This window comes from Vibrio sp. Makdt, assembly GCF_027587015.1.
GTDB lineage: Bacteria > Pseudomonadota > Gammaproteobacteria > Enterobacterales > Vibrionaceae > Vibrio > Vibrio chagasii_B.
In genome coordinates, this window is record NZ_JAPPTH010000033.1 from 1 (window position 1) to 44279 (window position 44279).

The 44279-nt window shown below is 43.9% G+C and carries 43 protein-coding genes, 1 other RNA gene and 1 pseudogene; 18 read left to right on the top strand and 27 right to left on the bottom strand.

The window, feature by feature from the left end; genetic code table 11:
* Positions 1-112: 112 nt before the first annotated feature.
* A complete protein-coding gene (gene ltrA / locus OH460_RS24800) occupies positions 113-1585 on the bottom strand; it encodes a group II intron reverse transcriptase/maturase (RefSeq protein WP_193257381.1) in 1473 nt (490 codons plus the stop codon).
* Positions 1586-2380: 795 nt separating this feature from the next.
* Between ltrA and OH460_RS24805 the strand changes: the two genes are divergently transcribed.
* From OH460_RS24805 to OH460_RS24815, 3 genes are all read left to right on the top strand, one after another.
* Positions 2381-4174, top strand: coding sequence for an ATP-binding protein (locus OH460_RS24805; protein WP_123284588.1), 1794 nt, complete (start codon positions 2381-2383; stop codon positions 4172-4174).
* Positions 4175-4183: 9 nt separating this feature from the next.
* Positions 4184-6460, top strand: coding sequence for an ATP-binding protein (locus OH460_RS24810; protein ID WP_102562733.1), 2277 nt, complete (start codon positions 4184-4186; stop codon positions 6458-6460).
* Positions 6461-6969: 509 nt separating this feature from the next.
* Complete coding sequence (locus OH460_RS24815) at positions 6970-7863, top strand: hypothetical protein (protein WP_146458005.1); 894 nt, start codon at positions 6970-6972, stop codon at positions 7861-7863.
* A gap of 82 nt (positions 7864-7945) precedes the next feature.
* On the opposite strand, the gene OH460_RS24820 is transcribed toward OH460_RS24815, so the two are convergent.
* The 3 genes and pseudogenes from OH460_RS24820 to mutY all read right to left on the bottom strand — a co-directional run bounded on the left by OH460_RS24820 (position 7946) and on the right by mutY (position 9865).
* On the bottom strand, positions 7946-8245 hold the full coding sequence (locus tag OH460_RS24820; RefSeq protein WP_133151211.1) for a hypothetical protein: 300 nt from the start codon (positions 8243-8245) through the stop codon (positions 7946-7948).
* Positions 8246-8345: 100 nt separating this feature from the next.
* A pseudogene (locus tag OH460_RS24825) lies at positions 8346-8599 on the bottom strand (regulator).
* A 243-nt stretch (positions 8600-8842) separates the two neighbouring features.
* A complete protein-coding gene (gene mutY, locus OH460_RS24830) occupies positions 8843-9865 on the bottom strand; it encodes an A/G-specific adenine glycosylase (RefSeq protein WP_102307926.1) in 1023 nt (340 codons plus the stop codon).
* A 403-nt stretch (positions 9866-10268) separates the two neighbouring features.
* Between mutY and trmB the strand changes: the two genes are divergently transcribed.
* Positions 10269-10988 (top strand): tRNA (guanosine(46)-N7)-methyltransferase TrmB, encoded by a 720-nt coding sequence (trmB, locus tag OH460_RS24840; protein WP_004738956.1) that lies wholly within the window; start codon positions 10269-10271, stop codon positions 10986-10988.
* A gap of 350 nt (positions 10989-11338) precedes the next feature.
* The gene (glsB, locus tag OH460_RS24845) at positions 11339-12259 is read left to right on the top strand and encodes a glutaminase B (RefSeq protein WP_004738957.1); all 921 of its coding nucleotides are present in this window, start codon (positions 11339-11341) and stop codon (positions 12257-12259) included.
* A gap of 67 nt (positions 12260-12326) precedes the next feature.
* Here glsB and hemW read toward each other — a convergent pair whose 3' ends face one another.
* The 7 genes from hemW to OH460_RS24880 form a co-directional block, all read right to left on the bottom strand.
* Positions 12327-13514 (bottom strand): radical SAM family heme chaperone HemW, encoded by a 1188-nt coding sequence (gene hemW / locus OH460_RS24850; protein WP_269999876.1) that lies wholly within the window; start codon positions 13512-13514, stop codon positions 12327-12329.
* Complete coding sequence (locus tag OH460_RS24855) at positions 13514-14113, bottom strand: XTP/dITP diphosphatase (RefSeq protein ID WP_269999878.1); 600 nt, start codon at positions 14111-14113, stop codon at positions 13514-13516. Before OH460_RS24855 ends, hemW begins: the two co-directional genes overlap by 1 nt.
* 48 nt (positions 14114-14161) lie before the next feature.
* Positions 14162-14593: a DUF4426 domain-containing protein gene (locus tag OH460_RS24860; RefSeq protein WP_171762404.1), complete on the bottom strand. Its 432-nt coding sequence runs from the start codon at positions 14591-14593 to the stop codon at positions 14162-14164.
* A 28-nt stretch (positions 14594-14621) separates the two neighbouring features.
* Entirely contained in the window at positions 14622-14912 is a 291-nt protein-coding gene (gene yggU / locus OH460_RS24865; RefSeq protein ID WP_269999879.1) for a DUF167 family protein YggU, read from the bottom strand.
* 29 nt (positions 14913-14941) lie between these two features.
* Complete coding sequence (locus OH460_RS24870) at positions 14942-15499, bottom strand: YggT family protein (RefSeq protein WP_017069592.1); 558 nt, start codon at positions 15497-15499, stop codon at positions 14942-14944.
* Positions 15500-15575: 76 nt separating this feature from the next.
* The gene (proC, locus tag OH460_RS24875) at positions 15576-16394 is read right to left on the bottom strand and encodes a pyrroline-5-carboxylate reductase (RefSeq protein ID WP_269999881.1); all 819 of its coding nucleotides are present in this window, start codon (positions 16392-16394) and stop codon (positions 15576-15578) included.
* An 84-nt stretch (positions 16395-16478) separates the two neighbouring features.
* A complete protein-coding gene (locus OH460_RS24880; protein WP_269999883.1) occupies positions 16479-17183 on the bottom strand; it encodes a YggS family pyridoxal phosphate-dependent enzyme in 705 nt (234 codons plus the stop codon).
* A 26-nt stretch (positions 17184-17209) separates the two neighbouring features.
* Here OH460_RS24880 and OH460_RS24885 point away from each other — a divergent pair, with 26 nt between their 5' ends.
* Complete coding sequence (locus OH460_RS24885) at positions 17210-18247, top strand: type IV pilus twitching motility protein PilT (RefSeq protein WP_017629549.1); 1038 nt, start codon at positions 17210-17212, stop codon at positions 18245-18247.
* Positions 18248-18261: 14 nt separating this feature from the next.
* Positions 18262-19371, top strand: coding sequence for a PilT/PilU family type 4a pilus ATPase (locus OH460_RS24890; RefSeq protein WP_269999886.1), 1110 nt, complete (start codon positions 18262-18264; stop codon positions 19369-19371).
* 59 nt (positions 19372-19430) lie between these two features.
* Here OH460_RS24890 and OH460_RS24895 read toward each other — a convergent pair whose 3' ends face one another.
* From OH460_RS24895 to metK, 9 genes are all read right to left on the bottom strand, one after another.
* A complete protein-coding gene (locus OH460_RS24895) occupies positions 19431-19601 on the bottom strand; it encodes a hypothetical protein (protein WP_155647308.1) in 171 nt (56 codons plus the stop codon).
* Positions 19602-19700: 99 nt separating this feature from the next.
* The gene (gene ruvX, locus OH460_RS24900; RefSeq protein ID WP_269999887.1) at positions 19701-20123 is read right to left on the bottom strand and encodes a Holliday junction resolvase RuvX; all 423 of its coding nucleotides are present in this window, start codon (positions 20121-20123) and stop codon (positions 19701-19703) included.
* A gap of 60 nt (positions 20124-20183) precedes the next feature.
* Entirely contained in the window at positions 20184-20747 is a 564-nt protein-coding gene (locus OH460_RS24905) for a YqgE/AlgH family protein (RefSeq protein WP_269999888.1), read from the bottom strand.
* Positions 20748-20855: 108 nt separating this feature from the next.
* Positions 20856-21806 (bottom strand): glutathione synthase, encoded by a 951-nt coding sequence (gene gshB, locus OH460_RS24910; protein ID WP_102424750.1) that lies wholly within the window; start codon positions 21804-21806, stop codon positions 20856-20858.
* Between the two features lie 9 nt (positions 21807-21815).
* Positions 21816-22547: a 16S rRNA (uracil(1498)-N(3))-methyltransferase gene (gene rsmE / locus OH460_RS24915; protein WP_061032418.1), complete on the bottom strand. Its 732-nt coding sequence runs from the start codon at positions 22545-22547 to the stop codon at positions 21816-21818.
* A 153-nt stretch (positions 22548-22700) separates the two neighbouring features.
* The gene (locus OH460_RS24920) at positions 22701-23432 is read right to left on the bottom strand and encodes an endonuclease (protein WP_269999891.1); all 732 of its coding nucleotides are present in this window, start codon (positions 23430-23432) and stop codon (positions 22701-22703) included.
* A gap of 149 nt (positions 23433-23581) precedes the next feature.
* Positions 23582-24082, bottom strand: a complete 501-nt coding sequence (locus tag OH460_RS24925) for a SprT family zinc-dependent metalloprotease (RefSeq protein ID WP_102424753.1) — start codon at positions 24080-24082, stop codon at positions 23582-23584.
* 79 nt (positions 24083-24161) lie between these two features.
* Positions 24162-24959 (bottom strand): DUF2189 domain-containing protein, encoded by a 798-nt coding sequence (locus OH460_RS24930; protein ID WP_008223581.1) that lies wholly within the window; start codon positions 24957-24959, stop codon positions 24162-24164.
* A gap of 368 nt (positions 24960-25327) precedes the next feature.
* Positions 25328-26482 carry a methionine adenosyltransferase gene (gene metK / locus OH460_RS24935; protein WP_004738986.1) on the bottom strand — a complete coding sequence of 385 codons (1155 nt, stop codon included), beginning with the start codon at positions 26480-26482 and terminating at the stop codon, positions 25328-25330.
* A gap of 356 nt (positions 26483-26838) precedes the next feature.
* Here metK and tkt point away from each other — a divergent pair, with 356 nt between their 5' ends.
* The 5 genes from tkt (at position 26839) to mscS (ending at position 33905) form a co-directional block, all read left to right on the top strand.
* Positions 26839-28833, top strand: coding sequence for a transketolase (gene tkt, locus OH460_RS24940; RefSeq protein WP_269999895.1), 1995 nt, complete (start codon positions 26839-26841; stop codon positions 28831-28833).
* A gap of 215 nt (positions 28834-29048) precedes the next feature.
* On the top strand, positions 29049-30098 hold the full coding sequence (gene epd, locus OH460_RS24945; RefSeq protein WP_008223573.1) for an erythrose-4-phosphate dehydrogenase: 1050 nt from the start codon (positions 29049-29051) through the stop codon (positions 30096-30098).
* Between the two features lie 165 nt (positions 30099-30263).
* Entirely contained in the window at positions 30264-31427 is a 1164-nt protein-coding gene (locus OH460_RS24950) for a phosphoglycerate kinase (RefSeq protein ID WP_061032422.1), read from the top strand.
* 155 nt (positions 31428-31582) lie between these two features.
* The gene (gene fbaA, locus OH460_RS24955) at positions 31583-32659 is read left to right on the top strand and encodes a class II fructose-bisphosphate aldolase (protein ID WP_061032423.1); all 1077 of its coding nucleotides are present in this window, start codon (positions 31583-31585) and stop codon (positions 32657-32659) included.
* Between the two features lie 379 nt (positions 32660-33038).
* Positions 33039-33905 carry a small-conductance mechanosensitive channel MscS gene (gene mscS / locus OH460_RS24960; protein ID WP_269999898.1) on the top strand — a complete coding sequence of 289 codons (867 nt, stop codon included), beginning with the start codon at positions 33039-33041 and terminating at the stop codon, positions 33903-33905.
* Between the two features lie 111 nt (positions 33906-34016).
* Here mscS and OH460_RS24965 read toward each other — a convergent pair whose 3' ends face one another.
* Entirely contained in the window at positions 34017-34259 is a 243-nt protein-coding gene (locus tag OH460_RS24965) for a hypothetical protein (RefSeq protein ID WP_269999899.1), read from the bottom strand.
* A 115-nt stretch (positions 34260-34374) separates the two neighbouring features.
* On the opposite strand from OH460_RS24965, the gene OH460_RS24970 reads away from it, so the two are divergent.
* Positions 34375-34896 (top strand): TetR/AcrR family transcriptional regulator, encoded by a 522-nt coding sequence (locus OH460_RS24970; RefSeq protein WP_269999900.1) that lies wholly within the window; start codon positions 34375-34377, stop codon positions 34894-34896.
* A gap of 66 nt (positions 34897-34962) precedes the next feature.
* On the opposite strand, the gene OH460_RS24975 is transcribed toward OH460_RS24970, so the two are convergent.
* Positions 34963-35592 carry a LysE/ArgO family amino acid transporter gene (locus OH460_RS24975; RefSeq protein WP_017629563.1) on the bottom strand — a complete coding sequence of 210 codons (630 nt, stop codon included), beginning with the start codon at positions 35590-35592 and terminating at the stop codon, positions 34963-34965.
* A gap of 142 nt (positions 35593-35734) precedes the next feature.
* Here OH460_RS24975 and OH460_RS24980 point away from each other — a divergent pair, with 142 nt between their 5' ends.
* Positions 35735-36631: a LysR family transcriptional regulator ArgP gene (locus tag OH460_RS24980; protein ID WP_269999903.1), complete on the top strand. Its 897-nt coding sequence runs from the start codon at positions 35735-35737 to the stop codon at positions 36629-36631.
* A gap of 111 nt (positions 36632-36742) precedes the next feature.
* Positions 36743-37456: an oxidative stress defense protein gene (locus OH460_RS24985; protein ID WP_269999905.1), complete on the top strand. Its 714-nt coding sequence runs from the start codon at positions 36743-36745 to the stop codon at positions 37454-37456.
* Positions 37457-37552: 96 nt separating this feature from the next.
* On the opposite strand, the gene serA is transcribed toward OH460_RS24985, so the two are convergent.
* From serA to zapA, 5 genes are all read right to left on the bottom strand, one after another.
* Positions 37553-38782 carry a phosphoglycerate dehydrogenase gene (gene serA / locus OH460_RS24990; RefSeq protein ID WP_061032428.1) on the bottom strand — a complete coding sequence of 410 codons (1230 nt, stop codon included), beginning with the start codon at positions 38780-38782 and terminating at the stop codon, positions 37553-37555.
* Between the two features lie 261 nt (positions 38783-39043).
* Positions 39044-39700, bottom strand: coding sequence for a ribose-5-phosphate isomerase RpiA (rpiA, locus tag OH460_RS24995; protein WP_004739007.1), 657 nt, complete (start codon positions 39698-39700; stop codon positions 39044-39046).
* Between the two features lie 102 nt (positions 39701-39802).
* Complete coding sequence (locus tag OH460_RS25000) at positions 39803-40402, bottom strand: 5-formyltetrahydrofolate cyclo-ligase (RefSeq protein WP_269999907.1); 600 nt, start codon at positions 40400-40402, stop codon at positions 39803-39805.
* 6 nt (positions 40403-40408) lie between these two features.
* Positions 40409-40592, bottom strand: a non-coding RNA gene (ssrS, locus tag OH460_RS25005) — 6S RNA.
* Between the two features lie 11 nt (positions 40593-40603).
* Entirely contained in the window at positions 40604-40912 is a 309-nt protein-coding gene (gene zapA, locus OH460_RS25010; protein ID WP_004735366.1) for a cell division protein ZapA, read from the bottom strand.
* Between the two features lie 307 nt (positions 40913-41219).
* On the opposite strand from zapA, the gene OH460_RS25015 reads away from it, so the two are divergent.
* The 3 genes from OH460_RS25015 to OH460_RS25025 are packed head-to-tail and all read left to right on the top strand — an operon-like array spanning position 41220 to position 44233.
* Complete coding sequence (locus OH460_RS25015; protein WP_061032430.1) at positions 41220-41795, top strand: YecA/YgfB family protein; 576 nt, start codon at positions 41220-41222, stop codon at positions 41793-41795.
* Between the two features lie 23 nt (positions 41796-41818).
* On the top strand, positions 41819-42997 hold the full coding sequence (gene ubiH, locus OH460_RS25020; protein WP_269999909.1) for a 2-octaprenyl-6-methoxyphenyl hydroxylase: 1179 nt from the start codon (positions 41819-41821) through the stop codon (positions 42995-42997).
* 12 nt (positions 42998-43009) lie between these two features.
* Positions 43010-44233, top strand: a complete 1224-nt coding sequence (locus OH460_RS25025) for an FAD-dependent 2-octaprenylphenol hydroxylase (RefSeq protein ID WP_269999908.1) — start codon at positions 43010-43012, stop codon at positions 44231-44233.
* Positions 44234-44279 lie beyond the last annotated feature (46 nt).

Below are 44279 nucleotides of genomic sequence, written 5' to 3' on the forward strand. Positions count from 1 at the left end.
TGTCGAGTAGACGACACCTGTTACCAAGTGTCGTCCCTCTAAGAACCCAGCGTGCAACTTTCACCGCACTAGGCTCAAGCCTTCGCGAAGGCACCGATTGGCACCCAGCAACTTATAAAGCAGCGAGAGCAGGCTCATGCCAAGAGTTTCGGCATTGCTTCTTTGATTTTCTCTTAGCCAAGTATTCTTGGTATTGAGGATCAAAAGGCGTAGCGGCACTCCTGATTTTCACATGTCTCTCTATTGGTACCTTAGCTATTTGAAACAGATTGAACTGACAATCCATATTCATGATCTTCTGCCAACCGTGAAATTGCCATTGACCTTGACGGTTGATGAAGTATTTAAGGGCGATCCAAGTTCTAGATTTTGTTGGATGACGCCTTTTAGCCCAGTGCCATAGCGTATGGAATAGCTTGTGACCTACATATCCGAATACCTGTTTCGCAACACAGTGTCGATAGTAATTCGACCAGCCCCTGAGTTTCGGATTTATCAGCTTGATAAGATCGTTAACAGGGATGGTTGCGTGCTTTTTGATGAGTTCGCGCAAATTACTCAAGAACAGTAGTGTGTTGGATTTGCTCGGTTTAATGAGCAACTTCCCTTTGTACTTCCTATGATTAAAACCTAGGAAATCAAAACCTCTGCTGATGTGAGTAATGTGCGTTTTCTCTTCGGAGAGTGTTAAGCCTCTTTCTGTTAAGAAATCAGCAATCAACGGTTTGATATCGTTCTCCAGTACTTCCTTTGAAGCACAAGTGACGACGAAATCATCGGCGTATCCAATAAAGTTGGCTCTTGCACCCTTTTTGAGTGCGGTAGACTTTATGCGTTGCTCAAGCCCTGCAAGAGTTATTAGCATCAAGGTTGGGGATATGACCCCACCTTGTGGCGTTCCTTCGTCAGTGCGATAGAACAACCCCTTGTCCATAAAACCAGACTTTAACCATTGTTCCAACATACGTTTATCGATGGCAATGTTATCCATCAGCCATTGATGTCCGATCTTATCGAAACAAGCTTTGATGTCACCCTCAAGAACCCATTGAGCCGATCGTTTCATAGCCAAGCACTTGAAGCACTGCGCTATAGCATCGGCAGTACTGCGGTTTGGCCTAAAACCATAGCTGTTGGGGTCAGCAAGACTTTCTGATACTGGTTCTAGTGCAAGAAGATGAAGCGCTTGTTGCGCTCTATCGACCATGCAGGGGATACCAAGTGGTCTGAGTTTGCCGTTTTTCTTGGGGATGTAGATACGCTTGAGCGGTTTGGCTTGATACGCTTTTCTGCTCAGCTGATTGACTGCTTTCATACGGCGCGTATCTGTGTTCCAGATAACGCCGTCTATTCCAGGCGTTTTACTACCTTTGTTTTGTGATACTCGCTTAACAGCAAGAAGCTTTGCTGAGCGAGAGTGAGTCAGTATCCATTGTAAGGACTTAGCCTTGCCGTATTTACCTTCTCTAGTTGCCTTTGCAATACGCATCTGAAGCTTTAAAACATGTGATTCAACGGCTTTCCAGTTTATGGATTGCCATTGAGCACTGTCAGGAGAGGCACTAATTTCTTTTGAAATCATCATTTGCTTTTCTCCTTGAATAAAGTTCTTCAAATTCTCTTGCAATGGGAGACCAGTCGGAAGTCAGCTCACTTTCGTGATCAGATAAGGATCTGTATCTGCACCGTTACAATGCAGCCTTCGCTTTTTCCAACATCCTATACCTGCATCACTATCGGCCACAGAGGCTTTCCCAGAGGGAGTGATACAGGCTTACCGTGTTCCGTATGTCGCGCAATGTCAGTTTAGATGCCCGCTATAGTGCGGAGAGTTCAACGATCACGAAAGAGCATGGGGCAATCTCTTTCCGACTCTCGTGCCTTTTGGCTACAGCGTATTAACCACTTCCGCTGTTCATCGATTAACGCACCTTACGCGGATTTACTTATGTTCATCATGCTGACTACCTAGCACTCACCCGATTTTGTGGTTATCAGGAGGATCGTCCTCTCACGATTTCAATCCCGATTGGCAGATACCAACCTTCGTTACATTGTCAGAGCCGCTACTTTATTCAGGCTCCTAGGTTCATCTGGTGATACAGATGGTTCACTCGTTAAGCGGTGAACAGCGCTTCATACGACCTCACGTCGCACGCCCCATTCTCATTTAGAGTTCTGACTCATTCACAAAATACTCAACGCTTTTTCCTTACTTTTTGTAATCACCATGGACCCTTCTCGATTCAGAGAGAATAAGTAACCACAATTCACTATGCACAAACTTAAATTAACTAACACAATAGATGAGAGATACGTTGCGTATTGATGTGCACCTTAAGTGATATAGTGAAGAAAATTGTTTTTATGTGGCGCTGAAATGAAACTAGAAAAAATAATCATAAAAAATTATCGTGGCTACCAAGGTGCCTTTGAAGTCAACTTTAACCAATTTACAGCTTTGATTGGTAAGAATGATGTAGGTAAAACTACTATTCTTGATGCCTTAGGCCTATTTTTTGGTGAAAAGCTGTGTAAGTTTGACCCTATGGATAAGTGTGTTTTCGTAGGTGAGAATGACGATGTTAGCGTAGGTTGTGTCTTCTCTGATGTGCCAAATAATTTGATTATAGATGCTGCATCACAAACAACGCTGTCTGGTGAATATTTACTTAATTGTGATGGGAATATCGAACTTCATAAAGTATTTAAGAAGGGCAAAGGCAACGGCTCAATGCATATAAATTGCCTTCATCCATCAGCAAAAGATGCTAAAGGGATAATTCATAAAAAAAACGATGAGTTAAAAGCAATCGCTGAAAGACGTGGTATTGAAGTTGACGATAAGAGATCTAATGTTTCTTTAAGACAGTCAATATATAGCTCTTTTGATGATCTCAAGGTGAAAGAGCAGCTGATTTCATTATCTAAAGAGGATGGAAAAGCTATTTGGGAACAAATTCAGTCGCACCTCCCTCATTTTGCTTTATTCAGAGCTGATAGGCCCAATACAGATGAAGAGGCTGAAGTTCAAGACCCAATGAAAGCAGCTGTTGCAAATTCATTAGCCACCATCCAGCCCGAACTTGATGCTATAAAAGATAAAGTAAAAGATAGTGCTCTTTTAGTCGCAAATAACACTATTAGTCATTTGCATGATATTGCTCCGAACCTTGCTAGTAAACTGAGCCCTACGTTCAAGGCAGAACCAAAATGGGACAGTCTCTTTAAGTTAAATCTTATTGGTGATGATGGTATTGCTATCAATAAGCGTGGTAGTGGTGTAAAGCGTTTAGTACTGATCAGTTTTTTCAAAGCAGAAGCTGAAAGGATCAAAAATGAGAACTTAGGTCGTGGCGTAATTTACGCAATTGAAGAGCCCGAAACATCTCAACATCCTGATAATCAAGCAGCTTTAATGGAGGCCTTTAGTGAGTTGGCTAGTGCAGAAAACTGCCAAGTAATTATAACCACGCACGTTCCCGCTTTAGCTGGTTTACTGCCAGTATCATCAATTAGACATATTGCTCGAAATGAAAATGGTGAGCTTAAAATTTCTAGTGATGAACCAAGAGTACTGGAATTGATTGCTAAAGACTTAGGTGTTTTACCTGATAGCCGAGCTCAAGTAATCTTGTGTCTGGAAGGACCGAATGATGTGAATTTCTTTAAAGGTATGGCCAAAATACTTAATCGTGATGAAGTTGGTGTGCCTAAGTTGGGTGAGGACCCTAGAATTGTGCTGCTTCCATTAGGAGGTTCGACGCTTAAAGATTGGGTTAACTCTCATTACTTAAAGAATATAGGTAAGCCTGAAGTTCACGTTTATGACCGAGATGAGAATGAACCGCCAAAATACCAAAAAGCTCATGATATGGTAAACGCGAGGGATGATAATTCTGTAGCATTTTTAACAACAAAGCGTGAAGCAGAAAATTATATTCATCTCGAAGCAATTAAGAGGACATTTAGGCTTGAAGAGGACTTAGATATTGATGATATGACTGATATTCCTAAGTTACTTGTTGAAAAGACCCCTTTCAATGAAAGCAACGTGAAAAAGAAACTCAATACTAGAGCTGTAGCACAAATGTCATTGAGCTATCTAAATGAAGTGGATCCAAATGGTGAAGTGTTGGAGTGGTTTAAGGCTATAGAGTCTAGAATGAAATAATATAACATTATGAATAGATTGATTAATTTGTCTCATGCAGACTTTGAAGACTTGTGTCGTGATATCGCACAAACCGATACCGGAATGCGATTTGAAGCGTTTGGTCCTGGCGCTGATGGGGGGATTGATGGGCGTCACTCAAAAGGTAGTGAAGCTACAATACTTCAGTGTAAACATTATGTAGGTTCAAGCTTTTCTCAACTGAAAAGTTCAGCAAAAAAAGAGCTAGAGAAAGTTAATAAACTCAATCCTAGTCGTTACTTGTTTTTTACCTCGCAATCTTTGACCCCGAGTAAAAGTAACCAGCTAGCTGAAATATTTGGCTCTTATATAAAGCAAAGCCAGGATGTTTGGGGAGAAGGTGATATTGAGGGAGCGTTGAGAAAACATCCTGAGATAGAAAAATCACATATGAAACTCTGGCTTTCAAGTACAGCTGTTCTTGAGAGGATTCTACAATCAGGGCTAGAGTCATTCACTAACGCGACAAAGTCCGAGATACTTGAAGAAGTCAAAGTGTATGTTAGTAACCCAAGCTTTGATGGTGCTATAGAAAAACTAGAAAGGGAAAAAATACTTATTGTCTCAGGGCCTCCTGGAGTTGGTAAAACTACTTTAGCTAAAATGGTTGCATACAATTATTTGAATGATGGGTGGCGTTTTTATGCAATTAACTCCTTGGAAGACGGTTTTGCAAAGATTGATGATGAACACCCGACGGTTTATTTCTTTGATGATTTCTTGGGCCGTATTGAGTTAGATCGACAGTCACTTATTCAGCGAGATACAGCACTTTCAACCTTTGTTAAAAGAGTTAGAAAATCTAAAAATGCTAGGTTTATTTTAACTACACGAGCACACATTTTTGAGGAAGCAAGAAGGTTATCAGATCATGTTGATGACCAACGATTGCAATTAGCAAAGTATTTATTGGATGTGGGTGAGTACACTAGAAAAATTAAGTCACACATTTTGTTCAACCACTTATCTATATCCGCTCTAAGTCCGCAACATTTTTCCTCTCTACTAGAGGGAGATTGGCTTAGTAAGATTGTGGATCATAAAAGCTATAACCCTCGGGTAATTGCCTCGGTTTCTAGTGATTGTCTCGATACTATAGAGCCTAGTGAGTATCCGAAATATATCTATCATGCCTTGAATAATCCTGAGTTGATATGGAGTAAGCCATTTAAGTCATTGAGCATGAAATCTCAAAATCTGCTAATTGCACTTTTTTTTGGTAGTCAGTTTGGAGGAGAAAGTATCGAATTGCTCAGGACAAACTATTCAGAGCTCCATCGTTCTGTCAGTTCGTATTATTCTCAGTCAACTATGCCAAGCGATTTTGAAGATGCACTTCAGTCACTAGAGTCGGGGTTTATTTCTATATCTGGTAAATCAGTAAGTTTTGTAAACCCCTCTGTTCGAGATTTCCTCAAGTCATATCTTATTGATAGGGAATTTCTCAGCCTGTTGCCTGAGACTTCTAAAAATGTGGGTTGGGCAAGAAATCTTTGGCGACACCTTAAGGCGGTGTTTGAAAGTCGCGAAATGGATCTGAAGTTTCTTGCCTCTAAATTTAAAAAATTTTCTGAAGTTATAGATAGTACGCCGACATTGGAAAGAGTGGAAAAAAACGGTTATGTATCTTTTAAGTATCATGATCTATCAATTTCAGATCGGGTAGAGCTTCTTCTTGAGTGGTGGGAGCGTACTGGTGATCAATATTTTATTGAAAGAGCGCTGGACATCTTCCGGTCTGGCTCACTCGAAACAGTGTCGTGGGTCGATGGTCCGTCTCTACCTGATTTGCATTGGTGGGTTCATAATTTCATAAATGATGATAATAATCTTAAATTGGATATGTTGGAGACCATTGAAGATAGTCTTTTAAAGATTCTCAGTAATGGAGTTCCTATAGATGAGTTAGTATCGATTGTAGAAAAATTGAAAGAGTCCATGCTTGATACAGCTCCTCAGCAAGTAAGCGATATTATTAATCAGCTTGTTAGCTACGAATTCAACGACACACGTAATGCCATTAGCCACCTTGATACTGAGGATGAATTGTCTGAACACTTAGAGTTTCTTAGCGAACTCGCTAAAATTACTAAACATGATCTGGAAAAATCAAAAATGATTGTACTTGATCGAATAAATGAGCTAGAAGAGGAAGATTCTGCCAACCAGAACACCAGTTATACGCCTCGTAGTAATCGCGATAAAGAGGAATTTAGTGATGATGCTCTAAAAAGCCTCTTTTCAAACCTAGTAAAGAGTGAATAGTTTAATGGTTGGTTCCTCTTCTGCTGAAAGTTTGCGCTAGTTCGATTTAAATTACTTTTTCTAATATTCAGACACCTGTTTTAGTGATGACTCTAACAAAGTTTTGTCCAAAACCTTCACAGGTTGAATTTTTACCCGTGGCATTTTATAGCTCGAAAATGCCCCATTATAAGGTAGACCTTTTACTCATTCACATCCTGTTCTTGGGCTTTTTCCCTACTAAAAGTTATCCATTCTTCGAATGCTGTTCGTCGTGAATCCCCGTGTTGTATCACGGGGGTAAATTCGACTGAACTATCAGCACTCACACATCCCTACTCTAATTGGAACCAAGCGCATTGGGTAATGCATTGAGTTACATGAAATAATTCTATGTTTCGATTCAACCACCTGATTTGTAATGATAAGCTGCTAACAAAGGGGAATTCTTAGTTTATTATCTTGCTAAAGACTCAAGCATAGAGTTTCCACATTTATTGATAAAACCAGTTAAACGTCAATGGGGTCTTATGAAAGGTGATTTAGGCGAATACAATGTGGAGAGTGAATCAGAAAATACGTTAACGTATTGGACTCAACTAGAACACGTTAAACGATTAATCCAGCAACAATCGAAACTATTTTTTGCAAATCTAACCGTATCAATAGCCGGTGTATTCGGCATCCTCGAAATAGCGAAATTCTATAGCCCTAAATTCGCTCTTAACGATATTAGGATGCTACTCGCTTTAGTTGGGTTAGGTTTTGTTTTCTCTTTATATCGTTGTATAAAATCCTATTGCCATAGGATCCCTATTGGATTAGAAAAAGAATCAAAAGAAGTCCAGCGGATTGTTAGGCAAAGAAAAAAATATTGGGAATATGCTCTATTCCATCAAATTGTTAAGGACCACACTTCATCAATTGACCAACAGCTTACTGACATTCTGAGCAATAGAGTTCATGTGAAGGTGTCAAATAACTTGGATGAAAGTGAATATATAAAATGGCTTCAATTACGACCACAGAATATGACCAAATTGGTTGAAGTTGCAAAGCAGCTTCTTATACGTGAGCTAGGTCAAAATTTGTCTTCTAGTGAAGATGATGAAGATTATTACATGAACATCGTCCGATTTTCTTATTTGGTCAGTGGGTTTTATCGTGACCTCTACGATTATGAAATTGAAAGTAGGAAGATTGCTGCACCAACAGACTTTAAAGTGTTGCATGAGATTCAATCAGGGTGGGTTCTTAGTATCAGAGATGGTTTTCATCAAATGATGGAAATAGTCTTCAGCATCGTGACTAGGGACGACAGAGATTCTTCCCCAGTTGAAGGAACAATTGTTTTTCAAGAGCCTCCACGAATTGATGAGTTTGACTTTGAATTAGAAAGACTTAAGTTATTGAAGAACATATAAAGTTCTAACAAGTGCTCAATCGAAAAAAGCCGAACTCAATGAGTCCGGCTTATCAAAATCAAGGGACATTCGAAGCACTTTGCTAATTATCGTCAGCTTTTACTGCTGTTGATATAAATGTTGTCCATACATCGTCATGCTTTAGAGTTACAAACATTCCATCGTCATCGCTATGCTTTTTTACTATCTCAGAACTTTCTAGATCTTGATTAGTAGGTTCAGCATGAACATGACAATGTCTTGACCCTGTTGGAACTCCCCAAGCTGAACAGTTTGTTCGGCAATAATGGCAACCGTCTGAAGCTGTTCGACCAGGATGACTCAATGTCGGCATGGAAACCGTAGAAATAGTTAAACCAACGAGTAATAACAACTTTTTCATAATAGTACTCATCTTTTTATAAGGTGAGTTAATCTATCATTGTCATATCGCATTAACTGCGACTTAGATCATTTGCCGAACGCTTGAGAATAAACGTTCTCTATGACCTTATCTTCGCAATGCTTCTAGCCAATTTGAGTAAGTGAGTCGAGGTCTTAATCTCTAGTTCTGACTGAGTTCCCAACCTTTTGCCATGCGCACAAGCCTTTTGCATTCGGGAGGTATTGGGGTTTCCTCACCCCAACCTGCGACGGTTCTCACTGATTTAAAACACAGTTCAGCGACCTCTTCCTTTGTCATTTGGCACTCTAACTCTCGAAAAATGTAATTCTTACTTATTTTGCAATACTTCAATGATAAAACCCATAAATACAAGAGGTTGCACTGCATTTATAAGATGCACGCCATTAAATATAATCAGGAAAAGTACGCACTGTACGAAGACGTATTAATTGGCGAATTTGCCTTATAAAAACTTATTCATGAATTGCTAATTTAGCAAAATCATTGACACAGAAATGTCCATTAATGAGTCAGCAGCATTGCTGACTCTACGAATACCAAGATAAATTATTGTATTTGAAATATTACTTATTGTTAGGTTAAGTTAATGTTTTTTAGTATGAATTTTTTTATTGGGGTCGGTAGCCCCAGATCTTGCAACTCAGTTGGTAATACCCAAGCTTGTTCTTGATTTAAGCCGCTCATACGCTCAATGGACCAAACTTTTGCTTCAAGCTTGTAGTGTGTAAACGTGTGCTTAAAGCTTCCCTTTAAGTGAACATGTTCGCCAAGGTGTTCTGGTTCAATATGAATTTGAGGTAGACACCACAATGCCCCCCAAATACCGTCATTTGCTCGTTTCTCTAATAATATTTTCCCCTTTGATTCGATCCAGAGAAACTGTCCTGCGCGAGTCGGCACGTTTTTTTTAGGTTTGGGAGTTGGTAACTCGTCCACTCGATCACTTTTGAATGCGAGGCAATACTCCTGAAAATCACATTCTAAGCAGTTGGGGCTTCTCGGCTTACAAACAGTTGCCCCCATATCCAGTAGTCCTTGTGCAAAAGATCTATTGTTTCGTGTGGGCGTAAACGTCTCTGCAAGCCCCCACAATTGCTTATCGACTTTTGATGTGCCTGGCACCCCATCTACCCCAAAAAAACGGCAAAACAAGCGTTTGACGTTGCCATCGACGATAGGACCATAGGTATTGTAAGCGAATGAAGCGATTGCTCCCGCGGTATAGCGGCCAACGCCAGGAATTTTGAGTAGTGTCTCAACATGGTCTGGGAATAGACCATTACACTCATCCACGATGTATTGCGCGGCTTTTCTCAAATTCCGAGCTCGAGAGTAGTAACCTAATCCTTGCCAATGGCTCATGACTTCATCTTCCGTGGCTGCAGCTAAAACTTCGATTGTTGGAAAGCTAACCATCCAACGCTCAAAATACGGAATGACAGTGGTGACTTGTGTTTGTTGAAGCATTACTTCAGAGACAAGTACGCGATAAGGCGTTGGGTTTTCTTGCCAAGGTAAATCATGGCGACCGTGTGTCTGTTGCCATGTGATGAGCTGTTCTTGGAATTTTTCGGGCGTCAAAGGAAATTGAGTCATAAATTTTTCTTATTTGAATTGCTGACTTGGTTGCTTCAATTGATGGAAATGAACCACCATTTATGTTTTAGTGCTGTTTTTATTTTAAATACAATGAATTATTGATAGTGACCCACTAGCTCATCGTGATTCTTTCAGATAGCCAAACGGTGTAGGCGGTTTTGTTTTGTTGCCAAGGTAATTCTTTACGCCCGTAGGCGTCATACCACTTTAATATGGCGGTTGCGAAAGGAGTCACGACATGCTCTATGCTTTGCTATTATTAGAAGCGAAATTGCACCACACTTAACGTTGGATGTAAAACAGACAAATTGTGTGGGAATTTATCCACGGAAAGACTTGCACCGAAGGCAATTCTTTGGATAATCCCCGCTTTGATTAATCAATGTGCAGGCAAAAATCAATGAGTGAAGTGACCACTAACGAATATACTGAAGACGGCAAACTGGTTCGTAAGATCCGTAGTTTTGTTCGCCGCGAAGGCCGCTTAACAAAAGGCCAAGAGAACGCGATGAATGAATGTTGGCCAACAATGGGTATCGACTACAACCCAGAGCTTCTTAACTGGAAAGAAGTATTTGGCAACGATAACCCAGTTGTACTAGAGATTGGCTTCGGTATGGGTGCATCACTGGTTGAAATGGCAAAGAACGCACCTGAGAAGAACTTCTTAGGTATTGAAGTTCACAGCCCAGGTGTTGGTGCTTGTTTGGGTACTGCGCGCGATGCTGGCGTAACTAACCTACGTGTAATGTGTCACGATGCTGTAGAAGTATTTGAACACATGATTCCAGATAGCAGCCTGCATACACTGCAACTGTTTTTCCCTGACCCATGGCACAAAGCTCGTCACCACAAGCGTCGTATCGTTAAAGCTGAATTCGCTGAAATGGTGCGCGCTAAGCTACACCTTGAAACTGGTATTTTCCACATGGCAACTGACTGGGAAAACTACGCAGAGCACATGATTGAAGTAATGAATGCTGCACCAGGTTTCGAGAATATCGCTGAAGATGGTGATTACATTCCTCGCCCGGATGAGCGTCCACTGACTAAATTTGAAGCACGTGGCCACCGTTTAGGTCATGGCGTTTGGGATATTAAGTACAAGCGTACTAAGTAATTCTGAACATCAACAAATATAAGGTGAGATTTGATTAGGATCTTAACCTTACACTTTGTGGGATTGATAAAAGCCAACATTATTGTAGTGTTGGCTTTTTTGTCCTTAGGCTTTTATTTCAGTAAAGGCTTAACGACAGAAAGTAATACCAATCACAGTAAGTAAGTGATCAGAAATAGCGTAGGAAAAAGGCTTGAGAACAAGGCAGCATTTTTCGATAAGTAGTTACTCTACAATCAAAAATTCTAACGCAGTTATCGAGCATTTTAACAAGCTAGAGTGAGCTGTTATTTACTACGATTGGTATATGTTACATCCCTACAAAAATAACAATATAGAAGTAAGCACACATGAAACCAACTCAAGCTATTTTGGCCGAGATCTTAGAAGAAGTTCGCCCTTTAATTGGTCAGGGAAAGGTCGCTGATTATATTCCTGCATTGGCGCGTGTATCGAACCAGAAACTGGCGATTGCGGTGTACACCAATGAAGGAGAAGTGATTCAAGCTGGTGATGCAGAGGAAGCCTTCTCTGTACAATCTATCTCTAAGGCTTTGAGTTTGACGTTAGCAATGGTGCTCTATAAGCCGGAAGAGATTTGGCAGCGTGTAGGTAAAGAGCCTTCAGGGCAAGCCTTTAACTCGATGATTCAGCTTGAGATGGAACAGGGTATCCCTCGAAACCCATTTATTAATGCTGGTGCGATTGTTGTTGCAGACCTACTGCAAAGCCGCTTGTCAGCACCAAGACAGCGTTTATTGGAGTTTGTGCGTCAGTTATCGGGCGATACTCATATCGTGTACGACAAAGTCGTAGCGGCTTCAGAAATGATGCACAGCGACCGTAATGCCGCTATCGCGTACTTGATGCGTTCATTTGGTAATTTTGAGAACGATGTTATCCCTGTACTCAATAATTACTTCCATGCTTGTGCACTTAAGATGACTTGTGTGGATTTGGCGAAAACCTTTAGCTACTTAGCGAACAAAGGTGTGTCAGTACAGACTAAGAAAGAGATCATCACGCCGGTACAGACCAAGCAGCTGAATGCTTTACTTGCAACTTGTGGTTTGTATGATGGCGCAGGTGAGTTTGCTTATCGCGTTGGTATGCCGGGCAAATCGGGAGTCGGTGGCGGGATTATCGCAATCGTTCCTGGTGAAATGACGATTGCTGTGTGGTCTCCAGAGCTGGATCCTTCTGGTAACTCACTGGCTGGCACTAAGGCTCTCGAGCTGCTTTCAGAACGTATTGGTCGTTCTATTTTTTAGTACTTTCGGTATGCTGATTTCTATAAAAAGCCTCCCGTTGATGAGAGGCTTTTTTGTAGGTTCTAGGTTATTCGTCTTCTTCAGCCATGAAGGCTTCTAGCAAATCGTTGAGGAACAGCTTTCCTTTTTCTGTGATCTGCCAATGAGTGTCGGTTTCGCTCAAGTAACCTAGCTCTTTTGCCCACTCAATTGTTGGCTGAACAGCGTCAAACCCAAGTCCTGTCGTATCAATGAAATCTTGCTTAGGGCATGCTTCCATCAGCCTGAAACGGTTCATGAAAAATTCGAAAGGGCGATCTTCGTTTGCTACTTCAAATTCATCCGAAATATAAGGCTTCACCATATTCTGGTAAGCCGCCAAATAGCCTCTAGGGTGTTTAACCTTAGTCGTTCGAATGATTCGTCCATCAGCAAAACTCAGCTTGCCATGAGAGCCGCAGCCAATACCCAAGTAGTCACCGAAGCGCCAGTAGTTGAGGTTGTGTTGACACTGGTAGCCCGGCTTGCTGTAGCCTGAGATTTCGTATTGCACATACCCTGCATCAGCGAGCTTTTTGTGGCCTAATTCGAAGATATCCCAGAGATCATCGTCATCAGGTAGAGTTGGCGTTTTGTAATAGAACATGGTGTTAGGTTCTATTGTTAGCTGGTACCAAGATAAATGCGGGGGATCTAACTCGATCGCTTTATCTAGATCCGCCAACGCTTGCTCGATGCTTTGATCCGGCAAACCATGCATAAGATCGAGGTTAAAGCTGTTTAGGCCGATTTTATGCGCAAGGTGAGCTGCGTTGACCGCTTCATCTTGACCATGGATACGCCCAAGTCTTTCTAGCTTCTCTTGCTCAAAGCTTTGTACACCAACCGAGATACGAGTAATCCCTGCTTTTTGGTAACCAGCAAAACGCTCCGCTTCAATGGTGCCGGGGTTGGCTTCCATGGTAATTTCAATTTCAGACTTGAATGGGATGCGTTGCTCAATACCTTGAAGCAGTCGACCGATACCTTCTGGAGAGAATAGGCTTGGAGTACCACCACCAATAAAGATCGAATGCAGCGGACGAGGTATGCCATTTAGCTGATATTTTTCGATATCAGTATCAAGATCTTCTAGCAGTGCATCGATGTACTCTTTTTCTGGGATCTCGGTTTTCAACGCGTGTGAGTTAAAATCACAATACGGACACTTTTGTACACACCACGGGATGTGTACATAAAGGCTAAGGGCTGGTGGAACGAGTGCTGCATTGTGCATTACAGAGCTTGCTCTTTGAGTGCTTTGAATAGTGATGCAAGGGCTTTACCACGGTGTGATAGTTGCTTTTTGCGTGAAGGCTCAAGCTCAGCAGATGCGCAGTTATCTTCTGGAACAAAGAATACTGGGTCGTAGCCAAAGCCGTTCTCACCGTGCTCTTCAGTCAGAATTTGTCCTTCCCATTTACCATGACACACCAATGGTGTTGGATCATTTTCGTGACGCATTAACACCAATACACAGTGGAAACGAGCAGTACGCTTTGCTACCTCAACACCTTGCATGGCATCAAGCAGCTTTTCGATGTTCTGCTTATCGGTAGCACCTTCACCTGAGTAACGTGCAGAGCAGATACCTGGCGCGCCCTTAAGGAAATCAACCTCTAAACCGGAGTCGTCAGCAATGGCTGGCAGCCCTGTCTCTTTGGCAGCATGGCGAGCTTTGATGATGGCATTTTCAATGAAAGTTGTTCCTGTCTCAGCGACTTCTGAAACGTTAAACTCACTTTGTGCGACAACGTCAAAACCAAACTCAGACAGAATACCTGCCATCTCGCGAACTTTACCTTGGTTGCCTGTGGCTAAAACAATCTTACTCATGGGGATGTTGCTCTAATAAGTTGGTGAACAGAAAAGTGAAGGCTGAACCTACTCTTCTATATAGAATTTTTGTGTGAATCGCAGTGGGCCTGTGCCTTTCAAACCTGCGTTAACATCGATATCAAAAGTGATGTTTTCTTCGTGTGTTACAGGGAACTCAGCTAGGTAATAAATCGCATCACCTTCCTTTATCTCGCGGAAGTTAAGTGTGCGAGTATTGCCCACAAGGTTCTTGGCTGTTCCCGTGATTTTAGCGGTTGTTGCTGGTTTGCCAAGGGAAGCTTTGTCTAGCACGCTGATGTTCAGAATCGCTGAGTAGCCATTTCGCTTAAGTTTATATTGCTTAGCGACTTGAGCCGTTAAAAATGTTGAGTTGAAAGCTGAGTAGTGAACCTCGACATCCTTAATGTTTTTAAATTGTCCTGCTGAGCTTGGTAGGGCAACAAGAGCGGTAAGTAGTGCTGTAATCCATAGACGCATAATGACTCCAATAAATAGCAAAAAGCCATCATAGGATGGCTTTGACTTCAGTGGGGATTTGGCTTGGCGAGCATATTCGAACTTGTTTGTGCCGGCCGAGCTCTCCCTTTTCAATTTTAATTTGCCCTTTAGCGACCTTAAATTGTTTCGAAAGGTATTTCGCTAAGTGGGCATTGGCTTTGCCATCTACCGGGGGAGCGGTGATGGCAATTTTGAGTTCCTCACCATGCAAGCCAATAATTTTGTCTCGGCTTGCTTTGGGTTGGATATAGAGTCTAAGAAGAATATCGTCTCCCTCGACCCAAACCGCTTTTGGCATCGTCAAAGTACCTGATGTTCGTACTTGAATTATAGCTGATACCAAATAGGACCAATCATGTCACCCATTAGGAAGTTCGCAAACTGAAGAACAATGAACAGAACCAGAACGCTTAAGTCGAAGCCACCCATATCCGGTAGGATACGGCGGATAGGCATTAGCATTGGCTCAGTCAGTTGATGGAACACATACTCGATTGGGCTGCGACCTTGACTAACCCAGCTTAGGATTGCACGGATTAGTAGTACCCAGAAAATCAAACCACCCGCCGCTTTAATCAGAGATAGTCCGCCAAAGATTAGGAAGCTGATGTCGAACACAGCCGCGCCGCCAGAGATAATTAAGTTGAGAGCGACGAACTTGAGTACACATAGCACATAAGCGAAAACAACCGTTGCCAGATCTAGGCTGCCGATTGATGGAATAACTCGGCGTAGTGGAGCAACCACTGGTTGTGTCGCTTTTACGATGAATTGTGAGAACGGATTGTAGAAATCTGCACGTGATGCTTGTAGCCAGATACGCAAGATCACAACCATGATGTAAAGATCAAAAACGGTCGAGATCAGAAAGCTCATCGAGTTCATATTGTTTCCTTTTTCGGATTTACTTGCCGCTTAGATATCACATGAGCGACGCAAGGCTTTTGTACCTTGATTGGTACTAAAACAGTTTTTCCATCTCTTCAGCTCGAGCAACTGCCGCTTGCATGGCTTTGGCTACGATGTCTGATAGTTGATGTTCATTAAACGTGCGCAGTGCTTCGGCGGTAGTACCACCTTTTGAAGTCACTTGCTCACGCAGTGTAGATAATTCTGTATCTGGATTCGCGACCACCATCTCTGCCGCGCCTAATGCCGATTGCTGCACTAGCTTGCGGGCCGTCTCTTGGTCGAAACCTTGATTGACTGCTTCCGCTTGCATTGCTTCCATAAACAGGAAGAAGTAAGCCGGAGCGCTGCCTGCCGCTGCAATAATGTTGTTGATACCAGATTCTTGTTCTACCCAGCTCACTTCACCTACAGCTTGCATTAGCTGTGATGCGAAATCTTTATCTGCTTGGCTAACGGTTGAATCAGCATAAAGCCCACTCATGCCTTTACCAAGCAATGATGGCGTGTTTGGCATTACACGAACCAGGTTCAGTTGGCAGTCTAACATCTCATTGAGTCGATTCGCATTAATACCTGCGGCAATTGAGATTACCAGTTTGTTGCTAAAGTCGATGCTTTGTAAGGGTTTACATACATCAGCCATCATTTGTGGCTTCACTGATAACACAACAACGTCTGCTTGCTCGGCTGCGGCAATATTATCGCTGGTGGTATTGATGCCATATTCTTGCTCTAACGGCAGCCTTCTGGTGTCTGAAGGCGCTGTTGCAGTAATCTTTTGCGCTGGGTAACCGCTTGCTACTAAGCCCGCTACTATTGAGCGAACCATGTTTCCCGCCCCAATAAAGGCGATGTTCTTATGTTCCATATATAAAATCCTGAGCGTGTCGCTGCGCGATTCAAGCGAAGCGGTATCAATACTTATCATCGATTTCTGGTTGCTAACTAATTGCTATTTTGCGTAATCACGAGCACCAAAGATGGCCGTTCCAATACGAACCATGGTACTTCCAGCCTCAACTGCTGCGTCCATATCACCACTCATGCCCATAGACAGGGTATCGATGTCTGGATACTTCGCGGCGAGCTTATCTTTAAGCTCTGCCAGTTGAGAGAATGCATTAAGCTGAGATTGATAGTCAGAGACGTTTGCAGGAATCGACATCAATCCTCTTAAAGTGAGGTTAGGAAGCGACGAAATCAACTCCGCCAGTGCAAAAACTGTCTCTTCAGATGTACCAGACTTAGACTCTTCACCACTGGTGTTTACCTGAATCAGTACCTGTAGAGGTGAAAGTTCGCTTGGGCGTTGATCGTTAAGCCTTTGTGCGATCTTATCGCGATCGACTGAATGTACCCATTGGAAGCTTTCTGCGATAGGGCGCGTTTTATTGGACTGGATTGGACCAATAAAGTGCCACTCTAAATTTAGGTTAGAATGTTGTTCTGAAAAGTGTTTTACTTTATCGACACCTTCTTGAACATAGTTTTCACCAAAGGCAACTTGGCCTCCGAGTGCGGCTTCTAGAATCGCATCAATAGGTTTAGTTTTGCTGACGGCTAAAAGTTGCACGGACTCTGGAGCTCGTCCGCACTTTTGCTCAGCACTACGAATCTGTGAGGTGATTTGTTCGATATTTTGTTGAATACTACTCATAGCTGACTTTACTTAAGGGAAAATAAATGGATATCACTGAGTTACTAGATTTTAGTGTAAAGCATAACGCGTCAGATCTACATCTTTCTGCGGGTGTATCTCCAATGGTACGTATAGATGGTGAAGTAAGGAAGCTTGGAATACCAGCTTTGAGTCATGCTGATGTGCATCGTTTGGTTTTTGAGATCATGAGCGATTCACAGCGTGGTGAGTTTGAAGAAAAATTGGAAGTCGACTTCTCTTTTGAATTACCCAATGTTGGTCGTTTCCGTGTGAATGCTTTTAACCAAGCTCGTGGTTGCTCAGCTGTCTTTCGAACTATCCCTGTAGAGATCCCGACTTTAGATCAGTTAGGTGCGCCTGAAATCTTTGAAAAGATTGCCAACTACGAAAAAGGTTTAGTGCTCGTTACTGGCCCAACTGGCTCTGGTAAATCGACGACGCTCGCGGCGATGGTGGATTACGTAAACCGTAACCACAATAAGCACATCCTGACGATCGAAGACCCGATTGAATTCGTTCATACCAACAATAAATGCCTAGTTAACCAGCGTGAGGTTCATCGTGATACTCACAGCTTTAAAGCGGCGCTGCGCAGCGCGTTACGTGAAGACCCAGACGTTATTCTTGTTGGTGAGCTTCGTGACCAAGAGACGATCAGCTTGGCGTTAACCGCAGCGGAAACCGGCCACTTGGTTTTTGGTACTTTGCATACCAGTTCTGCTGCTAAAACTATCGACCGTATTATAGATGTATTCCCTGGTAGCGACAAAGACATGGTGCGTTCTATGCTGTCTGAATCGTTGCGTTCGGTTATTGCTCAGAAGCTGTTGAAGCGTGTTGGTGGCGGTCGTGTGGCTTGTCATGAAATCATGATGGCGACACCAGCGATCAGAAACTTGATTCGTGAAGACAAGGTTGCGCAGATGTATTCGATCATTCAAACGGGCGCAGCACATGGTATGCAGACCATGGAGCAAAATGCGAAGCAGCTAATGGCTCAAGGCTTGGTTGACTCGGAAGAGGTCGAGAGAAAGATCGAAATTGAAACCTCAATGTTTTAATCAAGGTGAGCAAAATGGAATTGAATCAAATTCTTGAAGGGATGCTGTCTCAAAAAGCATCGGATCTTTATATCACCGTTGATGCACCTATCCTGTTTCGTGTTGATGGTGAATTACGACCTCAAGGCGAGAAGCTGAATGCGGCTCAGGTTGCTCAATTACTTGATGCGATGATGGATCAAGAACGACGCGATGAATATCAGCAAACGCGTGAGGCTAACTTTGCGATTGTGCGTGATTTTGGTCGCTTTCGTGTTAGTGCGTTCTTTCAGCGAGAGCTACCTGGAGCAGTGATTCGACGTATCGAGACGAACATCCCAACCTTTGAGCAATTAAAGCTTCCTGATGTATTACAAGACCTCTCAATTGCCAAGCGTGGGCTTGTGCTGGTGGTTGGGGCTACGGGTTCTGGTAAATCGACCTCGATGGCTGCGATGACAGGCTACCGCAATACCAATCGCTCGGGGCATATCTTGACGGTTGAAGACCCGATTGAATTCGTCCACGAACATAAGAAATGCATAGTCACTCAGCGTGAAGTAGGGCTCGACACCGAGAGCTATGAAGTCGCCCTTAAAAACTCGTTGCGCCAAGCGCCAGATATGATTTTGATTGGCGAAATCCGTAGCCGCGAAACCATGGAATATGCGATGACCTTTGCAGAAACGGGTCACTTGTGTATGGCAACTTTGCACGCGAATAATGCCAACCAAGCGTTAGAGCGTATTCTTCATTTTGTGCCTAAAGAACAGAAAGAACAGTTCCTGTTTGATCTGTCGATGAATCTGCGTGGTGTGATTGCTCAGCAGTTAATTCGAGATAAGAATGGCAGCGGGCGTCATGGTGTATTTGAAATTCTACTCAACAGCCCACGAGTGTCTGACTTGATTCGTCGCGGTGAATTGCACGAGCTAAAAGCAACAATGGCAAAATCAAAAGAAGTCGGCATGCAGACCTTTGACCAAGCTTTGTTTGATTTAGTTGTAGCGGGAAAGATTAGCGAAGAAGATGCGTTTCATAGTGCCGATTCGGCTAATGACTTACGTTTGATGCTAAAAACCAGACGAGGTGATGATGACTATGGAACTGGAGCATTATCTGGCGTAAAAATTGATATGGGTTAGATTGAAAAATAAAAAGCCAGAGCTCTTTTGACGGAGAGATCTGGCTTACCATTGTTGTTCTAGTTGCTGTTCAACGAGCCATGACTTCTTCGACTGTCGTCGTAGTACATATTGCCACTATTGAATCCTGAATTGGTTTTGCCATCATTCATGTAACTAGCGCTACTAGACCCTGTTGAGCTGCACGCAGAAATGGTTAGAGCGGCGAAGATTGCTAGAAAAATTTTCATGTGAACTCCCACTTACCTATTGATGAATTGCATCGTCTTTACGGCGAGAAATTCGTGCGGGATCACAAATCGGGTTGCTTTTTGCTCACTTAATTTTCGTTAAGAATATTGTGCTTCAAACCAGCTTTCGAGAATGACAACTGCGGACTGGTTATCAACATTTCCTTTACTTAATGCTTTGTAGCCACCCATGTCAAAGAGGTCGGCTCTTGCTTCTGCGGTCGATAATCTTTCGTCATGTAGCTCAACATCAACACCAAAACGACCTTTTAAGCGGTTAGCAAATTTCTTTGCTCTAGGTGTGATGGACTCTAGATCACGACCGTGAAGATCGGTGGGTAGCCCGACGACGATAAGATTTGGTTGCCACTCTTTAATCTGTTTTTCGATATCGTCCCAGTTCGGGATACCGTCTTTAGCTTTAAACGCTTTTAAAGGGCTCGCTGTACCAGTGATTTCTTGTCCAATCGCGCTGCCGATACTTTTTGTACCGTAATCAAATGCCATAATTGTTCGTGACATGGGGTTTCCAAATTTATCTGTGTTTGAGAGTGTCTGTTTATTTTATTTAGCTGATTTGAGCTAGGCGTGACCAGCGTCTGCTGAAAGCTGAGCGGCATTAATACCTAACATTTGTACCGCAACTTTCCAGCGATCTGAAATTGGCGTATCGAAGATGACTTTAGGGTCGGCCTCAACGGTTAACCATGAGTTCTCGGTCAGTTCGGTTTCCAGTTGTCCCGGTTCCCATCCTGCATACCCAAGTGCGACTAAATAATTCATTGGCTCATCTTCTGTGCCCAACACCATCAAGATATCTTTTGAGGTTGTTACTGAGATTTGGTCAGTCATGTTGATGCTGGATTGATAGCTGCCTTTAGGTTTGTGCAAAATAAACCCGCGGTCTTCTGCTACAGGTCCACCATTTAATACCGGCTTATCAAGGCTGGCTTGATTCGCTTTTGGTTGTTCAGACTCAACCTCAACTTGTTTGAGCATACTGCCGACAGTGACATCGATGGGAGCGTTAATCATTAACCCCATCGCACCTCCCTCGTTGTGTTCACAGAGGTAGATTACCGAGTTTTGAAAATACGGATCTTTCATCCCGGGCATAGCGACCAAAAAGTGGTTCGTTAGGTTCATAGAGCCTCCTGCCAGTGTGTTCCCAATAAAGGAAAAGAGCGGCGTAAAGCCGCTCATTCTATCCCTAAGACGTATGTGTGAAGCGCTAGGGCTTTCTTTTAGCTTAGGTTATTTTGCGTTAACGCGACGCTCAATTGCATCCATTAATTTGCCCGTTACCGAGATATCGAAAGCGGCTTCGATTTCGCGGATACATGTAGGGCTCGTTACGTTGATTTCAGTTAGCTTATCACCGATGACGTCTAGGCCAACGAAGATTAGACCTTTTTCTTTTAGTGCAGGAGCAACCGCTCTTGCGATCGCCCAATCTGTGTCACTTAGAGGACGAGCTTCACCAGTACCGCCAGCTGCAAGGTTACCTCGAGTTTCGCCTTTAGCAGGGATTCGAGCTAGGCAGTAAGGCATTGGCTCACCGTCAACTACAAGAATACGCTTATCACCGTTGCTGATGTCAGGAACGAAAGTCTGTGCCATCGCGTAGTTTTGACCGTGGTTAGTCAGTGTTTCTATGATCACTGATACGTTTGGATCGCCTTCTTTCACACGGAAGATCGATGCACCACCCATACCATCAAGTGGTTTAAGGATTACGTCGCCATGCTTCTCGCGGAATTCTTTAATTTTCTCAGCTTTGCGAGTCACGATGGTGGTTGGTGTTAGTTCAGGGAACCATGCTGTGAACAGCTTCTCGTTACAGTCACGTAGGCTTTGTGGTTTGTTTACGATCAGTGCGCCATTCTCTTCAGCACGCTCAAGAATGTAGGTTGCGTAGATGTACTCAGTATCAAACGGAGGATCTTTACGCATCAGTACAGCATCTAAATCAGATAGCGCGATAGTCTGTTCTGACTTGAATTCATACCAACCATTTGGATCTTCTTTGAGCTCAACGACCTTAGTGTCTGCAATCGCTACGCCTTGATCTAAGTGTAGATCATTCATTTCCATGTAATGGATTTCGTAACCACGACGCTGAGCTTCAAGCATCATGGCAAAGCTAGAGTCTTTTTTGATGTTAATGGATGAAATTGGATCCATTACGATGCCAAGTTTGATCATTTTTTTCTCCTAGCCTAGATCGCCAAAACGGACTTGTAAGGCAGTAATTGCGGTTAGAGCTGCTGTTTCGGTACGAAGTACACGTGGGCCGAGTAGCGTCTCTTCAAATTTGTATTGTTCTGTCATGCCGATTTCTTCAGCCGACAAGCCACCTTCAGGGCCGATCAATAGGCGTACCTTACTGATAGGTTCTGGAAGGGTATTAATTGAGTATTTTGCACGAGGATGTAAGTTCAGCTTTAATGCTTCACTCGGTTCACTACACCACTCTTCAAGTTGCATGATAGGGCGAATCACTGGAACTGTATTTCGACCGCACTGTTCACACGCTGCGATCGCAATTTTCTGCCACTGAGCGAGTTTTTTCTCGAAGCGTTTAGCATCTAGTTTAACGCCGCAGCGTTCTGAAATCAGAGGAGTAATGGTATTCACACCAAGCTCTACTGATTTTTGGATTGTGAACTCCATTTTGTCGCCACGTGAAATCACTTGCCCCAGATGTAAGTCTAATGGAGATTCACTGCTGCGCTCGATTCGCTCAGTAACATTAACCGTCACATTCTTCTTTGATACTTCAGCAATTGTCGCTGGAAATTCAGCACCACTGCCATCAAAAAGAAGCACTTCTTGACCTTCTTTCATACGAAGGACACGACCAACATGACCCGCGGCATCTTCGCCTAAAGCGAGTGAACCTAACTGATGAATGCGTTCTGGGTGATGGATACGAGGGATTCTCATGCTGGTAAACCTATAAATATGATCATTTGGGTATTTTGTCTCTGCCTAACATGGATGCTTTTAGTTGAAAAAACAAGGGTAGAGCAAGAGTTTCAGGGGCAATTCTGAAACTCTTGTTTGAGACGGCTAGGAATGTGGGTTACGTGAGTGGCGTTATTTACAAGCTGGATAAACAAATGGGTTGTGATTCCCTTGGATGGCATAGATACGCTCATCACGAGTACATTCCCACTCATCGACAGGGAACTGCTTGTTCCACGCCATCATCAGATTGGTTTGCTGTTTAGATAGCTTGAAACCATACTCTTGGCTCATGTAAAGATAAGTTCGAGCGATAGAGCCTTTCGCTCTGTCTGGCGGCATCACCTTACGTTGCTTGAAGCTGACCTGCATTTCACACTGACCATAGCTTACTCCATCCATACCATTCCACTGACTGAAATTGTAGTTGGAGCGATCCCCGTTAACCTCACCAATTGCCGGCGTCAAGTTGTGAAGGTCGGCTTCCATGGATTTGAATATTTTGTCATTGCGGGTGCAGTTCTTGCGTCCACCGTCTTGCCAGCATTGTCGCTGGTGGCCAAATTGCCAAGCGGGAACCACGTGTTCCCACTCAATTCGACTGGCCCGTTTTTGTTGCTTTCGCACTTGATAACCACAGCCTGCAAGATCTGGAATGCCTTTCTTTTTGTCTTTCCAAGTAATGTCACAGCCACAATAGAATGAAGTCGGGTGATCAAGGTAAATCTTCACGGCTTCTTTTTTTGCTTTGGAGAATGAGCTTGGTGGAGCGGCGAAAACGCTTTGGGTTACCAGTAGGCCAAATACTATCGATAAGTAAAAAGACACCGATAGGCCAAGTGCTTTTGGAGTGGTTTTATACATAGAAAAAGACTGATAAAAGTATGATAAACATCAGTCTAGCACTCAAAGGATGGATTTCTCCATTACATTTCTATCATGAATTCCATTGAGTGCAGTTTTCTAAATTGGCGAGGGGCGCGATAAAATAAAGCTGGCGCCGAGTCGGGGAGTTAGCTGAGTTGCGTGCCTGTAAAGGCTAAGGTTTGATTACACTGCTGGCAGCGGTAGCTTGACTGGTTACGTAACACCTTGTTGTGACGTCTGATAGAAAGTGGATAAACCGTGCAGGCACAGCGATACTCAAAGGTCTTCCCTTGCACTGAGGATATCTCAAAGCTATGGGTCGTTTTAGCTGGCACGTTGAATACCTTTTCCATCACGTATTTCCATTCATTCCCGTGAGGTCTCACTCGTCCAAAGACTTGATGTGTAATCAGATGTGCCAGTTCATGAGGCACCACCTCGTTAATGAAGGCATCCTCATTCTCGGCGAAGAGTACATGGTTGAGCTTAATTTCATTGAGCTGAAGGTAGGCCTTTCCTGCCGCTTTACCTCTTAACTTGTAAGTAATGGTCGGGCATGGGAATTCACGAGAGAAATGTTGATTAGCGATAGCTAGGCACTCGGCCAATTTCTTATTTGCTCGATGTTGTTGCGGGGTGTAAGACAAACGTTGTTAACTCCAAAAAAAGGCCTCAGCGTTTAAGCTAAGGCCTCATCATAACATTGCTCGTTATTCTGGCGATAATTTATAGGTGGTGATTCTTCTTGATGATTTCGTGGTAGGCATGCCATGTACCATACCCAAGTAGCGGCATGGTGACGATCATACCAATGCCGTAGGTTGCAAAGCCCACCAGAATACCGGCACAAATAATACTTGCCCACACCACCATTGCAGGGATGTTGGATTTCACGGCATTGAAGCTGGTGAAGATTGCGCTCATCACATCCACGCGTCTCTCCATCATCAATGGAATAGAAAATGCTGAGATGCTGAAGATTAGGCTGGCGATAACAAATCCAATCACAGAACCCGTGATCAAGAAGGGCGCAAACTCTGCTAATGGTGCGCCTTGTACAGATGGATACAAAGCATGTAATAGAGCGGCGATACGCATCCAGAATATCATCGCGACCATTAATACAATCGCAAAGGCCCACTGGTGAGTCGAGTTGCGAGTAATGGCTTTCATTGAATGGAATAGGCTGGCGTTGTGCCCTTTTTCTCTTTCCCAGGCTGCGTCATACAAACCCAGAGCAAGAAAAGGTCCTATCAGCATGTACACAATCAAGCTTGGCATCACCACCAAGTGTGTTCCTTGCCATTGGACAAGTTGAACAATGGCGATTGCCGCTCCCATAAAGCACAAACCGTAAAATGCGCTGATTAATGGCATTCTTACTAAGTCATGCAGAGCAAGCGACAACCAATGAAAGGGTGCCGAGATACTGATTTGGTTGCAAGGAATGGTGCGAGCGTAATCCTTATCGCTGACCTTGTGTTTTTTATCGTTCAGTTCGGATGGGTGCGCGGTACGAGGCATAGATCCCCCTAGTTAAATAACGTCCTAGTTATAATTCCATAAGGCTCATCGATGTGGCTTGTGTGAGAGTTATGGTGTTGAGCTAAATTGCTCTTTGTCATCCCAGTTTTTGTTCTAGCGTGCATTTAACGAGCGTTATCAGACTGAATTAATTTAAGTTAAATGTGAGCTTGATCGCCTAGGAGTTACCTTAACTATTGTCAGTAGTGTTAGAAAACACAAATTATCAGCGGCTTTTTATACTTAGTGGTTAACGGTAAAGAAGGGCGTTAGAGAAAGAAGTAGCTAGTGAAGGTTCGGTAAGTACATAAAAATAAAGCCCTTACTAAGCAGTAAGGGCTTTAAAGAAACAAATCGCAGTGGCTAGATTATTTTAGGCCAGCGAAGTCAGCAAGGATTGCTGCTTTGTCAGTCGCTTCCCAAGGGAACTCTTCACGACCGAAGTGACCATATGCTGCAGTCTGCTTGTAGATAGGCTGTAGAAGGTTCAGCATCTCTTGAAGACCGTATGGACGTAGGTCGAAGTTTTGACGAACTGCTTCAATGATGATTTCGTGCGCTACTTTCTCAGTACCGAACGTTTCAACCATGATTGATGTTGGATCAGCAACACCGATAGCGTAAGACAGTTGAATCTCACAACGGTCAGCCATACCAGCTGCAACGATGTTTTTCGCAACGTAACGTGCTGCGTAAGCTGCAGAACGGTCAACCTTTGATGGATCTTTACCAGAGAATGCACCGCCACCGTGACGAGCTGCGCCGCCGTAGGTATCAACGATGATCTTACGACCAGTTAGACCACAGTCACCCATTGGGCCACCGATTACGAAACGGCCTGTTGGGTTGATGAAGAAGTTAGTGTCTTTGTTGATCCACTCTGAAGGAAGTACTGGCTTGATGATCTCTTCCATTACTGCTTCACGTAGGTCAGGTGTTGTTACTGAATCACAGTGTTGAGTAGAAAGAACAACAGCATCGATACCAACGATCTTACCTTGGTCGTACTGGAAAGTAACTTGAGATTTCGCATCTGGGCGAAGGAAGTCTAGCTTGCCACTCTTACGTACTTCAGCTTGCTTTTTAACAAGAAGGTGAGAGTAAGTGATTGGAGCTGGCATTAGGATTTCAGTTTCGTTAGTCGCGTAACCAAACATGATGCCTTGGTCGCCTGCGCCTTGCTCTTTCGGGTCTGCTTTATCAACACCTTGGTTGATGTCTGGAGACTGCTTACCAATTGTGTTTAGAACGGCACAAGAGTCTGCGTCAAAGCCCATATCAGAGTGAACGTAACCAATTTCACGAACTGTTTCACGAGTGATCTCTTCGATATCAACCCATGCAGAAGTTGTTACTTCACCGCCAACCATAACCATGCCGGTTTTTACGTAAGTCTCACAAGCAACACGTGCTTTTGGATCTTGTTCTAAGATGGCATCAAGAACAGCATCAGAGATTTGGTCTGCAATTTTATCTGGATGACCTTCTGAAACAGATTCAGAAGTGAATAGGTGCTTAGCCATGAGAGCTCCACTTTTAGTTTTTGGTGTAAATAGTTCATGGCGTCGCAAGCTAGGAAGCGCCGCCATTAAATACAGTATATTTTGTAGGTGTTTCTACATCTAGACGTCTATTCTAAATTCCAGCGGTCGAATTACAAGCTCTTTTTTATGATATGCCATAACTAAACGTTTGCGTGTTGGTTGAGATAAGCGGCTGACAAGTGATGTAAATGTTCGAAAATTGCGAAAAATGACCGTTAAAATGCCAGTAAAACGTTTGCAGTCGCAATAGTCGTTTGAGAGAATACCCGCGCTAATTAAAATGAAAACATTAGCACTATCTCTTTTTTAAATCGCTTATGTATCCAGGAGCAGACATGCCTTCTCGTAAAGATCTAGCCAATGCAATCCGCGCACTTAGCATGGACGGTGTTCAACAAGCAAATTCAGGCCACCCAGGCGCACCTATGGGTATGGCTGACATCGCTGAAGTTCTTTGGCGTGGCCACTTGAACCACAACCCAGCAAACCCAGAGTGGGCTGACCGCGACCGTTTTATCCTGTCTAACGGCCATGGTTCAATGTTGATTTACTCTCTGCTTCACCTTGCAGGCTACGAGCTTTCAATTGAAGATCTGAAAAACTTCCGTCAACTGCACTCTAAGACTCCTGGTCACCCAGAGTACGGTTACGCTCCTGGTATCGAGACAACGACGGGTCCTCTAGGTCAAGGCATCACTAACGCTGTTGGTATGGCAATGGCAGAGAAAGCACTGGCTGCACAGTTCAACAAAGAAGGCCACGACATCGTAGACCACTACACTTATGCATTCATGGGTGATGGCTGTCTGATGGAAGGTATCTCTCACGAAGCATGTTCACTAGCTGGTACGCTAGGTCTTGGTAAGCTGGTTGCTTTCTGGGATGACAACGGTATCTCTATCGATGGTGAAGTGGAAGGTTGGTTCTCTGACGATACTCCTAAGCGTTTTGAAGCATACGGCTGGCACGTAATTCCAGCAGTAGACGGTCACGATCCTGAAGCAATCAATGCAGCTATCGAAGCAGCTAAAACAGACCCTCGTCCAACGCTTATCTGTACTAAAACTATCATCGGTTTTGGTTCTCCAAACAAAGCCGGTACGCACGACTGCCACGGCGCTCCACTAGGTGCTGATGAAATCACAGCAACTAAAGCAGCGCTTGGCTGGGAACACGGTCCTTTCGAAATCCCAGCAGATATCGCAGCTGAGTGGAATGCGAAAGAAGCGGGCGCAGCAAAAGAAGCGGCGTGGAACGCGAAGTTTGACGCTTACGCAGCGGCTTACCCAGAGCTAGCAGCAGAATTCAAACGTCGTACTAACGGTGAACTTCCAGCACAGTGGGAAGAGAAAGCAAACGCAATCATTGCTGATCTTCAAGCTAACCCTGCAAACATTGCTTCACGTAAAGCATCTCAAAATGCTCTAGAAGCGTTTGGTCAAATGCTTCCAGAATTCATGGGCGGCTCTGCTGACCTAGCGCCTTCGAACCTAACTATGTGGTCCGGCTCTAAGTCTCTAGAAGCAAATGACTTCTCTGGTAACTACATCCACTACGGTGTACGTGAATTCGGTATGACTGCGATCATGAACGGTATCGCTCTGCACGGTGGTTTCGTACCATACGGCGCGACATTCCTAATGTTCATGGAATACGCTCGCAACGCAATGCGTATGGCTGCTCTGATGAAAGTTCAGAACATCCAAGTTTACACGCACGACTCTATCGGTCTTGGCGAAGATGGCCCAACTCACCAACCAGTTGAGCAAATGGCTTCTCTACGTCTGACGCCAAACATGAGCACATGGCGCCCATGTGACCAAGTTGAGTCTGCAGTCGCTTGGAAACTGGCTATCGAACGTAAAGACGGCCCAACGTCTCTAATTTTCTCTCGTCAAAACCTTGCACAGCAAGAGCGTAGCGAAGAGCAAGTAGCGAACATCGCGAAGGGTGGTTACATCCTGAAAGATTGTGAAGGCAAGCCAGAGCTAATCCTTATCGCGACTGGTTCTGAAGTTGAGCTAGCGGTTAACGCTGCTGCTGAACTAACAGCTGAAGGTAAGAAGGTACGTGTAGTATCTATGCCTGCAACTGACGCGTTCGACAAGCAAGACGCTGAATACCGTGAATCTGTACTTCCATCTGACGTTACAGCTCGTATTGCTGTAGAAGCTGGCATCGCTGACTTCTGGTACAAGTACGTTGGCTTCGGTGGCAAGATCATCGGTATGACAACGTTCGGCGAATCTGCACCTGCAGGTGAGCTATTCAAGATGTTCGGTTTCACTACTGAAAACGTAGTGGACACAGCAAAAGAGCTTCTTGCTTAATCATTGATTGACGGCCTTGCGCCAATAGTTAAATGAAAGATAAAAACCGAGCGCTGAGCTCGGTTTTTTGTATTTGGGATACCTTTTCTTCTAGGCTTATCTCTACAAGCGGCAGATTAACCTGTCCTCGTCTAACGGGATTATTCAACTAATGCCTTTTGGGTAGGATTCGGTTATCATCTGTTGCACGAAATTTTGGTTAGATGTACGGAACTATGCTAAAAGTCGCGATAAACGGATTTGGACGAATAGGGCGTAACGTATTACGCGCTGTTTACGAAAGTGGCAAAAGCCAACAAATCAAAGTAGTAGCTGTCAATGAGCTTGCTCAGCCTGACGCTATGGCTCACCTATTACAGTACGATACCAGTCACGGTCGCTTCGGTAAGAAGATCTCCAACGACCAAGAACACATCTATGTCCATCATGGCATCGGCGTGGAAGATAAAGGTGAGTTCGATACGATTCGTATTCTACACCTTGCTGATATCGAGTTGCTTCCTTGGCGTGACCTCGAAGTGGACATCGTTCTTGATTGTACTGGTGTTTACGGCTGCCGTGCAGACGGCCTAGCGCACATTGCTGCTGGCGCGAAAAAGGTACTGTTCTCACATCCGGGAGCTAATGACCTAGACAACACCATTATCTACGGCGTGAATCACGATACTATCGAAGCCGACCACAGAATCGTTTCTAACGGTTCATGTACCACCAACTGTATCGTCCCTATCATTAAGGTTCTTGACGAAGCCTTTGGCATTGAATCAGGCACCATAACGACCATTCACTCTTCAATGAATGATCAGCAAGTTATTGATGCTTACCACAGCGACCTTCGCCGTACTCGTGCAGCAAGCCAATCTATTATTCCTGTCGATACCAAACTGCATAAAGGTATTGAAAGAATCTTCCCGAAATTTTCTAACAAGTTCGAAGCAATATCTGTGCGTGTACCGACGGTAAACGTAACAGCGATGGATTTAAGTGTCACAATTAATACGAATGTGAAAGTTAATGACGTAAATCAAACCATTGTTAACGCATCTCAGTGTACATTACACAACATCGTTGACTATACTGAAGCGCCGCTCGTATCCATCGACTTTAATCATGATCCCCATAGCGCGATTGTTGATGGTTCACAAACTCGAGTGAGCAATGGCCACTTAGTAAAAATGCTAGTGTGGTGTGATAATGAATGGGGCTTTGCGAACCGAATGCTAGATACGGTTCTTGCAATGCAAGCTTCTGAAGGCAAGAAGTAAGACCTAGAAGCAAATGTGTGGATTATTTATTTTTTAGCTTGAAATAAATAACGAGAGTCCACATATTACTAGTAGTTAAAGAACTACCAGTTGAATAATTTATAGGCTTGGCAGGGTTGCTGAGTTTCCAAACTTTATTTTTATTTAAATTTGAGAGGACAAATCATGTCTGTGATCAAGATGACTGACCTGGAACTTGCAGGTAAACGCGTATTTATCCGTGCTGACCTAAACGTACCAGTAAAAGACGGTAAAGTAACTTCAGATGCACGTATCCTAGCATCTCTACCAACTATCAAGCTTTGTCTAGAAGCTGGTGCAAAAGTAATGGTTACTTCTCACCTTGGTCGTCCTACTGAAGGCGAGTACAACGAAGAGTTCTCTCTAGCTCCTGTAGTTAACTACCTAAACGACGCACTAGACTGCGAAGTTAAACTGGCTAAAGACTACCTAAACGGCTTAGAGCTAAACGCTGGTGAACTAGTTGTTCTAGAAAACGTTCGCTTCAACAAAGGCGAGAAGAAGAACGAAGAAGAGCTATCTAAAGCATACGCATCTCTATGTGACATCTTCGTAATGGATGCATTCGGTACGGCTCACCGTGCACAAGCATCTACTCACGGTGTTGGTACTCACGCTCCTGTAGCATGTGCTGGTCCTCTTCTTGCTGCTGAGCTAGAAGCACTAGGTAAAGCAATGGATAACCCAGAGCGTCCACTAGTTGCTATCGTTGGTGGTTCTAAAGTTTCTACTAAGCTAACGGTTCTTGAGTCTCTATCTAAAGTTGCAGACCAACTAGTTGTTGGTGGTGGTATCGCAAACACATTCATCGCAGCTGAAGGTCACAACGTAGGTAAGTCTCTATACGAAGCAGACCTAGTTGACACTGCTAAGAAGCTGATGAAAGAGTGTGCTATTCCAGTAGCGACTGACGTTGCATGTGCTAAAGCATTCGACGAGAACGCAGAAGCTGAAATCAAACACGTATCTGAAGTTGCAGACGACGACATGATTTTCGACCTAGGTCCAGATTCAACTGCTGCTCTAGCTGAAATCATCGGCAACGCAAAAACGATCCTTTGGAACGGCCCTGTAGGCGTATTCGAATTCAAGAACTTCGAAGCGGGTACAGCAGGTATCTCTAAAGCAATCGCTGAGTCTGCTGGTTTCTCTGTAGCAGGTGGTGGTGACACGCTAGCAGCTATCGACAAGTTCGGTATCAAAGCTGACGTTTCTTACATCTCTACTGGCGGCGGCGCTTTCCTTGAGTTCGTTGAAGGTAAAGTACTTCCTGCAGTAGCAATGCTTGAAGAGCGTGCTAAAGCATAATTGATTTAGAAAGGCGAGATGCGAATCTCGCCTTTTAACGTTTGCTGCATATCACACTTTTTTGCTAGAATGGCATAAGTTGTGAGCAAACGATTGCAAGTTTTTAAACTTAAGTTTTTTAATCTTAAAACGATAGAATAAATAGGACTATTTCCATGTCTAAGATCTTCGATTTTGTAAAACCTGGTGTGATTTCTGGCGATGACGTACAGAAAGTATTTGAAGTAGCAAAAGAAAACAAATTTGCTCTTCCTGCTGTAAACGTTGTTGGTACTGACTCTGTAAACGCAGTACTAGAAGCAGCTGCTAAAGTTAAATCTCCAGTAGTTGTTCAGTTCTCTAACGGTGGCGCTGCATTCTTCGCAGGTAAAGGCGTTAAACTTGAAGGTCAAGGTGCACAAATCCTTGGTGCTGTAGCTGGTGCTAAATACGTACACGCTGTAGCTGAAGCTTACGGCGTTCCAGTTATTCTACACACTGACCACGCTGCTAAGAAACTACTTCCATGGATCGACGGTCTACTAGACGCTGGTGAAGAGTTCTTCGCACAAACTGGTAAGCCTCTATTCTCTTCTCACATGCTAGACCTTTCTGAAGAGTCTCTAGAAGAGAACATCGAAACATGTGCTAAGTACCTAGAGCGCATGGCTAAAATGAACATGACAATCGAAATCGAACTTGGTTGTACTGGTGGTGAAGAAGACGGCGTTGATAACTCTGATATGGACGCATCTGAGCTTTACACTTCTCCAGAAGACGTAGCATACGCATACGAGAAACTAATGGCTGTTAGCCCACGTTTCACTATCGCTGCTTCTTTCGGTAACGTACACGGTGTTTACCAAGCTGGTAACGTTGTACTTACTCCAACTATCCTACGTGATTCTCAAGCATACTGTGCAGAGAAGTTCGGTATCGCACCTAACGCTCTAAACTTCGTATTCCACGGTGGTTCTGGTTCTTCTGAAGAAGAAATCCAAGAGTCTATCGGCTACGGTGTTATCAAAATGAACATCGATACTGATACACAGTGGGCAACTTGGGATGGTATCCGTCAGTACTCTGCTGATAACTTCGATTTCCTACAAGGTCAAATCGGTAACCCAACTGGCGAAGCTGCGCCAAACAAGAAGTACTACGATCCACGCGTATGGCTACGTGCTGGTCAAGCTTCTATGGTTACTCGTCTTGAGAAAGCATTCGCTGACCTTAACGCTGTAGACGTACTATAATTCTTTGAATTAAGTACTCTTTAAGTTTTAAAAACCCGCTCATCGAGCGGGTTTTTTTGTGTCTGATAAAAAATTGTATTATTTATGTGAAAAACCTAGCGTACGGTGAATAAATTTCGTAGTCTTTTAGTTATCGGTATTTGTGTTTATGCGTAAGCTTCCTTTATTCAAAGGCTTACATAAATATGACTTTGCAATCTGTCAAAGATAGGATATCGTGCCGAAAAACAGGGGTAGACACTCTGTTTCGTAAAAAGGACTTAGCAAGTTTTTACGTTAACGTTATGATTTAATTGTACAAATTAAAGGTGGCGGTTAAATAGTAAGGCTTGGTTTAAGGCAGTTTAGCTCATAGCATATTACATAGAGGATGCACATTATGGCTGAGAGTTCTACAACGATTGAGACCCCGCTTGTGGATGGTCTTTCAAATGCAGAACAATGGTTAACGGATAACTCAGATTTGTTTATTCAATACGGTGTAAACATTATTTCTGCGCTCGTTATTCTATTTATTGGTAACTTAATCGTTAAAGCAGTAGCGAATAGCGTGTCTAAGGTTCTTCAGAAGAAGAAAATGGACCGAGCGGTTGTCGAGTTTATCCATGGCTTAGTTCGTTACTTGTTATTTGTTATTGTTCTAATTGCAGCTCTTGGTCGCTTAGGTGTTCAAACAGCATCTGTCGTTGCTGTAATTGGTGCGGCTGGTTTAGCTATCGGTCTGGCTCTACAAGGCTCACTATCTAACTTTGCTGCTGGTGTACTTATTGTTGCATTCCGTCCATTCAAGTCTGGTGACTACGTGGAAATCGGTGGTGTAGCGGGTTCAGTTGATTCAATTCAAATCTTCCAAACTGTTCTAACAACACCTGACAACAAAATGGTTGTGGTACCAAACGGCAGCGTTATCGGTAGCCCAATTACGAACTACTCTCGTCATGACACACGTCGTATTGACCTAATGATCGGAGTTTCTTACGGTGCTGATCTACAAAAGACCAAAGAACTTCTGACTAAGATCTGTGAATCTGATGAGCGCGTGTTGAAAGAACCTGGCGTTCAAGTGGGTGTTCACGCACTTGCTGACTCTTCAGTTAACTTCGTGGTTCGTCCATGGGTTAGCACTGCAGAGTACTGGAATGTTTACTTCGACCTGATGCAAGCAATCAAAGAAGGCTTGGATAAAGAAGGTATCGAAATTCCATTCCCACAAATGGATGTGCACATGAATAAAGTAGAAGCTTAATTCTTTAATCGGCTTTTACAGCGGTAAGCTTTTATAACGAAAGGCGGATAACTTAGGTTGTCCGCCTTTTTTGTTGTTTTCAATATGATTCCTCTTACTCCTTAGTTGTTGTTACTGCTTAGCTTCTTTTCTTTGTATATCCCTATTTCGCGTTCTACTCGACGTCGGCCACAACGATGTTTTCAACATCGCATATAAGGGCTTTCTTACTTCTTTCCCTCCCAAGATAGCCAATAAACATAAACCGCCAGGAATCAGAATCATCATCAGTAGTGGTCGAAGTAGGTAAGAGAAGCAAAAGATCGTGGGCAGAAAAATAATCACTTGTCCCAGTCGGTTTAACAAATTCATCATCTCCGTATCTCCAAATTAAAATGAGCATGCTCATTTTTATAATTGAGCGCGCTCAATTTGTCAAATTAGAGCACTAAGAGTATGATCAAGCTTGATTTGAGAAGGGTGTATTTTCGTGAGTAAGAGAGAGATAACGAAACAGAAGATCCTAACATCTGCTTGGGAGCTGTTTGGGGAGAATGGTTATGACAACACCACAACTCGCCAGATCGCTCGTCACGCGGGTGTAGCAGATGGCACGGTGTTTAGTCATTTTGAAACCAAGCTGACGATTCTTCGAGAAGGAATGCTATCGCAGTTGGAAAAGATTGGTCAGGAGGTGTTAGCTGCTGAGCAAGATAAACGTGTTGTGGATGTCGGTATCTCGCTGATTGAACACTACTACCGCTATTATTTTGATAATGTTGAGTTAAGTCGAGCGTTACTCAAAGAGGTCATTTGGGATCTAGACTATTACCGCACCTTTGATCAGGCACTGTTTCAGACGGTTAATGTCGATGCATCTATTTCTGAAAAAATGCCATTGATTATGGATAGCTATTTCATGACCTTGATAAATCATTTAAGCCAACCGGAACCAAGCCTTGAAGCTGCGCTGAGTGAACTGAACAGTAAAATTCGAGTCATTCTAGCGTAACTCACTATATGAATGAGTTACTGATGTCTTCTCTGGCTTGGTCGGTAGTCTCTGTTCTTGAAGTGATTACCAGTATTGCTCAATCAGTCCATTGGTAAGCACTGCTGCAATTGCGAACATCATGGTCGCAACAGCGATATCAATGCCTTTCTTAACATTCGGTTTAGATAGCGTTGGGCCTAGCTTTGCTGCGCCCAATGACAAAGAGTAAAACCAAACGAACGAAGCCAAGATGGTTCCCATAGCAAAAGCAATTCTGTCGTTACCTTCAAACTGCCCGCCAATCGATCCAAGAATCACCACGGTATCTAAATAGAGGTGTGGGTTTAATACTGTCACCGCCAAGGCGCCCAAAATAACGGTGCGCTTACCACGAGCCAGTATCTCTCCTTTTGATTCCTCGCTTGAGGGCGCTTTAAAGGCACTGCGCAGTGATAACAAACCATACACGGTTAGAAAAGCGATGCCGCCTAACGTCACTGAGGTGAGTAGCAATTCATTTTGCGACAGAATCGCACCGCCACCAAAAATACCCAATGAGATAAACAGAGTGTCGAGCAGACTACAAATTGTCGCTGTGGTTAAATGGTGGTTGCGCTTTATTCCTTGATTTAGGACGTACGCATTCTGAGCGCCAATAGGGATAATCATGCTTGCCCCTAGACCAAAACCTTGCAATAAAACCCAAAAACTCATTTTAACCTCCACTTATTTAACGATATTTACGTGCTATATGGCGAAGATACTCCGACCCTTTAAATAAGTATAATTAATGATTTTAATCTATTATTAGAGTTGCTAATGTGGTGTTGAGTTAGCTTAAAAAGGAAGCAAATTGATGCGTGGATTGGATTATAAGTGGATAGAAGCACTGGATGCTGTGGTGAAACAACGTAGCTTTGAAAGGGCTGCGGAGCAGTTATATATCTCCCAGTCTGCGGTGTCTCAACGCATCAAACAGCTAGAAAAGTGGTTAGCTCAACCTGCTTTGGTGAGAGAAAACCCGCCTAGGCCTACCCCAGCTGGTAAAAAGTTGTTGGGTTTGTATCGCAGGGTTCGTTTGTTAGAGCATGAACTGGTGCCTGAGTTGATGAATGAAGATAGCGCGCAACCTTTATCAATATCTATTGCCACCAACGCGGATAGCTTAGCCACTTGGTTACTGCCTGCTTTGTCGGGTGTGATGAAGTCGCGCCAAGTGGAATTGAATCTTGCTATTCATGGCGAATCGAGAACCATAGAGAAAATCAAAAGTGGTGAAGTGGCAGGTGCTATTAGTTTGGAGTCTCAAGCGATTCCTGGCTGTAGTGCCGACTACCTTGGTCGCATGGATTATGTGTGTGTGGCGAGTCCTGACTTTCATCAACGTTATTTTTCTGAAGGGGTTAATTACACCACATTGAGAAAAGCCCCTGCAGTGTCATATGATCAATATGACGACCTACATAAGAAGTTTTTGCATGATCATTTTAATGTGCCTAGAGACAGTGTGATCAATCACACGGTCGGTAGCTCAGAAGCATTTGTACGTTTGGCATTGTCGGGCGTTGCCTACTGTTTGATTCCGAGGTTACAGATCATCGAGGAGCTAGAATCGGGTTCGTTGATTGATATTACCCCCGGTTTTTTATTGTCTTATCGGATTTATTGGCACCATTGGCAGCTTGAAAGTGGGGTACTTAAAGAGATCTCGCAAGCGATCTTGAGTTTTGCTCACGAACATCTACCACAGTAAGTTGGCGGTTTTTTCAGCGTCAAAGTTCTGTTAGAAGTGTTGCGTCTGGATTGGATAAGCGACAAATTACTCTATGATGAAAAGACATTTGTTTAGCATAGGTCTCCCCCCATGAAGTTTGTACCAAAGATGTTAGCAACCTCTCTTGCCCTTACTGCTGCCTTGAGCGCTGTGAGCTTTTCTGCATTGGCTAACTCGCCATCTTTTCCGCATATTTCTACCACCGGTTATGGCGAAGTAATCGCGACGCCCGATATGGCGACGTTTTCGGTCAGAGTTGTAGAGTCAACGATGACGGCAGAACAAGCAAAAATCACCGTTGATAAAGTGGTAACCGGTTTTCTTAACAAGCTGCACCAAGCCGGTGTTGATGAGGCGAGTGTACACAGCTCTAACCTGTACCTAGCACCTCAATATCACTATCCAAAAGACGGCAAGCCAGAGTTAGTCGGTTACCGAGCTTCACGTAATGTGACGGTCGAAGTAAAAGAGTTATCGAATCTCAATGAGTATATGGATATTGCTATTGCTCAAGGGATTAACCAGATCGATAACATCCAATTGCAAGTGCGTGACCAGGCTAAATACCAAGAACAAGCGCGTTTAGAAGCCATCAAAGACGCAAGAGCGAGAGCGAAATCATTAGCGACGGGTTTTGAGCGTGAGCTTGGTGACGTTTGGCGTGTGGATTACAACGCACAGTCTTCTCAGCCGGTATTAATGCGTTCTATGGCAATGGATGCGAGAACAGAATCTAACTCTTATGAAGACTCAACGATCACTATTCGTGATCGTGTCAATGTGATCTATCAGCTTGAAGAATAATTAGATCATCATGATCTAATTGCCTACCATAGGCCAAATACTAAAAAGGCTCTCGTAATGAGAGCCTTTTTGTTTTTCTAATATCGAGTTCGATGATTAGTGAAGTAGACGAGCACGGATGGTGCCTTCGATTTCTTTCAGTTTAAGCAATGCTTCTTCTGAACGGTCCGCCTCTACATCGATAACTACATAACCCATATCAGCCGCAGTCTGTAGGTACTGACCCGCGATGTTGATGCCTTCTTCAGCGAAGATGGTGTTGATCTGAGTTAGGATACCAGGGCGGTTTTCGTGAATGTGCAGTAAACGAGACGTGCCTGTATGTAGTGGCAATGATACCTCTGGGAAGTTAACACTTGATAGAGTAGAGCCGTTATCAGAGTATTTCGCTAGCTTGCCAGCCACTTCAACACCGATGTTCTCTTGCGCTTCTTGAGTAGAACCACCTACGTGAGGTGTAAGAATCACGTTATCGAACTGCATCAACGGAGACTCAAATGGGTCAGCATTGGTTTTTGGTTCGGTTGGGAATACATCGATAGCTGCACCAGCAAGGTGGCCAGAATCTAGAGCACCACACAGAGCAGGAATATCGACTACAGTGCCACGCGCTGCATTGATAAAGATAGAGCCTGGCTTCATACGCTCGAACTCTTCTTTACCCATCATGTTCTTGGTTTCGTTAGTTTCTGGAACGTGCAAAGAGATCACATCACACTTGTTCAACAGTTCTGTCATGGTGTGAACTTGCGTTGCGTTACCCAAAGACAGCTTGTTTTCAATATCGTAGAAGTAAACACGCATACCAAGGTTTTCTGCAATAATACCAAGCTGAGTACCAATGTGACCGTAACCGATAATGCCTAAACGCTTACCACGAGCTTCGTAAGAGTTGTCTGCACTCTTTTTCCAGATGCCACGGTGCGCAAGAGCGTTCTTTTCTGGGATGCCACGCAGTAGTAATAGAACCTGACCAAGAACCAGTTCCGCAACGCTTCGCGTATTTGAGAATGGTGCGTTGAAGACAGGTACGCCACGTTTTGCAGCCGCTTCAAGGTTTACTTGGTTAGTACCGATACAGAAACAACCGATAGCAACCAATTTTTCAGCAGCATCAATCACTTCTTGGGAAAGGTTTGTGCGAGAACGAATACCGATGAAGTGAGCATCTTTAACTGCTTCAAGTAGTTCATCTTCAGGTAGTGAGCCTTTGTGGTACTCAATATTTGTGTAACCAGCGGCTTGAAGTACTTCTACTGAAGAAGGGTGAAGACCTTCTAGAAGTAGAATTTTTATTTTTTCTTTTTCCAGTGAAACTTTGGCCATTGTTCTCGTCCTTAAAATGGAAAGGTTGGGCAAATGCGGCGCACGTGCTACAAAATGGCTGAAAGGGGAACAAACTCACCACTTTGTTAGGAGACAAACGTTTTCCCTGTGCGTCTTCTGAACAATAAAGTAACAAAAAAAAAATGTTTTGGGTAAGAAAATTACGGAATAAGACATAATTTTACAGGTGCAAAGCAAAAAAAACGGCGCCCTTGAGCACCGTATGTAATGAAGTAACAGAAAAACTCAATTTTCTATTATTTATTCTTCGATTTTTGCACCTTCAGGGGTACCTGTGATAACCACATCTGCACCACGGTGTGCGAATAGGCCAACCGTTACCACACCAGCAATACCATTGATGATGTCTTCTAGCTGTTTCGGGTTTTCAATAGCCATGCCGTAAACATCTAGGATCACGTTGCCGTTATCCGTTGTACAACCTTCACGGTAAACCGGGTCACCACCAAGCTTAACTAGCTCACGTGCCACGTATGAACGAGCCATTGGGATAACTTCTACCGGTAGAGGGAATTTACCCAGTACATCAACAGCTTTCGTGCCATCAACAATACATACAAATTTATCAGAGATAGCCGCTACGATTTTTTCACGAGTTAGAGCTGCACCGCCGCCCTTGATCATGTCGCGAGTTGGGTTGATCTCGTCTGCGCCATCTACATAGATGTCTAGCTTAGCAACATCATTACACTCATACACTTTGATCTCTAGCTCTTCTAGGCGTTGCGTTGAAGCAACAGAGCTTGAAACTGCACCTTTGATTTTGTCTTTCATTGTGCCCAGTGCGTCGATGAAGTGATTTACTGTAGAGCCAGTACCAACACCTACAATGCTGCCTTCTTCAACATATTTAAGTGCTGCCCAACCAGCTGCTTTTTTCATTTCATCTTGAGTCATGCCATTCTCCTGAATAAGGTCTTGCGCTTTGAATTAATCGTTCGCGTATTGAAGTTAACGTTTGTATATCAAGGTTAACGTTTGCGGCGGGATTATAGCGCTTTAATGGTCACTTTCCCATTGCCAAGTTTTACTCGGAGTCACGATTTTAGGTAACGGAATGTCCCACTCCTCAATCGGTAGAGTATCGACATGTTGGCAATCGTGAGCTAAACCAATTGGAGTTGCACCTTCGCCGGTCGCAAACCACTTTGCTAGGGTGCGATCGTAATAGCCGCCGCCCATACCTAAGCGGTGACCATGAGAGTCAAAGCCGACAAGGGGCGTCAGGATGAGGTCGAGTTGCTGACAAGGTTTCACCAACGTTTGATTAAGCTGGGGTTCTACAATGCCGTACTTATTTAAAACAGTGGGTGTGGTTGGAGAGTAGTGCAGAAACAACAGGTGTCCGTCAGAGAACGGGTGTAATACTGGTAAATAAGTTTGCTTACCTTGCGACCATAACCACTCGATTAAAGGTTGGGTATCAAGTTCACCATCGATCGAGATATAAAGTGCGATATGTTGAGCAGACTGAATGTCATCGAGTTGAGCGCACTGCTTAACTAAGTCTAAACCGGATTGAGCTTGTTGTTCGTTAGATAGGGAGTTGCGCTTAATACGGATCTGTTTGCGAAATTCGCTGCGTGTGAGCGTCTTCATAAGAAGGGATACCCCAAAGTGCCGTTGAGAATAGATGGCCCTTGAACCAGCGAGTTCAAGGCGGATCAGCAATGATTACCGTAGGCTTCTCGGTCGGGCCGAGCATGCTCAATAGCACTCAAGTACTAACCCTTAGGGATTGCTTATCGGCTCGGGGACGTGAATCCTCTGACAAACACTCCAGGGTAAATTTTGTGTACGCTATTGCTGTCCGTGCTTAACCTTACTGAGAACATCTGAAAGTGATGTTGTGAGCTGTTCCATTCGCTCGGTCAGTGCGTTTTGTTCGTCATTTGCTTCAAATTTCTTGGTTTGTAATTCATAGCAAATGTTCAGAGCTGCGATAGTCAGCAGCTTCACTTCATTGGTTACCTTAGTACGTTCAGCCATCTCTTTCAATCGATTATCAAGATCGGCCGCCGCTGCAATCAATGACTCTTCTTGCCCTGGTGGACAATTCACTCGAGTCAGTTTTCCTAATATTTCAACGTCTACCGCTTGATTACTCATGATGGATGAACTCTTTAACGCGCTATTTTAAGGCTGTTGCTCTTCGTTATTTTCTTGAAACAAAAAGTGCAAGTACCGATGAGGAAGCAATCTCCTCTGAGGGAGAAACTATAGGTAAACCGCTATTAAGATTCAAGCTTTTCAGAGTGACTGTTTGTAAATGAGAGCTTGAGCACACAGTAATTCAGCAAATTGAACAATTGGTAGTCAGTCATTCTTCAATTGCTAGGGATCGATGCTTACCAGAATTGGGGTGAAGTGGTACGATTATACTATCGATATAAAGAACAACTGAGCGAGCTATCTGATGAGCGAAACTACTTTACCTGATTACCTAACGGTTGCGACTGAACTTCAATCGGCAAGTCTAGCCGTAACCCCTGCTGAGATGCACGGTTTATTAACGGGTATGTTAAGCGGAGGCTTAAGCCTTGCAGATAAAAGCTGGCAGCCACTGATCTTTGATTACACCAATGAAGGCATGGGTTGGCCAGACCGCGCGTTAACCTTAGCGGAAGCAACCCTGAAGGTAACTACTAACGAGATCACAGGCTCAGGCATGGAATTGTCTATGTTGTTACCTGACGAAGACGCAAGTGCAAGCCTGTTTGATTTGGCGGATGGTGTGTCTGACTGGATTAACCACTTTATCTCTGGTTTAGGGCTTGTTGGCGCTCAGTTAAACAAAGCATCGGAAGGCACTAAAGAAGCACTGGCTGATCTTGAAGAGATGGCAAAGCTAGGCATTGATGAAGATGATGATCTAGAAGAACAAGCACAACTTCTAGAGCACGTTATTGAGCACGTAAAAGCGTGTGCATTAACCATTCATGCTGAATTCGGTGCACGCCCATCTGAAGATGCGGCGCCAACCATTCACTAATCGTTTGTCGGTTTGAGGTTATGATGGCTCAATATGATGTTGTAATTGCTGGTGGTGCGATGGCAGGGGCAACCTTAGCCCTGGCTTTGAATCACCTAAGCCAAGGTTCACTGTCGATTGCGGTAGTGGAGCCTTATCAGGTTGATCATCAAGCTCACCCTGGATTTGATTCTCGTTCGATCGCTTTGTCTTATGGCACAGTGCAGATCCTTGATTCGTTGCAGTTGTGGCAATCGATCGCTCCTGTCGCTACCCCGATTAAAGATATTCATGTCTCGGATCGTGGGCATGCAGGGATGACTGATATTTACAGCGAAGATCTTGCGGTTGATGCACTTGGTTATGTGGTCGAGTTGGCGGATGTCGGTCGAATCTATCAGCAAAAGCTGGAGTCTGAAGCGAGCATCACGATGTTGTGCCCTGACTCAGTAGCGAAAATTGAGCGTAGTGATTTACTGACGACCATTGACCTTAACAGTGGGCAAACCATTACTACTAAGTTGTTGGTTGCAGCTGACGGAGCGATCTCTACCTGCTGCCAACAACTGAATATTTCGTTGAGCGAGCATGACTTTGAGCAAGTGGCTGTCATTGCCAACATTGTGGCGAGCGAGCTGCATCAAGGTCGTGCCTTTGAGCGTTTTACCCATCATGGGCCAGTTGCTTTATTGCCGATGACGGACAACCGCCTATCGTTAGTGTGGTGTTTACCTCCAGAGCAAGCTGATAAAGTCATGGCTTTAAATGACAGCCAGTTCCTTGAACAGCTGCAGAATGATTTTGGTTGGCGATTAGGCCGTTTAGAGAAGGTGGGTAAGCGTGCGAGCTATCCTCTGATTCTTCGTCACCGACAACAAAATATCTCTCATCGATTTGCGATTGTCGGCAATGCCGCTCAAACTCTTCACCCGATCGCGGGTCAGGGCTTTAACCTTGGTATCCGTGATGTGGCTTCTTTAGCCGAAGAGTTGTGTACTCAGTTGGATGATGTTGGTCGATACACTGGTCTTGTTAACTTTAGAAAACGTAGAGAACAGGACAGAGGGGCGACGATTACACTGACATCGAGCCTAGTGCATCTGTTCTCAAATGACTTTTTAACCGCTCGTATCGGGCGCAACCTTGGGTTATCTGTTATGGATAACCTTCCACCACTTAAAGGTCCACTTTTGCGTCATACGCTTGGCCTAGTAGAAAGATAAGGTAGATAAATAATGATGCAAAGTGTTGATATCGCAATTGTTGGTGGAGGGATGGTTGGCTTAGCGCTTGCTGCTGCCCTGAAAGACAGCGACCTGAGAATCGCTGTGATTGAAGGCAGAGCGCCTAGTGAAGGGCTGAATGAACTGCCAGACGTACGAGTTTCTGCATTGAGCCGTTCTAGTGAGGTGATTTTGCGTAATCTAGGTGCGTGGCAGGGAATTGAACAAAGACGTGCCGCCCCTTATCAAGCGATGGAAGTATGGGAACAAGATAGCTTCGCACGCATTGAATTTGATTCAACGCGTTTAGCGCAACCGAACCTCGGTCATATTGTTGAGAACCGTGTGATTCAATTAGCCTTGCTTGAGCAAGTGAAGAGGCAAGACAATGTGAGCCTGTACATGCCTGCAACGTGCAAAACAATGGCAATTGGTGAAAGTGAAGCATGGCTGACTTTAGATAACGGTCAAGCACTAACGGCTAAACTCGTTGTGGGTGCGGATGGAGCTAACTCTTGGGTTCGCAAGCAGCAAGATATTCCGCTAACGCATTGGGATTATGGACACAGTGCAATTGTTGCTAATGTTAAAACCGCAGAACCGCATCATAGTGTGGCTCGTCAAATATTTACGCCACAGGGTCCGTTGGCATTCTTACCAATGCAACCGAGCAACATGAGCTCGATTGTTTGGTCTACTGAGCCTAATCGTGCCGAGAACCTAGTATCAATGTCGGATGCTGAATTCAACAAGCAGTTAACAGCTGAGTTCGATGCAAAGCTTGGCTTATGTGAAGTGGTTGGTGAGCGTTTTGCTTTCCCATTGCGTATGCGATATGCGCGTGACTTCGCAGTAGAACGCGTAGCTTTGGTGGGTGATGCAGCGCATACCATTCACCCGCTTGCAGGGCAGGGCGTTAACCTTGGTTTGTTAGATGCAGCCAGCCTAGCACAAGAGCTATTAAAGCTTTGGGCTGCAGGTGAAGACATTGGTACTAAGCGTAACTTACGTGGTTATGAGCGCTGGAGAAAAGCAGAAGCGGCGAAGATGATTGCTTCGATGCAGGGCTTTAAAGATCTGTTTGAAGGCGATAACCCAGCTAAGAAGCTGATTCGTGGCATAGGTATGAAGCTTGCGGGTCAGTTGCCTGGTGCAAAAGATGAAATTATGAAGCGAGCTCTGGGTCTTGCGGGTAATCTTCCTGATCTGGCAAAGCGCCCTGTGATTCATCGATAACGCCTGAATGTACCTATGATTCGTAGAGTCATTAATGCGAAAAAAG

What these genes read in the sequence shown, in the direction of transcription:
- metK (WP_004738986.1), bottom strand. Translation starts at nt 26,482, where the DNA reads ATGGCTAAGCACCTATTCACTTCTGAATCTGTTTCAGAAGGTCATCCA.
- glsB (WP_004738957.1), top strand. Translation starts at nt 11,339, where the DNA reads ATGAAACCAACTCAAGCTATTTTGGCCGAGATCTTAGAAGAAGTTCGC.
- ubiH (WP_269999909.1), top strand. Translation starts at nt 41,819, where the DNA reads ATGGCTCAATATGATGTTGTAATTGCTGGTGGTGCGATGGCAGGGGCA.
- OH460_RS24985 (WP_269999905.1), top strand. Translation starts at nt 36,743, where the DNA reads ATGAAGTTTGTACCAAAGATGTTAGCAACCTCTCTTGCCCTTACTGCT.
- mutY (WP_102307926.1), bottom strand. Translation starts at nt 9,865, where the DNA reads ATGACTCAATTTCCTTTGACGCCCGAAAAATTCCAAGAACAGCTCATC.
- OH460_RS25000 (WP_269999907.1), bottom strand. Translation starts at nt 40,402, where the DNA reads ATGAAGACGCTCACACGCAGCGAATTTCGCAAACAGATCCGTATTAAG.
- OH460_RS24805 (WP_123284588.1), top strand. Translation starts at nt 2,381, where the DNA reads ATGAAACTAGAAAAAATAATCATAAAAAATTATCGTGGCTACCAAGGT.
- trmB (WP_004738956.1), top strand. Translation starts at nt 10,269, where the DNA reads ATGAGTGAAGTGACCACTAACGAATATACTGAAGACGGCAAACTGGTT.
- OH460_RS24855 (WP_269999878.1), bottom strand. Translation starts at nt 14,113, where the DNA reads ATGAGTAAGATTGTTTTAGCCACAGGCAACCAAGGTAAAGTTCGCGAG.
- OH460_RS24975 (WP_017629563.1), bottom strand. Translation starts at nt 35,592, where the DNA reads ATGAGTTTTTGGGTTTTATTGCAAGGTTTTGGTCTAGGGGCAAGCATG.
- epd (WP_008223573.1), top strand. Translation starts at nt 29,049, where the DNA reads ATGCTAAAAGTCGCGATAAACGGATTTGGACGAATAGGGCGTAACGTA.
- OH460_RS24815 (WP_146458005.1), top strand. Translation starts at nt 6,970, where the DNA reads ATGAAAGGTGATTTAGGCGAATACAATGTGGAGAGTGAATCAGAAAAT.
- OH460_RS25015 (WP_061032430.1), top strand. Translation starts at nt 41,220, where the DNA reads ATGAGCGAAACTACTTTACCTGATTACCTAACGGTTGCGACTGAACTT.
- OH460_RS24885 (WP_017629549.1), top strand. Translation starts at nt 17,210, where the DNA reads ATGGATATCACTGAGTTACTAGATTTTAGTGTAAAGCATAACGCGTCA.
- OH460_RS24860 (WP_171762404.1), bottom strand. Translation starts at nt 14,593, where the DNA reads ATGCGTCTATGGATTACAGCACTACTTACCGCTCTTGTTGCCCTACCA.
- yggU (WP_269999879.1), bottom strand. Translation starts at nt 14,912, where the DNA reads ATGCCAAAAGCGGTTTGGGTCGAGGGAGACGATATTCTTCTTAGACTC.
- hemW (WP_269999876.1), bottom strand. Translation starts at nt 13,514, where the DNA reads ATGCACAATGCAGCACTCGTTCCACCAGCCCTTAGCCTTTATGTACAC.
- OH460_RS24820 (WP_133151211.1), bottom strand. Translation starts at nt 8,245, where the DNA reads ATGAAAAAGTTGTTATTACTCGTTGGTTTAACTATTTCTACGGTTTCC.
- fbaA (WP_061032423.1), top strand. Translation starts at nt 31,583, where the DNA reads ATGTCTAAGATCTTCGATTTTGTAAAACCTGGTGTGATTTCTGGCGAT.
- OH460_RS24980 (WP_269999903.1), top strand. Translation starts at nt 35,735, where the DNA reads ATGCGTGGATTGGATTATAAGTGGATAGAAGCACTGGATGCTGTGGTG.
- OH460_RS24870 (WP_017069592.1), bottom strand. Translation starts at nt 15,499, where the DNA reads ATGAACTCGATGAGCTTTCTGATCTCGACCGTTTTTGATCTTTACATC.
- OH460_RS24920 (WP_269999891.1), bottom strand. Translation starts at nt 23,432, where the DNA reads ATGTATAAAACCACTCCAAAAGCACTTGGCCTATCGGTGTCTTTTTAC.
- serA (WP_061032428.1), bottom strand. Translation starts at nt 38,782, where the DNA reads ATGGCCAAAGTTTCACTGGAAAAAGAAAAAATAAAAATTCTACTTCTA.
- OH460_RS24930 (WP_008223581.1), bottom strand. Translation starts at nt 24,959, where the DNA reads ATGCCTCGTACCGCGCACCCATCCGAACTGAACGATAAAAAACACAAG.
- tkt (WP_269999895.1), top strand. Translation starts at nt 26,839, where the DNA reads ATGCCTTCTCGTAAAGATCTAGCCAATGCAATCCGCGCACTTAGCATG.
- rsmE (WP_061032418.1), bottom strand. Translation starts at nt 22,547, where the DNA reads ATGAGAATCCCTCGTATCCATCACCCAGAACGCATTCATCAGTTAGGT.
- rpiA (WP_004739007.1), bottom strand. Translation starts at nt 39,700, where the DNA reads ATGACTCAAGATGAAATGAAAAAAGCAGCTGGTTGGGCAGCACTTAAA.
- OH460_RS24895 (WP_155647308.1), bottom strand. Translation starts at nt 19,601, where the DNA reads ATGAAAATTTTTCTAGCAATCTTCGCCGCTCTAACCATTTCTGCGTGC.
- OH460_RS24950 (WP_061032422.1), top strand. Translation starts at nt 30,264, where the DNA reads ATGTCTGTGATCAAGATGACTGACCTGGAACTTGCAGGTAAACGCGTA.
- mscS (WP_269999898.1), top strand. Translation starts at nt 33,039, where the DNA reads ATGGCTGAGAGTTCTACAACGATTGAGACCCCGCTTGTGGATGGTCTT.
- OH460_RS24880 (WP_269999883.1), bottom strand. Translation starts at nt 17,183, where the DNA reads ATGAGTAGTATTCAACAAAATATCGAACAAATCACCTCACAGATTCGT.
- OH460_RS24810 (WP_102562733.1), top strand. Translation starts at nt 4,184, where the DNA reads ATGAATAGATTGATTAATTTGTCTCATGCAGACTTTGAAGACTTGTGT.
- OH460_RS24890 (WP_269999886.1), top strand. Translation starts at nt 18,262, where the DNA reads ATGGAATTGAATCAAATTCTTGAAGGGATGCTGTCTCAAAAAGCATCG.
- proC (WP_269999881.1), bottom strand. Translation starts at nt 16,394, where the DNA reads ATGGAACATAAGAACATCGCCTTTATTGGGGCGGGAAACATGGTTCGC.
- zapA (WP_004735366.1), bottom strand. Translation starts at nt 40,912, where the DNA reads ATGAGTAATCAAGCGGTAGACGTTGAAATATTAGGAAAACTGACTCGA.
- ltrA (WP_193257381.1), bottom strand. Translation starts at nt 1,585, where the DNA reads ATGATGATTTCAAAAGAAATTAGTGCCTCTCCTGACAGTGCTCAATGG.
- gshB (WP_102424750.1), bottom strand. Translation starts at nt 21,806, where the DNA reads ATGATCAAACTTGGCATCGTAATGGATCCAATTTCATCCATTAACATC.
- ruvX (WP_269999887.1), bottom strand. Translation starts at nt 20,123, where the DNA reads ATGTCACGAACAATTATGGCATTTGATTACGGTACAAAAAGTATCGGC.
- OH460_RS24905 (WP_269999888.1), bottom strand. Translation starts at nt 20,747, where the DNA reads ATGAACCTAACGAACCACTTTTTGGTCGCTATGCCCGGGATGAAAGAT.
- OH460_RS25025 (WP_269999908.1), top strand. Translation starts at nt 43,010, where the DNA reads ATGATGCAAAGTGTTGATATCGCAATTGTTGGTGGAGGGATGGTTGGC.
- OH460_RS24965 (WP_269999899.1), bottom strand. Translation starts at nt 34,259, where the DNA reads ATGATGAATTTGTTAAACCGACTGGGACAAGTGATTATTTTTCTGCCC.